A 40,388-nucleotide genomic window follows, 5' to 3' on the forward strand; every position below is an offset into this window, starting at 1 on the left:
GGCCGCCCCGACGGCGCCGTCTGGGGCCCGGACAGCGCCGTCGGGGCGGCCGCGGGGGCCTGGGCGCCGGGGTCGGCCTGCGCGGCGGCCCGGGCGGCGGCGGCCTTCCCGGCAGCGAAGCCGGGGCGGTTCGGGGCGTCACCGGGGGCGGCCGTGCCGCCCTGCGCGCCGAGCGCGGGCCCCGCCGGGCTGCCACCCGGACCGGCCTGGGCCCTGAAACCGGACCCCGCCGGGCCCGCTGCCGCTCCCTGCGGGCCGAAACCGGGCCCTGCCGGGTTACCGCCGGATCCGCCCGGGCCGCCCGGGCCTCCCGGCGCGCCGAATCCGGACCCCGCCGGGCCACTGCCCGAACCGCCCGAGCCCGCGGAACCCGCCGGGCCCTGACGCGGCGGCACCGCACGGAACGTCATCGTGCCCTCGTCGGGGACCTCGGCGGAGGGCGCTCCTCCCCCGGCCTTGCCCGTCGGGCGGCGGAAAACGAAGGTGCTGCCGGCGGCCGCGGCGTTCGCCTCCCGGTCGCCGGGTGACGGTGGTTCGCCCTGTGGGGCGGACTCGTCGGCCGGCTGCCGGTCGGCGTGCGCCACCCTCGGGTCGGCACCCTGCTGAGGCGCTCCTTGCCGAGGCGCTTCCTGCGCTCCCTGTGGTGCGCCCCACGAGACACGGCGGTCCTGGTCGCCGCCGAAGCCGGACTGGCGGGAGCGGTCGGCGCCCCAGGCGGACGCGGGTTCGGGACGGCTGCCGTGCTGGGCGTCGGCGGGGGACGGCTCGTCGGCCGGGTCCTCGTCGAAGAAGTGCGGACCGGTCTCCTCGACCGAGCCGGAGGCCGGGGCGGAAGCGGAGCCGGAGGCGCCGGACTGCTCCGCGCCGGGCGGCGGCGCGAGCGTCTCGCCGTCCTTGGGTGCGGGACGGCTGGTGCCCGGTACCCAGGAGGCACCGTTCCAGTACCGGACGTATCCAGGAATGGACGGGTCCGGGTAATAACCTTCGCGGGGCCTGTCGTCACCGGGGGCCGGGGTTGGGGCGCTCATCTCCGTCGTCCCGTATCTGCTCGAGGGCCAAATGGGGGCCTCCACATCTATCAGACGCGCGCAACCCCCACCGCCGCTCCCACCGGACCCACCCCTTTCGAGCACCGATGTGCTACGCATCGCGCGGCCCGGCGCCTCCCCCTGCGCAAAACGTCAGAAGAGCTTGCCCGGGTTGAGGATGTTCAGCGGGTCGAAGGCCCGCTTGACGGCCCGCTGCATCTCCATCCCGACGGGGCCGATCTCGCGCGCCAGCCACTCCTTCTTCAGCACGCCGACGCCGTGCTCGCCGGTGATGGTGCCGCCGAGTTCCAGGCCGAGGGCCATGATCTCGTCGAACGATTCGCGGGCGCGCCGGGACTCGTCGGGGTCGGCCGGGTCGAAACACACCGTCGGGTGGGTGTTGCCGTCCCCCGCATGGGCGACGACCCCGATGGTGAGCTGGTACTTCTCGGCGATCCGGTCGACCCCTTCCAGCATCTCGGCGAGCCGGGAGCGGGGCACGCAGACGTCGTCGATCATCGTCACGCCCTTGACCGCCTCCAGCGCGGTGAGCGACAGCCGGCGCGCCTGGAGGAGCAGTTCGGACTCGGCCGCGTCGTCGGCCGGGACGACCTGGGTGGCGCCGGCGGCCTCGCACAGGGCACCGACGGCGGTGAGGTCGGCGGCCGGGTCGGTGGTGTCGAAGGCGGCGAGCAGCAGGGCCTCGGTGCTCTCCGGGAGGCCCATCTGAGCCAGGTCGTTGACGGCCTTGACCGTCGTACGGTCCATGAGTTCGAGGAGTGACGGGACGTGGCCGCCCTCCATGATGCGGCACACGGCGTCGCAGGCGGCGGCCCCGGAGGCGAACTCGGCGGCCAGCACGAGCTGCTCGGGCGGCTTGGGACGCAAGCCCAGCACGGCCCGTACGACGATGCCGAGCGAGCCCTCGGAGCCGACGAACAGCCGGGTCAGGTCGTACCCGGCGACGCCCTTGGCGGTGCGGCGGCCGGTGGACATGAGCCGCCCGTCGGCCAGCACCACGTCCAGTCCGAGGACGTACTCGGCGGTGACCCCGTACTTCACGCAGCACAGGCCGCCCGAGGCCGTGCCGATGTTGCCGCCGATGGTGCACATCTCCCAGCTGGAGGGGTCCGGCGGGTAGTACAGGCCGTGTTCGCCGACGGCCCGGGAGAGGGCGGCGTTGATCACGCCGGGCTCGACGACGGCGACGCGGTCGACCGGGTTGATCTCCAGGATCCGGTCCATCTTGGTCAGGGAGAGCACGATGCAGCCGTCGGAGGCGTTCGCGGCGCCGGACAGTCCGGTGCGGGCGCCCTGCGGGACGACCGGGACGCGCAGGGCGGTGGCGGTGCGCATCACGTGCTGGACCTGTTCGGCCGTGCGGGGCAGGACGACCACGGCCGGGGCGCCGGCCGGGCAGAAGCTGGCCATGTCGTGGGCGTAGGAGGCCGTTACGTCGGGGTCGGTGAGGACCGCCTCGGCGGGCAGGCCGCTGCGCAGCAGGTCCAGAAGGTTGCCGGTCGTTTCGTCGCTGGGCGCTTCGATACGGCTCATGATCACAGGTTCGCACCCGGGGCCATCGGTGTGAACCCGTCGGCGGCACCCTTCGGCTGCCCGGGTGTGGTCGTCGTACTGACGCACAGTGAGCGCCATGGAGAACCAGCAGAAGCCCCCTGAGGGCCGCTTCCGCACCCGGCGGGTGGTGCTCGCCTCCGTCGCGGGCTGTGCCGTGCTCGTCGGGGTGCTGGTGCTGCTGCCGTCGGGGCGGCCGGCCGAGCCCGCCCCGCCGTCGCCGGGGGCGGTGGCCATGGCGGCGGTCACCGCCGGGGTGCCGGCCGCGCTGCCCGACATGGCGGAGCTGATCGACGAGCGGGAGAAGCGGCTGCGGGCCCGTCCGCGGGACGCGCGGTCCTGGGCGGTGCTCGGGGCGGCCTACGTGGAGCAGGGGCGGCGGCTGGCGGACCCGGCGTACTACCCGCGCGCGGAGAAGGCGTTGCGTACGTCGCTGAAGGTGCGGCCGAAGGGGAACACGCGGGCCCTGGCCGGGCTGGCCGCGCTGGCCACCGCGCGGCGGGACTTCCCCGCCGCACGCCGCTGGGGCGAGGCGGCGCTGACGCTGGAGCCCCGGCGGTGGACGACGTATCCACTGCTCATCGACGCCTACACCGGGCTCGGCGAGCACGCGGCGGCCGAGCGGACGCTGGACCGGCTGACGGAGTTGCGCTCGGGGCCCGCCGTGCTGGCGCGGGCCGCGGCCGTCTACCGGGACCGCGGCCGGCGGGAGGACGCGGCGGCCTCGCTGGCGGACGCGGCGGCGGGCGCGCGGACACCGCCCGAGCGGGCGGCCTATCTGGAGCGGGCCGGGCAGTTGGCCTGGGAACGCGGGGACCTCCAGGACGCGCTGCGGCACTTCCAGGAGGCGGTGCGCCTCGACCCCGACCAGCGGGCGGCGCAGGCCGGGCAAGGCCGGACGCTTGCGGCCCTGGGCCGCACGGCTCAGGCGCTGAACGCGTACCGGGCGGCCCTCACCAAGCAGCCCTGTCCCCGGTACGCCCTGGAGCTGGGCGAGTTGTACGAGTCCCTGGGCATGCCGGAGGCCGCCCTGGTGCAGTACGACCTGCTGCGGGCACGGGTCCGGGCCGCCGCGGCGGGCGGGGCCGACGAGGAGCTGGTGCTGGGCCAGTTCGAGGCGGACCACGGCGACCCGCGGGAGGCGGTACGGCGATTGCGTGCGGAGTGGCACCGCCAGCCGGGGACCGAGGTCGCCGACGCGCTGGGCTGGGCACTGCACCGGGCCGGGGAGCCCCAGAAGGCGCTGCGCTTCGCGGCGCGGGCGACGGACGCCGAGCACGGGGGCGGGGTGCGCAGCGCGGTGTACATGTATCACCGCGGCATGATCGAACGGGAGCTGGACCAGTACGGCGCCGCACGACGCCACCTGGCGGAGGCACTGCGGATCAACCCGCACTTCTCGCCCCTGCATGCGCCCGCGGCGCGGACGGCGCTGGAGGCGCTGGGTGAGCCGCCGGACGACGCGCTGCCGGAGACGGCCGGGGAGTGAGGTCGTGCGGGTGCCCCGTGACACCCGCACGAGCTCAAAGGGGTGGCCGGGTCACAGGTTGCCGCGGCGGGCCTGCTCTCGTTCGATCGCCTCGAACAGGGCCTTGAAGTTGCCCTTGCCGAAGCCCATCGAGCCGTGGCGTTCGATGATCTCGAAGAAGACGGTCGGGCGGTCCTGGACCGGCTTGGTGAAGATCTGCAGCAGGTAGCCGTCCTCGTCGCGGTCGGCGAGGATCTTCAGTTCGCGCAGGGTGTCGATCGGGACCCGGGTCTCGCCGACCCACTCCCCCAGCGTGTCGTAGTACGAGTCGGGCGTGTTGAGGAACTCCACGCCGGCCGCGCGCATGGTGCGGACCGTCTGGACGATGTCGTTGGTGTTGAGCGCGATGTGCTGGACGCCCGCGCCGCCGTAGAACTCCAGATACTCGTCGATCTGGGACTTCTTCTTCGCGACGGCCGGTTCGTTGATCGGGAACTTGACCTTGAGCGTGCCGTCGGCGACGACCTTCGACATCAGCGCGCTGTACTCGGTGGCGATGTCGTCGCCCACGAACTCCTTCATGTTCGTGAAGCCCATCACCTTGTTGTAGAAGCCGACCCACTCGTTCATCCGGCCGAGCTCGACGTTGCCGACGCAGTGGTCGATCGCCTGGAAGGTGCGCTGGGCGGGCGGCTCGACCATCGGCTGGGCCGCCACGAACCCGGGCAGGTACGGGCCGTCGTAGCCGGAGCGCTCGACCAGGGTGTGGCGGGTCTCGCCGTAGGTGGCGATGGCGGCCAGGACGACCGTGCCGTGCTCGTCCTTCAGCTCGTAGGGCTCGGCCACCGAGCGGGCGCCGTGTTCCAGGGCGTACGCATAGGCGGCGCGCGCGTCCGGGACCTCGATGGCGAGGTCGACGACGCCGTCGCCGTGCTCGGCCACGTGCCGGGCGAGGAAGCGGCCCCAGTCGCCGGCCGGCTTGATGACCGAGGTGAGGACGAAGCGGGCGGAGCCGTTCTCCAGGACGTAGGCAGCGGTCTCGCGGCTGCCGTTCTCCGGTCCGGAGTAGGCGACCAGCTTCATGCCGAAGGCCGTGGAGTAGTAGTGCGCCGCCTGCTTGGCGTTGCCCACGGCGAAGACGACCGCGTCCATTCCCTTGACCGGGAAGGGGTCGGCCTGCCGGGCGGTGTCGGGAGTGTGGTGTGTGGTCTGCGTCATAGCCGCAGGGTCTCCCCGACCGGCAAGGTGCGCAATAGTTTGCGATTCCACTGGGCAACCTGTTCAGCAATACGGCCGTATCGGCGGCCTTTCTGTACAGGATGACCATGCCGGGAGGCTGCTGTGGCGATCGATCATCTGGACGGCCGGATCATCCTGCTGCTGGCCCGGGAGCCGCGGATCGGGGTGCTGGAGATGTCCCGCCGGCTCGGCGTGGCCCGGGGCACCGTGCAGGCGCGGCTCGACCGGCTTCAGTCGAACGGAGTCATCCGCGGCTTCGGTCCGCAGGTGGACCCGGCCGCGCTCGGCTACCCGGTGACGGCGTTCGCGACGCTCCAGATCCGGCAGGGCCAAGGCGCCGACGTACGGGCCCACTTGGCGAGCGTGCCCGAGGTGCTGGAGCTGCACACCACCACCGGCAGCGGGGACATGCTGTGCCGACTGGTGGCCCGCTCCAACGCCGATCTCCAGCGTGTGATCGACCGGGTCGTCGGTTTTGATGGCATCGTCCGGGCCTCCACGGCGATCGTCATGGAGAACCCCGTTCCGCTGCGGATCATCCCGCTGGTGGAGCAGGCCGCGGAGGAGACCTGAAGTCTAGGGGTGAGCGCGTGTGAACTTCTGGGAGTACGTGGCGGGCCGACACCAGCAACTGCTCACGGACGCCTACCAGCACGCCGGCGCCGTCTTCCAGTGCATGGTCGTCGCGACCGTGCTCGGCGTCCTGATCGCTGTCGCCACCTACCGCAGCGAGTGGGCCGGGAACCTCGCCACGACGACCACCGCCACCGTCCTGACCGTGCCGGCGCTCGCCCTGATCGGTCTGCTCATCCCGGTCGTGGGCCTGGGCGTACCGCCGACCGTGATCGCGCTGACGCTGTACGGGCTGCTGCCGGTCGTGCGCAACGCGATCGTCGGGCTGCGCGGGGTCGACCCGGCGCTGGTGGACGCGGCCACGGGCATCGGCATGTCCCGCCCGGCCCGGCTGCTGCGGATCGAGCTGCCGCTGGCCTGGCCGCCGATCCTGACCGGCATCCGGGTCGCGACCCAGATGCTGATGGGCATCGCGGCCATCGCGGCGTACGCCTCGGGCCCCGGCCTCGGCAACGTCATCTTCCGCGGCCTCGCCTCACTCGGCAGCGCCAACGCGCTCAACCAGGTCCTCGCGGGCACGCTCGGCACCATCGTCCTGGCGCTGCTGTTCGACGCCGGCTACGTCCTGATCGGGCGGCTGACCATCCCCGGGGGGATCCGTGCCTGAGACCGGCGGCCACGGGGCCTCCATCGAGCTGGAGAGCCTGACGAAGCGGTACCCGGGGGTTGCGCAGCCGGCCGTGGACAACGTGAGCATGGAGATCAAGGCGGGCGAGGTCGTCGTCCTCGTCGGCCCCTCGGGCTGCGGCAAGTCGACCCTGCTCAAGATGATCAACAGGTTGATCGAGCCGACCGGCGGCCGTATCCGCATGGGCGGTGAGGACGTCACCGACATCGATCCGGTCGGGCTGCGCCGCAAGATCGGTTACGCGATCCAGTCCGCCGGGCTCTTCCCGCACATGACGGTCGCGCAGAACATCGCGCTCGTACCGAGGATGATCGGCTGGCCGAAGTCCCGGATCGGGGCGCGGACCGAGGAACTGCTCGACCTCGTCGGCCTGGACCCCGGCGAGTTCCACGGCCGCTACCCGCGCCAGCTCTCCGGCGGCCAGCAGCAGCGCGTGGGCGTGGCCCGGGCCCTCGCCGCCGATCCCCCGGTGCTGCTGATGGACGAGCCGTTCGGGGCGGTGGACCCGATCACCCGCGACCATCTCCAGGACGAGCTGATCCGGCTCCAGCACGAGCTGCACAAGACGATCGTCTTCGTCACGCACGACTTCGACGAGGCGATCAAGATCGGCGACCGGATCGCCGTCCTGCGCGAACGCTCCCACATCGCGCAGTTCGACACCCCGGAGGCGATCCTCGCCAACCCGGCGGACGACTTCGTGTCCGGGTTCGTCGGCGCCGGAGCGGCGCTGAAGCGGCTGAACCTGACCCGGGTACGGGACGTGGAGATCACCGACTATCCGACGGTGATGATCGACGACCCGTTGCAGCAGATCGTCAACCGGCTGCGGGCCGGCGGCACCAACGAGGTCCTGCTGCTCGACCGGCACGGCCGCCCCTGCAAGTGGCTCAGGCGCGGCGATCTGATGCGGGCCCGCGGCTCGCTGGCCCGCGCCGGGACGCCGGTGCACGACACGGTCACCCGGGACGCGACCCTGCGGGACGCGCTGGAGGCGGTGCTCACCGACAACACCGGGCGGGTGGCGGTCACGGGACGGAACGGTGAGTACACCGGCGTCGTCGACATGGAGACGCTCCTCAACTCCGTGCACGGCATGCTGGAGGCCGACCGGCTGGACGCGCTGGAGAACCAGCACGAGCTGGAGGAACTGCGCGCGGCGCAGACGCACGTGGAGCAGGAGGGCGACCGGGGCGTCACGGGCGTGGGCGGCTTCGGAGGGACGCGGTGACCGCTCCCGGGCCGGTGCGAACCGCCCCCGGGCCGGCGGCGGACGAGGAGGAGGCCGAGGCGCCCCGGACGGCACCCGGCCCGCCGCCCCGGCGGATCGGCCGGCAGAAGCTGACCGTGCTGCCCGCCGTCCTGGTGGCCGTCCTGCTCGCCACCTGGCTCTGGTTCCGGCAGGCCGACCTGGACGCGCTGACCCGCAACGCCCTGTCCGGCGGCCAGGTCTCCAAGGCCCTGTGGCAGCACATCCAACTGACCGCGATCTCCACGTTCTTCGTGCTGATCATCGCGATCCCGCTGGGGATCCTGCTGACCCGCGGGGCGTTCCGCAGGGCCGCCCCGGTGGCGATGGCGTTCGCCAACACGGGCCAGGCGACGCCTGCGATCGGCCTGCTGGCGCTCCTCGTCATCTGGCTGGGCATCGGCCGCAGGGCCGCCCTGATCGGCATCATCGCCTACGCCGTGCTGCCCGTGCTGTCGAACACGATCGCCGGCCTGAAGGCGAACGACCCGACGCTGCTGGAGGCGGCCCGGGGCATCGGCATGTCATCGGCGGAAGTGCTGACCCGGGTCGAACTGCCGCTGGCGGTCCCGCTGATCCTGGCGGGTGTCCGCACGGCCCTCGTCCTGAACGTCGGCACGGCGACCCTGGCGGTCTTCGGCGGGGGCGGCGGACTGGGCGTGCTGATCACGACCGGGATCACCAACCAGCGGATGCCGGTGCTGGTGCTGGGCTCGGTCCTCATGGTGGTCCTGGCGCTGCTGGTGGACTGGCTGGCCTCGCTGGCGGAAGTGCTCCTGCGGCCGCGGGGGCTCCAGTCATGAGACGGCGGTTGTTCCTGGCGCCGGCTGCGGGATTGTTGGTCGCGGGGTGCGGTCTGACCAGCGGCTCCCCCATGGCGGACGACGTGCGGCCCGGGTCGGCCGGGCGGGGCGAGCCGCTGAAGGGCGCGAGCCTGACGGTGACGTCCAAGTCGTTCACCGAGGGCCTGATCCTCGGCGCGATCATGGGCATCGCCCTGGAGGCAGCCGGGGCGGAGGTACTCGACCGCACGGGCATCCAGGGTTCCCTCGGCAGCCGCGAGGCCGTCCGCAAGGGCGACGCCGACGCCGGGTACGAGTACACGGGCACGGCCTGGATCACGTACCTGGGGAACAGCGAGCCGGTCACCGATCCGCGCGCGCAGTGGGAGGCGGTGAAGAAGGCCGACGTGGCGAACGGGCTGGCCTGGCTGCGGCCGTCGGCCCTGAACAACACGTACGCGCTGGCGATGAACCAGGAGAACGCGAAGAGGTACGGCACGAAGACCCTGTCGGACGTGGCGAAGCTGGCGAAGTCCGACCCCGGGGCGGTGAAGCTGTGCGTGGAGGTCGAGTTCGCGAACCGGGCGGACGGGTTGCCGGGCATGCAGCGGGCGTACGGGATGGAGCTGCCGGCGCGGAGCGTCACGCAGATGGACACGGGGATCATCTACACCCAGACGTCGAAGGGGAGTTGCCCGTACGGGGAGGTGTTCACCACCGACGGGCGCATCGACTCCATGAACCTCGCGGTCATGGCGGACGACAGGAAGTTCTTCCCCAACTACAACGCCGCGCCGATGATCAACGCGAGGACCCTGAAGCGGTGGCCGGCGATCGCGGATGTCCTGGACCCGGTGACGGCGAGGCTGGACAACACGGTGGCGCGGCGGCTGAACGCGAAGGTGGATGTGGAGGGGCAGGATCCGCATCAGGTGGCGCTGGAGTGGATGGTGGAGGAGGGGTTGGTCAGGGAGGGGTGACTTACAAAGGAGCCGTTGCAAAGGACTCTTTGCAACGCTACCTTTGCATGCATGCCCGAAGAACCGGCTCCCCGGCTGCTCGACGCCCGATCCCTCCGCGGCCTGGCCCATCCCCTGCGAATGCAGCTACTGGTCGCGCTGCGGCGCGGCGGTCCCGCGACCGCCTCCCAACTGGCCGAGAAGCTGGGCGAGTCGAGCGGCGCGACCAGTTACCACCTACGGCAGCTCGCGGCGCACGGCTTCGTCGCGGACGACCCGGAGCGCGGCAAGGGACGGGAGCGCTGGTGGAAGGCGATGGACCAGGGCGTCCAAATCGACGAGACCCTGATCAAGGACCCGGATCCGGCCGTGCGCGGAGCCGTCGCCATGTTCCGCTACGAGATCGCGAACGTGCACACCCGAGAGGTCGCGACCTGGCTCGGCACCGCGAGCGACTGGGCCGAGGACTGGGACGGCGCCACCGATCTGAGCGACTTCACCGTGCACCTCACTCCCGAACTCGCCCGTGAGCTGATCGGCAAGATACACGACCTCGTCCAGAGCTACCGCCCTCTGCCCGAGGGCACCCCGGACGCGGAAACGGTGCGCGTCCACACGCACGTCTTCCCCATCCAGATGAAGCTGTGAGAGGCCATCACTCATGCACCCCGACATCCACCTCGCCCTGCACCACGCCCGCGCCGCCGAACTCCGTGCCGAAGTCGGTGTCCCGCGCCCCACTGCCCGGAACGGACACGGTCTCCGTACCCGCCTCGGCTGGACCGTCGTAGAGGTCGGATTAAGGCTCGCCACCCGGCCGGGGACGGTCGCGGCCGCCCACTAACAGCTGGGCACGGACCCCTTGCCGCTCTCCAGGGCCGCCAGGGAACTCACCGTGCTCTTCAGCGTGGTCACCGGAATCAGCCGAAGGCCCTTCGGCAGTTCGGCCCGCGCGTCCGCGCACTCCGCCTTCGGGACGAGGAACACCGTCGCCCCGTCCCGCTTGGCGGCCTGCGTCTTGAGGGCGACGCCCCCCACCGCCCCGACCGTGCCGTCGGCGGCGATCGTGCCGGTGCCGGCGATGACACGGCCCCCCGTGAGATCACCACCGGTGCCGTCGCCGTCGAGCTTGTCGACGATCCCCAGGGAGAACAGCAGCCCGGCACTGGGCCCGCCCACGTCCGCGAGCCGCAGGCCGACCTTGACGTCCTTGTCGTCGAGGCCGAGATAGTTCAGCGCGGCCTGCGTCGCCGCGTCCTGGGACTCCTTCATCTGCTTCTCGTTGTGCCGCTCGATCTCCTGGACGGTGTCGCCGCTCGGGTAGATCGCGTCGCGCGGCATGACCGCCCGGTCCGTGCGGAACCAGCTGTCGATGACGTCCGGGAGCGAGACCCGGGTGTCCGGTGAGGTCGCCACGATGGTGGTCATGCGCAGCTGGCCAGGCGTGTCCCGGGTCGGCGCACCCTTGATGGTGATCACCGGGGCGCCCTTGTTCTTCCCGAGCACGTTCGTCGTCTGCCCGGGCTGCGCCACCGAGAACGGCAGCGGCGCGAACACCGCCGTGGCGAGCAGAGCCACGACGGGCAGGGCGCAGACGGCGATGGCCTGGGGACGCGTGAGGCGAGAGAACACGGGATCAATCTAACTCGGGCGTGGAATCCGGCCGGGCCCAGGTCACCCGGGGCCGGGCAGGAGGGCTCCGCACACGTCAGCGCAGCGCGTCCGCGACCTCTCGTGCCGCCTCGACGACCCTGTCCCCCACCCGCTCCGGCACCACGTCCGCCAGCATCACCACACCCACGCTGCCCTCGACGCCCGTCACGCCCAGCAGCGGGGCCGCCGCCCCGCACGCGCCCGCCTCCAGCTCCCCGTGGGTCAGGGTGAAGCCCGGGTCCGTCATCGGGTGCTGCCGGGCCGCGAGGATCGCCTTGCCCGCGGCGCCACGGTCCAGAGGGTGGCGGAAACCGGCCCGGTAGGCGACGTGGTAGTCCGTCCAGGTCGGCTCGACCACGGCCACGGCGAGCGCGTCCGCCCCGTCCACCAGGGTCAGGTGCGCCGTCGCGCCGATGTCCTCGGCCAGCGACCGCAGCGCCGGCATCGCGGCCTCGCGTACCAGGGGATGGACCTGCCGGCCCAGACGCAGCACGCCGAGTCCGACCCGGGCACGTCCGCCCAGGTCACGGCGTATGAGCGCATGCTGTTCCAGCGTGGCGAGCAACCGGTACACCACGGTCCGGTTGACGCCCAGTTTGAGGGAGAGCTCGGTCACGGTCAGCCCGTGGTCCGTGTCGGCGAGCAGCTTGAGGACCCGTAGTCCCCTGTCGAGCGTCTGGGAGGTCTCCGCGGTCACGACGCCCACTCCTTAGTGGTGAGGTCGGCGGCCCCCTGGTCGGCGGTTGCGTCACCGAGTCCCGTCGGCGACGCGCTTCAGAGGCCGCCGATCGGCCGGCGGCCCGGCCTGTCCGGACCGCGTCGCTTCACGGCTGCGCTCCGCGGCGGCGCTGCCACGGGGCGTGTGCGTAGCCGGACAGTAGCGAAGGGAGTTCGCTGAGCGGAAGGCTCCGTCCAGAATCCGGGCACCGCATCGGACCGACTGGCGCCCTTTGCCCGCATACGTACGACACACGCGTCACTTCATGCGCGTAGCCCACTCCTGCACCTTGGCGATCCGCTGCCGTAGCTGCCCCGCCGTCGCCTCCGCCGCCGGAGGCCCCCCGCACACGCGCCGCAGCTCCGTGTGGATCACGCCGTGCGGCTTGCCGCTCTGGTGGACGTACGCGCCGACCATCGTGTTGAGCTGCCGCCGCAGCTCCATCATCTCCTTGTGCGAGACGACCGGCCGCCGCTCGGCGGGCACTTCGAGCAGGTCGGCCTCCTCGTCCGGCTTCTTGCGGCTGTGCGCGATCTGCCGGGCCTGCCGCTTCTGGAGCAGCAGCTGGACCTGGTCGGGCTCCAGCAGCCCCGGGATGCCGAGGTAGTCCTGCTCCTCCTCGCTGCCCGGGTGGGCCTGCATGCCGAACTCGGCGCCGTTGTACATGACCCGGTCGAAGACCGCGTCGGACTCCAGCGCCTCGAAGGGCAGCATGTCCTGTTCGCCGGTGTCCTCGTCCTGCTCCTTGTTCGCCTCCTCCATCTCCTTCTCGGATTCGGCGTACGGGTCCTCCTCGCCCTCCTTCTTGGGCTTGTCGAGGACGTGGTCGCGCTCGCGCTCCATCTCGTTGGCGAAGGAGAGCAGGTCCGGCACGGTCGGCAGGAACACGGAGGCCGTCTCGCCGCGCCGCCGGGACCGTACGAAACGTCCGACGGCCTGCGCGAAGAAGAGCGGAGTGGAAATGGTGGTGGCGTACACGCCGACCGCGAGCCGGGGCACGTCGACGCCCTCGGACACCATCCGCACGGCGACCATCCACCGGTCGTTGTTCGCGCTGAACTCGTCGATCCGCTCGGAGGCGCCGGCGTCGTCGGACAGCACGAGGGTCGCCTTGCTGCCCGTGATCTCGCGGATCAGCTTGGCGTACGCGCGCGCCGAGTCCTGGTCGGAGGCGATGACGAGCGCACCGGCGTCCGGGATGGCCTTGCGCACCTCGGTCAGCCGCTGGTCGGCGGCGCGCAGCACGGCGGGCATCCACTCACCGCGCGGATCGAGGGCGGTGCGCCAGGCCTGGCTGACGGCGTCCTTGGTCATGGGCTCGCCGAGCCGCGCGGCGACCTCGTCACCGGCCTTGGTGCGCCAGCGCATGTTGCCGCTGTAGGAGAGGAAGATGACGGGCCGGACGACGTTGTCGGCGAGCGCGTTGCCGTATCCGTAGGTGTAGTCGGCTGCGGACCGCCGGATCCCGTCGTTGCCCTCCTCGTACGTCACGAAGGGGATGGGGTTGGTGTCGGACCGGAAGGGCGTACCGGTCAGGGCCAGCCGGCGGGTGGCGGGCTCGAAGGCCTCCAGACAGGCCTCGCCCCAGGACTTGCTGTCACCGGCGTGGTGGATCTCGTCGAGGATGACCAGCGTCTTGCGCTGCTCGACCCGGTTGCGGTGGAGCATCGGCCGCACGCCGACACCCGCGTACGTCACGGCGACGCCGTGGTACTCCCGGCCGAGCGGCCCGGCGCTGTACTCCGGGTCGAGCTTGATGCCTATACGGGCCGCGGCCTCGGCCCACTGCTTCTTCAGATGCTCGGTCGGGGCGACCACGGTGACCTGCTGCACGACATGGTGGTGCAGCAGCCAGGACGCCAGCGTCAGCGCGAAGGTCGTCTTGCCGGCGCCGGGGGTGGCGACCGCCAGGAAGTCCCGCGGCTGCTCCTGGATGTACTTCTCCATCGCGCCCTGCTGCCAGGCGCGCAGCTTGCTGGCGGTACCCCAGGGGGCGCGGCCGGGGAACGCCGGGGACAGGTGGTGCGAGGCAGAGCTGGTGCCGGCGGTGGTAGTCACGGTCTCCGTTGGGGGTCGGGCGGCTCGTTCGAGGGAGCCTGACGGCTCGGCTACGTATGACAACCGGGCCACCCTACCGGCGCCCTGCCACTGCTCATGCGCGGACAAGCCCCGGTCATGCCAGGGTGGGATCCACGTCACAGCCCGGCAGGGCTCCTCACCGCTCCCGCAGCCGCGTGGTCACCCAGGCCCCCACCAGCGCGACCACCGCCATCGGCAGGAACACGGCGGTGAAGGCTGCCGGGTGGGAGGCGGTGGTGCCTGCGGTGGTGTGGGTGACCGTGCCGCCGCCGAGGGCGGCGAAGGCGGCGCCGCCGGCGGAGAGCAGGACGACGTTGGAGAGACCGTCGGAGATCTGCAGGGCGGCGGAGTTGGTGCCGGCCTCCTCGGGGGCGGAGAGCTTGAGCAGGAGCACGCTCGTGGAGGAGATGACGAGGCCCATGCCGAAGCAGCCGAACGCCCAGGCGACGGCCAGGGTCCAGACGGGCACGGAGTCCAGCAGCACACTCGGCGCGGTGGTGATGGCCGCCGCCACCAGCAGCATCCCGGCGGTCGTCAACCGCTCCCGATAGGGCTCGAACCGCGACCGCGACTGCACCCACGAGCCCAGCGCCCACGTCCCGCCGCCCGCGGCGAGCGAGAATCCGGCCAGCGTCGGACTGAGCCCGCGCTGCGTCACCAGCATCAGCGGTACGAAGGATTCCGCGGCGACGAAGGACCCCGCGGCCACGCCGCGCAGCAGCACGACGGAGGGCAGCCCGCGAGCGGCCCGGTAGGTGCCGCGCGGGAGCAGCCCGAGCACGGCGGGCACCAGCAGGGCCAGTCCGGCCGCGCCCGGCAGGAGCGAGAGCGGGCGCAGGTCCTGGGCGGCGTACTGGAGGAGGCCGGCGCCGAGGGAGATGGCCAGGGCCAGGCGGATGCGGCGGCGGTTGAGGGAGGGGGGCCGGCCGGAGGGATCCGAGTCCGGCGTCGGCACCGGGCCGGACGCGCGGCGGCGTATCTGCGGCAGTGCGAGCGCGAGCGGGAAGACGACGAGCACGGGTATCCCGATGAACACCCACCGCCACCCGAGGTGCTCGGTCACCGTGCCGGCGGCGAGCGGGCCGACGATCGACGGCAGGATCCAGCCCGCGGCGAACGCGGCCATGATGGCCGGCCGCAGCCGCTCCGGATACGCCCGCCCGACGACGACGTACAGCGCGACGATCACCAGCCCGCCGCCGAGCCCCTGCACGGCCCGCCCCAGGATGAACACCCACATCGCCCCGGCCGTCCCCGACAGCAACAGCCCGGCCCCGAAGGAGGCGATGCCCGTCGTCAACGGCCCGAGGGGTCCGCGCCGGTCCGACCACTGGCCGGACAGCACCATCCCGAACAGACTCGTCGTGAAGTACCCGGAGAACGCGAACGCGTACAGCGGCACCCCGTCCAACTCCCGTGCCGCGACGGGCATCGCCGTACCGACCGCCGTCGCCTCGAAGGCGATGAGCAGCACCACGGAGACGATCCCGAAGCTCAGCGCCCGGTACGTCCGCCCGAGCACGGTCTCGTCCGCTGCGGGGACGGAGGTCAGGCCATCGGCTTCCACGACATCTGCGTCACGCGGCTTCGGAACGGTCATGACCGCCAGAGTAAGGGCCACGCGGCACTTTGACCCCTGTCGCGAGACGGTCCCCTCGTGGGACCTTGGTCGTACGCCCCTCCTCGCGGCCACCCCCTTCATGAACGGCGTATGGCAGTCGCGTTGCAGCCCGCCCGATGCCCTTGAACCCTCCCTCCGCCCCGGCCTACGGTCACTGCACCGAGTTCAGACACGGTCGTGTGCCCGAGTGGTTCAGGGGCTCGCCTGCGCTGCATCCATCAGCGAGCTCCGCTCGCGGGGAGTCACGCGGGTTCGAATCCCGCCACGGCAGTCGAGTCCGTCTCGGTCCCGGCCGTGTGCCCGAGTGGTTCAGGGGCTCGCCTGCAAAGCGAGTTACGCGGGTTCGAATCCCGCCACGGCCTCCACAGGCGTCAGCCGGCATCGGGAAGTGCCGCCGGGTCGGTGTCCTCGTCGGCCTTTCGCCGCGCCCGGCGCGCGTTCTCCGCACGTACGGCGTCCAGCCACCGCCAGAGGCCGACCTCCTCGATCCTCAGCCCCGGGCAGGCGATGCGATGCGGTACGCGGCACACCGCACCGGGCGCGGGTTCGTCCGCGCGGCTGTTCCAGGCCGTCCCGTTCACGTCCACGTACCAGCGGTGCCAGGCGGGCACCATGTGTGCGGGCACCGGCATGTCCGGTTCCAGGAGGACGTGCCGGCCGTAGTAGGTGACACGCCGATCACCGACGAGCCCGCAGTTGGGGCAGACGGGCGGAGCGGGCGGCTCGGGCCCGGTGGCGCCTTCCATCGCGGCCTGCGCCCGGTCGGTCTTCTCCCACGGCCGCGGGGCGTCCGGTGGCCGCTGCCGGTGTCCGTCGGGGTCGGGTAACGGGATGATGCTCGGCTCGTCTGTGTCCCCCATGACCCGAGCATGTGCGCGGGGTTGGGGACCGGGAAAGGGGCGCGTTCAGGGCGCAACGGGGCAATCCGCCGGGCGTGGAGGGGCTCGGTGCACAGCTCAGGGCGGGGCTTCGTGAAGTCGTGCACAACCCACGGCGCCTCTCACGTGTCCAGGACATGACCGGTAGCTGACGTTCCGGTCGTCCCGCCCACTGTTTCGACGAGGAGAACCACCGTGCACCTCCGCCCCTCGGCAGCCGTCCTGGCCGCTGCCGTGATCGCCTTCGCCGGTCCCGTTGTCGCCGCGCCCCTGGCGCAGGCCGAGGAAGGCGCGCCCGAACTGGTCGTGTCGGCCCTGCCTACTGCGACTCCCAAGCCGGGTGAGGTGTACGACAAGTCCGTCACCCTCACCAACAAGGGCACGGCCGCCGTGGACGGAGTCACCTTCCGGGTCCGCCTCACGCGCGGGCTGGACTTCCCCGAGCAGGTGAAGGGCTGTACCTACTCGACCAAGGACCAGGTGCGGCAGGCGCTCTGCGAGCTCGACACGGTCATCGAGCCCGGCGCCTCCGTCACCACGCCCGTCCGGTTCAAGGCGCTGGACAACGCCCTGATGGAGGCCGTCGAGTACGGCACGAGCGCGACCGGTGAGGCCCCGGGCGAGGGATACGACGACAGCTACCGGCGGCTCACCCTGACCGCCGACAACACCGCCGACCTCGTCGCGGTCGGCGAGGACACCGAGGCGCTGCCCGGCGGGGAGCAGTCGGTCACGGCGACCCTGCGCAACGACGGCCCCGGCTGGGTGCGGAACCAGGAGAGCGACGACCTCCCGGGCCTGCTGGTGCAGATCCCGCCGGGCACCGTCGCCGTCGGCGTGCCGAAGGACTGTGCGCCGTTCGGGATCGACGGACCGAGCGGACCGCAGGGGACCACCGGCAAGCCCAAGTACGTCTGCTGGCCGCAGGACGGGACCCTCGACGCGGGCCAGTCCCTGGCGTACACGTTCATGCTGAAGATCGAGAAGTCGGCGCAGGACACCGAGGGCGAGGTCAAGGCGTCGTCCGTCTACGACATCGCCCCCGAGTACGACAAGAACCACGCCAACAACACCGCCCTGATCAGCATCGACCTGCCGAGCGACAACGAGCCCGGGCCGAGCCCCTCGGACGGCGCCGACGGTGGCTCCGGCAACGGCGGGAACGGCAGCGGCGGCAACGGCAACGACCCGGAGGGCCAGGCCGCCGGCGGCACGGGTGCCACGGCCTCCCCCTCGGCCTCGGCCTCGACCGGCACCACGACGGGTGGTTCCGGCGGCACCACGAGCGGCAGCACCACCGGCGGCAACCTCGCCTCCACCGGCTCCGACGGCACCCCGCTCCTCGCCGGTGCCGCGGCCGCCGCCGCGGTGATCGGTGGCGGCCTGGTCTTCGTCGTACGCCGCCGCGGCGCCGCCGGGTCCGCCTGACGGCGCGCCGTCAGAGCACCCCGCCCGCCTCGTCCTGGAACGCGTCCGTCCAGTAGTGGCGGCCCGCTCCGCCCGCGGTCACGCCCGTCGGGTCCACGGCCGACAGGACCTGGAGCATCGTCATGGCCAGCTGGTCATAGGTGTCGGTCGTCAGCTCGTGGTCCGACTGGGCGTCGATCGCCCGCTCGCGGTGCAGCAGCCAGAGGGTGAAGGCCAGGGTCGACACATCCGTGTTCAGCGGGGACAGCGTCGCCTCGGGCTCGCTCCAGTTCAGGACCGCGCCCGTCGCGCCGTCGACGACCAGGCTGTTGTCCTCGACGAGATGGCCGAGGCGTATCAGCCGGTGGGCCCCGGCGGGCAGTTCCGCCGGGGCGTCGGTGTCGGCGTGGTACTCGGCCAGCGTCGCCAGCGGGACGTCCGTGTCCAGGGAGAAGACGTGGGCCTCCTCCGGCAGGCCCACCTCGTGCAGGAAGCGGCGGGTCGGCTCGTGCGTGAGCGTCGCGGGGAAGTCGACGTCCTCGAAGCGGGCGACCTTGCCGGGGCCGAACTCCTGGTCCAGGAGTCGGTGCGGGAGGTCCAGGGACAGGCCGGACGTGCCACCCCGGCCCGCGACCAGGGACAGCGGGCGGATCAGCGCCGCCATCTTCCAGAACGGGGCCGGCTCGCCGTCCGCCCCGTCCCGGAACACCGCCAGCAGGTGCTGGGAGGCCTCCGCCACCGCCTTCGGGCCGAAGCGGCCCGCGTAGGAGGCGAACTGGCCGCGCAGACCCGCCAGTTCGTCCGTCGCCTCGGCGAAGCGGACCAGCGTGCGCAGCGAGGGCGCCAGGGGGCGGCGGTCCATCAGGTCGGGGCGGTCGTGCAGGACATACGTCGTCGAGATCTCGCCCGTCACGCCGTCCAGCAGGACCGACTCCGTCTCCAGGCCTCCGGGGCCGAGCAGTCCGCCTATCACGAGCTGCTCCCGCAGCTCCGGCGAGAGGCGGTCGTCCGGGTCGCCCGTCGAGTCCGCCACCGTGCGCAGGCCCTCCCGGCCCAGCTCGGCGAAGCTCAGCACGCCGCTGTCGCCCGGCAGTCCGGGCCCGGTCAGCCAGTGCCGCGTCGACGCGTGCGTCACCCACGGATCCAGCTCGGACTCGGTCAGGGTGATCACCGCGGAACCGGCGTCGGTCGTACTCATGGGCTCCCCCGCATGTGCTTGCTCACCGTCCCCTGGCGGAGCACGGCAGTCCGCCCGGCCAGGCCCGGCAGCCGTCCCCCACTGCCCAGAACAGTACGCCCCACCACTGACAACGCCCCGGAACAGCGACGCGCGCCCGGCGGCCACACGCGTCCACCCCACAGGACGCTCAGAACACCCTCGCGCGTTGCCTTTCCGCCAGAATCTCCTCCACCGTCTGGCGCACCGTCAGTTCCGTGGTGTCGAGCCGGAGTCCGATGCGAGGGGTCCGGGCGTGCAGTGCCTCGATCGTCCAGGCGCCGCCGTACCCGGTCTTCCCCCGTTCCGCCTCCCGGGCCGCCACGGCCTCGATGCGCGGTGCCCGGAGCCGGAGTTGGGCCCGGGCCTCGTCCCCGGCGCCGGGGGCGTACTCCTCGCGCCCGGACACGATCATGCGCCGGAACAGGTCACCCCTGACGTGCGCCGCTCGCGGCAGGGTCTCCGCCAGCGCCTGGGCGACCGTCGACTTGCCGGCCGCCATCACCCCGGTGACCAGGACGACGCCGTCGAGCACGGGCGTCAGGCCCGTTCCGTGACCACCGCCGCCTGGGGGCGGATCGGCAGCCGGTTCACGGGGCGGCCCGTGGCGGCCCGTACGGCGGACGCGATGGCCGCCGGGGACGTCACCACCGGCACCGCGCTGGCCGCCTTCGCCCCGAAGGGGGCGACGACGTCCCGCTCCTCGACCAGCCTGACGATGCGGATGTCGGGCGCGTCGAGGGCCGTCGGAAGGGCGTAACCGGTCAGGTCCGGGTGGCGGATCAGACCGCGCGGGGTGCGCAGGTTCTCGGTCAGCGCGATGCCCACGCCCTGGGTCACGCCCGCCTCGATCCGGGCGGCCAGCTGGGCCGGGTTCAGGACCCGCCCCACGTCCTGGGCGACGGCCAGTTCCACGACCCGTACGGAACCGATCTCGATGTCGACGTCCACCACCGCGCGGATCGCGCAGAAGGACATGCCGACGAAGGCGTCGCCCTGGCCGGCCTCGTTCAGCGGCTCGGTCGGGTGCGGGCGGCACTGGGCGGTGGCCCACAGTTCCTTGCCGTCCAGCGCCTCGGTGACGGTCGTCGACAGGACGCCGTCGTACGACGTGATCTTGCCGTCGGTGATCTGGAGCAGCTCCGTGGACATGCCGAACTTGTGGGCGAGCGGCTGGAGGAGCTGCGTACGGACCATCTTGGCCGCGCGCTCCACCGCGCCGCCCGACACCCAGGTGTGCCGGCCGTGGCATGCCGCGCCCGCCGGGGGCTGGTCGGTGTCGACCGGCGCCACGTGCACCTCGTCTATGCCGAGCGTCTCCTGCACGATCTGCCGGGCCAGGGTCGTGAAGCCCTGGCCGGTCTCGACGGCCGCGCACAGCACCGTCGCCACACCGTCGTGGACCTTCACGGTCGCGGTGGAGACCTCGTCCGCGCCCTCGGCGCCGAGCATGTGCACCATGCCCACGCCGTAGCCCACGCCCCGGCGCACCGCGCCCGGTTCGCCCGCGCCCTCGGGACCGCCGGGCAGCAGCCACTCCTCCTCGGGCGTGTCCTTGGGCAGCGGCGGGAGCGGGAAGTCCCGCACGGCCTGGAGCAGTTCGGCGACGGGGGCCGGGCAGGTCACGGTCTGGCCGGTCGGCAGCACGTCGCCCGTCGCCATGGCGTTGCGCAGCCGCACCTCGGCCGGGTCGATGCCGAGCTTCTTGGCGATCTTGTCCATCTGCGCCTCGTAGGCGGCGCAGACCTGCATGGCGCCCTCGCCGCGCACATGGCCGGACGGGGGGTTGTTGGTGCGTACGGCCCAGCCCTCGATGAAGGCGTTCGGGACGACGTACGGGCCGCAGGCGAACGCGACGGCGGCGGCCAGGGCGTCGGCGGAGGTGTCGGCGTAGGCGCCCGCGTCGAGCAGGATCTGCGCCTCCACCTTCACGAGTCTGCCCTCGGCGTCGGCGTGGTGGCGGTAGCGCAGCAGGGTGGGGTGCCGGTGGGTGTGCCCGAGGAAGGACTCCTCGCGCGTGGCGGTGAGTTTCACCGGGCAGCCGGTGCGCAGCGCCAGCAGGCCGAGCGGGAGCTGGAAGCTCTGATCCTCGCGGTCGGCCGTGGCGCCGGGGACGCCGGTGACGACGACCTTGACGCGCTCGGGTTCCAGGCCGAAGGCGGCGGCGGCCGTGTCGCGGTCGGCGTGCGGGTCGGTGGAGGCGAGGTACAGCTCCACACCGCCGTCCGGGCGCGGTACGGCCAGGCCCGCCTCGGCGCCGATGGGCGCGGGGTCCTGGCGGCCGATACGGTACAGGCCCTCGACGACGATCTCGCCAGCCGCCTCCGGGTCGCCGTGGCGCAGCGGGATGTGCCGGATCAGGTTGCCGTCGGGGTGCAACGGCTCCGCCTCGAAGGCCTGTTCCGGGTCGGTGACCGGGTCGAGCACCTCGTACTCGACGATGACGGCGGCGGCGGCCATCCGCGCGGTGTCCGGGTGGTCGGCGGCGACGGCGGCGATGGGCTCGCCGTGGTGGCGCACGACCTCGGAGGCGAAGACCGGGCGGTCGGCCGTGCCACGGCCGTGCAACGGGCTGCCGGGGACGTCCTCGTGGGTGACGACGGCGCGTACGCCGGGCATCTCGCGCGCGTGGGAGGTGTCGATGGACACGATGCGCGCGTGCGGGTGCGGTGAGCGCAGCACGGCCGCCCACAGCAGGCCCTCGGCCCACAGGTCGGCGGCGTACGGGAAGGTGCCCTCCGTCTTGGCGCGGGCGTCGGCGGCCGGGAGGGAGGCGCCCAGGCCGTGCGGCAGCGGTTCGGGGGCGGGGGCGGCCTCCGCGGCCTGTGCGGCCTGCGCGGTGGCTGCTTCGTTGCTCACGCGGGGCCTCCGTCCTGGCCGTAGGGCTGGTCATGAGGGTCTGGGGTGTGCGGGTCAGGAGCGTGCGGCTCCGGAGCGTGCGGATTCGGGGTGTGCGCTTCCGGGGGTGAGCCGAAGGCCGACGCGTTGACGCCGCCGGCGCCCGGGCCCGCCTGATGCGGGATACGGGCCTGGTCCGGGTCGCCGTCGGCGGGCGCGCTGTGCGCCTGGCGCTCGGCGACGACCTCCTTCACGGCGTCCACCACGCCCCGGTAGCCGGAGCAGCGGCACAGGTTGCCGCACAGCGCCTGGCGGGTCTCCAGCTCGCTGGGCGCCGGGTTGCCCTCCAGGAGGTCGTGCACGGTCATCGCCATGCCGGGTACGCAGAAGCCGCACTGCACGGCGCCGCAGCGCGCGAGCGCCCGCTGCACGTCCGACGGCCGGCCGTCCTCGGCCAGGCCCTCGACGGTACGGACCTCGCTGCCGGCGGCGGTCACGGCCGGGACCAGGCAGGACGCGACGAGCCGCCCGTCGACCTGGACGTTGCACGCGCCGCACTCGCCCTGCGAGCAGCCGTCCTTGGCCCCCGCGAGTCCGAGCCGCTCACGCAGCACGTACAGCAGGGACTCGCCGATCCACGCGTCGGTGACGGGGCGGTCGGTGCCGTTGACGCGCAGGACGAAGGAGGCGAGGGGGTGTTCCTCCTGCGGGACGGTGGAGGGCGCGTCCTGGGACGCCTCGCCCTCGGTGTCGCCCGCGTCCTGCGGGTCCTGCGGTGCCGGGTCGTTCGGGGTCTCGCCGTCGGCGGCCTCCCGGTCGGCCTCGGCCGGGAGGGGCCCGGCGGAGGCGTCAGCGCCTTCTGTGGCCTCTGCGGCGTCCTCGGCGGCCTCACCGGCGCCGGGAGCGTCCTGTGAGGCGTCCTGCGCGGTCTGCGAGTGCGCGGCGGCATCCCCGTGCGCCTCGTCGTGCGCGGGCTCTCCGGAGGTCTCCTCCGGGGCCTCGGGGTACGGCTGGGGGGAGGCGGACCGTTCGGGGTTGTTCGCGGCTGCCCCGGGGTGGTGCTCGGTCGGCTCACCGACAGCGCCCGAGGGCTCGGGGCCGTGGTGGTCGGTGAAGGCGTGCGGCTGCGGGCGGTGTTCGGCGACGTCGGACGACTCGGAGCCGTGGTCCGTGAAGGCGGACCGGTCCGCGCCGTGGTCCGTGAAGGCGGACTGATCCGGTCCCTGACCGGTTGCGCCCTGCGACTCCGGATCGCGTCCGGGTTGGCCGGAGGCGTCCGGCCCGTGGCCCGGCACGCCGTGCGACTCCGGACCGTGGCCCGGCACGCCGTGCGGCTCCGCCCCGTGGTCGGCGTAAGCCGGCTGCTCCGGGCGGCGGTCGGCGAACGCGGACGGCTGCGAACCGTGGTCCGCGTAGGCGGACTGGTCCGAGCCGTGCCGGGGCACGCCGTGCGGATCCGGGCCGTGGCCGGACACGCCAGGCGACTCCGGGTCCTGACCGGGCACGCCGTGCGGCTCCCGGCCGTGCTCCGTGAAGCCGTGGGGATCCGAACCGTGGTCGACGAAAGCCGGCTGCTCCGGGCGGTGGCCGGCGAAGGCGGACGGATCCGACCCGTGGTCGGCGAACTCCGGCTGCTCCGCCGCGTGATCGGCGCCGTCGGGCGGCTGGGGTGCGTGACCGGCGCCGGGCATCTCCGCCCCGTGGCCGACCGCCCCGGACGCATCCGGTCCATGACCGTCGAACCCGGCCGCTGCCTGCGCGTGACCGCCGAACCCGGACGCCTCCGGCGCGTGACCGCCGAACCCGGACGCCTCCCGCCCATGACCGTCGAAGCCGGACGACTCCCGTCCGTGACCGGCGAAGCCGGACGTCTCCGGCGTCTGCCCGGCAGCCTCCGGCCGCTGCGGCGCGTGACCGGCGGCGTCGGTCGCTCCCGGGGCGTGGCCGGCCGTCGGGTCCGCCTCCTGCGGCATGGGCCCGGCGGGCTGCTGCTCCGGGGCGTGGGCGCCGCGCGCGCCCGGATCCGGTGCGTACTCGGAGGCCGGTCCGGCAGCACCCGGCTGCCCGTGCCCCTGCCCCTGCCCGTGTCCCTGCTCGTTTCCGGAACCGTGCCCGCCGCCCTGCTCGTGCGCGTGCGGATAGCCCGGCCCGGTCTGCTCCTGTCCCGCCGTGTCCTGCGGGACCTGCCGGCCCCACGGCCGGCCCGCCGCCTGGGTCGCCCACGGTGCGGGCGCGCCACCCGGCAGCGTCGGCGGTGGGGTGCCGCCCCACTGCTCGACCAGCGCGGACGTGGTGAACTCGCCCGACTCGTCCGGGAGGTCGCCCCCGGCGACGGGGATGGACCACTGCCCGGTCACGTCATGGCCGGGCGCGGTCTCCGCCGCCGCGGCCTCCTCGAAGTTCCACTGCCCGGTGGTGCCCGGGTTGTACGTGAAGCGGTCGTTCGCGCCGTGCCGCTCCCCTTGCGCGTCGGAGCCGTAAGGCGTGCCGGATCCGTACGGCGCCTGCGAGCCGTACGACTGCTCCCCCGTGTCGTGTCCGGGCTGCTGGTGGGCGGCGTGCGGGTCGTGCCACTGGGCGCCGTCGACGGGCGCGCCGGGCGCCGGCCACGTGCCGGGGGCCGCCGGGTCGGTTCCGGCGGTCGTGGCGGGATCGACCGTTATCTGCGGCGGTACGTAGCCGTGGCCGGGCGCGGCCAGGGGACTGTGGGCGGCCAGCAGGGCGTCGATGCCCCCCTCGGGGAGTTCGACGAAGGCGGTGGCGCCGTCGTCGTACTCGCCCTGGGGCAGCGGATCCCAGCGGCTCCCGCCCCGGGGCGTGCCCTCTCCGTGCTGGTCGTCGGTCACGACAGCGCCCTCCCCAGTGCTCGTCGGGCCAGCGCGGCGACGGTGCGCCGCAGGTGCAGTACGGCGGGCGGGAGCTGCGGTACGGAGCCGTCCTCGGCCGGGGCCGCGTCGGGGATGCAGGCCGCGGCGACGTACTCCCCGAAGGCGCTCAGCGCCTCCGGCACGAGCGCGCGGTTGTTGTCCCAGTCGATGAGCCGGCCGACCCACTGCTCGGCCTCAAGAGGCCGCAGCGGCATCGGCGCTATGGCGCCCACCGCGCAGCGCACACCCCGGCGCGCGGGGTCCAGGACCAGGGCCACGGACGCCACCGCGCGCCCCGGGCCGGTACGGCCGGTCGCCTTCAGGAAGACCTGCGGGGCGTGCAGCAGCGGCACGCGCACGTAGCCGATGAGTTCACCGGCGCGCAGCATGTCCATCCCGGCCAGCAGGTGCGACACCGGGATCTCCCGGCGGGCCCCGCCCGGGCCCGCGATGATCAGGGTCGCCTCCAGGGCGGCCAGCACCGGCAGCGCGTCCCCGGTGGGGGCGGCCGAGGCGATGTTGCCGCCCAGGGTGCCCGCGTTGCGGATGTGCGGCGGGCCCGCGGCGCGCGCGGCGGCGGCGAGCGCCGGGATCAGGGCCGCGAAGTCGGGGCGGCCCATGCGCGCGTGCGTGAGGCCCGCGCCGAGCAGCGCGTGTCCGTCGAGGTACTGCCAGCCGCGGATCTCGCTGATCTTGCCGAGTCCCACCAGGGCGGCGGGCCTGAGCTGCCCGGAGTTGACGGCGGCCATCAGGTCGGTGCCGCCCGCGACGGGCACGGCGGCGGGCACGGCGGTGAGTGCCGCGACGGCCTCGTCCAGCGTCGTGGGCAGCGTGACGGCCTGCGCCGCCTGCGGTGCGTGCGTGGTCAAACCGGCTGCCCCTTCCCGCTGCCCCACCTGGTCCCACCTGTGCTGCCGTACGGTACGTGCTGACAGGGCGGACGTGGCAACTCTGGCACATCTTGGCGAGAGCCGAAGACACGGGTCCGCTAGGAGGCATTCGCCCACCTCACGGGCAAGATATTCCGTTTTCTCACGGGTTCACCAGTGCATTCCGATTGGCACTTTCGGTGACTCTTGTGCGCTTTTTCCGTGGCGTGTTCGAGCTGTTCGGTAGCGGCGGGCCGGTGCTACCGGCTGGGCGGCGGGCCGTCCTTGGGGCGGCCCGGCACCCCTGGACGCCGTTGCCAGGGCAGCGGGCCGGCGGGTGGCCGGTAGGCGATGCCGAGGGCGTCGAGCCGCCGGTAGTGGGCGGTCATGCGGCGCTCGAAATCGGCGAAGTCCCGTTCCGCCGGGGCGGGCAGGGCGCTCCAGGCGACCTCGGCGAAGGCCGCGAGCCGGGGGAACGTCTGGTAGTCCACGCGTGCGTGGTCCTCCATCACCTCGGTCCACACGTTGGCCTGGGTGCCGAGCACGTGCCGGGCCTCCTCGGGCGTCAACTCCGGCGGCACGGGCTCGAACCGGTAGACGTCCTCCAGGGTGCGCACCCACCCGATCGGTACCGGCTCGTCGGGGCCCGGGTCCTGACGGTGGTCCAGATACACCTGCTGCTCGGGGCACATGACGACGTCGTGGCCGGCCCGGGCGGCGGCGATGCCCCCGGCGTAGCCCCGCCAGGAGGACACGGCCGCGCCGTCGGCCAGGCCGCCCTGGAGGATCTCGTCCCAGCCGATCAGCCGGCGCCCGCGCGCGGAGAGCCAGCTGTCGAAGTGCCCGATGAACCAGGACTGGAGCTCGTCCTCGTCGGCGAGCCCGAGTTCCCTGATGCGCGCCTGGGCAGTAGCGGACCGCCGCCACTGGTCCTTGGGGCACTCGTCGCCGCCGACATGGACGAACTCCGACGGGAACAGCTCCAGTACTTCCTCGAAGACGCCCTCGTAGAAGCGCAGGGTGTTGTCAGTGGGGGCGAGTACGTTCGGGTTGATTCCCCAGGTGTCCCACACGGAGAGGGCGTTGGTGTCGATGACGTCGGTGTTGCCGAGTTCGGGGTACGCGGCGATGGCCGCCTGCGAGTGGCCGGGCACGTCGATTTCGGGGACGACGGTGATATGCCGCTCGGCGGCGTAGGCGACGATCTCGCGGATGTCGTCCTGGGTGTAGTAGCCGCCGTGCGGCTTCTCGTCCCACAGGGGTGAGGCCCCGTGGCCGGTTTTCGTCCGCGCCCGCCAGGAGCCGGTCTCGGTCAGCCGTGGATGCCGCTCGATCTGGATGCGCCAGCCCTGGTCGTCCGTCAGATGGAAGTGGAAGACGTTGAGTTTGTGCGCCGCCATCAGGTCGAGAGAGCGCAGGACGCCTTCCTTGGGCATGAAGTGCCGGGCGACGTCGAGCATCAGGCCACGCCAGCGGAATCGGGGGGCGTCCTCGATCGTGAGGTACGGCACGGCCCAAGCGCGGTCGCGCCTGATCGGGGCCCTTCGGTACGCGTCGGGGCCGAGAAGCTGCCGCAGCGTCTGGGCGCCCCAGAAGACACCGGCCGCGCTGCCTCCCTCGATGAGGACACCGTTCCAGTCGCTGACGAGGCGGTACTCCTCGGGGCCGAGCCCGGGGTCGAGCTGCAGCACGATGCCATCGCCGGCGTCGTCGAGTTCCCGCCCCTCGCGCAACGGCAGGCCGGTGGCCTGCCGCAGAGCGGTGCTCAGCCAGTGGCCGACGCCCTGCGTCCCGGTACGGGCGTGGAGCCGGGAGTGTGCCGCCAGCCGGACCTCGCCGGTGGTGGCGACGACGCCGCGGGGCTTCGGAATCAGTTCGGTCATGTCAGTCCTTCTGGGGTCTGCATGAACAGCACAAAAGCCCCCAGGGCACGCGAAACGCACCCTGGAGGCTTTACGCCACGCGGGCCGGGCCTACTTGTCGCCCTTGCCCTTGTCGTCGTCGCCGGAGCCCATGGACTCGTAGATCTCCTTGCACATGGGACACACCGGGTACTTCTTCGGGTCGCGGCCCGGCACCCAGACCTTGCCGCACAGCGCCACGACGGGGGTGCCGTCGAGGGCGCTCGCCATGATCTTGTCCTTCTGGACGTAGTGGGCGAAGCGCTCGTGGTCACCGTCACCGTGGGAGGTCTGCGGTGTCGGCTCTACGAGGGTCCCCGTACCAGTCCCGCGCTCGGGCTCGAGAGTGCTCATAGGCCCAAGGGTACTGAAGGTCACAGCCATCAGTTGAGCGAAGGGTCGTCCGGGTACGTCGCCACCATCGCCAGCTCGTTGCGCTGGCGGCGCAGCACCTCGCGCCAGAGCCTCTCCGGGGACGGCGAGGAGACGTCGCCGGGCTCGGACTCGACGACGTACCACGCGCCGTCCACCAGCTCGTCCTCCAGCTGACCGGGGCCCCAGCCGGCGTATCCGGCGAAGATCCGCAGGGAGCCGAGGGCGGAGGCCAGCAGTTCCGGCGGGGCCTCCAGATCCACCAGCCCGATCGCGCCGTGCACCCGGCGCCAGCCCAGCGGCGCCTCCTCCCCGGACGCCCCGCCGGGGACGACGGCGACCCCGAGGGCCGAGTCCAGCGACACCGGGCCGCCCTGGAACACGACGCCGGGCTCGCCGGCGAGATCCCCCCAGCCCTCCAGGATGTCGTCCACGTCCACCGGAGTGGGGCGGTTGAGGACGACACCGAGAGAGCCCTCCTCGTCGTGGTCGAGGAGCAGCACCACCGCGCGGTCGAAGTTCGGGTCCGCCAGGGCGGGCGTGGCCACGAGCAACCGCCCTGTGAGCGAGGACACCTCGGTCATGCCAGACATGATCCCGCATCTTCCCTTCCCGTGGGGAGGCAATGCGGGGACGCGGGTGAACGCAGCTCAGGGGCACACCGATGCGTCCTCGGCGCACGGACGTGACCGTGACCCCACGTGCCCGGCACGGAACCGTTCGTGTTGTGACAGAGCTATGACGTGGCTGGGTCCGACTCAGGCTTACGGAAGGGGGGTGGAGGGCGATTACCCTTTCCCTCCTGGCCCCTGCCCGACTCCACGGAACGCGAGATTCATGACCGTCAACGACGATGTCCTGCTTGTCCACGGCGGAACCCCGCTGGAGGGCGAGATCCGTGTCCGCGGTGCGAAGAACCTCGTACCGAAGGCAATGGTGGCAGCGCTGCTGGGCAGCGCTCCGAGCCGCCTCCGCAATGTTCCGGACATCCGTGACGTACGGGTTGTACGGGGTCTGTTGCAGCTGCACGGCGTGACGGTCCGCCCGGGGGACGAACCCGGCGAACTGGTGATGGATCCGACGCGCGTGGAGAGCGCGAACGTCGCTGACATCGATGCCCACGCGGGTTCGAGCCGTATCCCGATCCTCTTCTGCGGGCCGCTCCTGCACCGCCTCGGCCACGCGTTCATCCCGGGTCTCGGCGGCTGCGACATCGGCGGCCGGCCCATCGACTTCCACTTCGACGTGCTGCGGCAGTTCGGCGCGCGGATCGAGAAACGGGCGGACGGGCAGTACCTGGAGGCCCCGCAGCGGCTTCGGGGCACGAAGATCCGGCTGCCGTACCCGTCCGTCGGCGCGACCGAGCAGGTGCTGCTGACGGCGGTGCTCGCCGAGGGCGTCACCGAGCTCTCGAACGCGGCTGTCGAGCCGGAGATCGAGGACCTGATCTGCGTCCTTCAGAAGATGGGCGCCATCATCGCGATGGACACCGACCGGACGATCCGCATCACCGGTGTGGACCAGCTCGGCGGCTACAACCACCGCGCCCTGTCCGACCGCCTGGAGGCCGCGTCCTGGGCGTCCGCCGCGCTGGCGACCGAGGGCGACATCTACGTCCGCGGCGCCCAGCAGCGCTCGATGATGACGTTCCTGAACACCTACCGGAAGGTGGGCGGGGCCTTCGAGATCGACGACGAAGGCATCCGCTTCTGGCACCCCGGCGGCCAGCTGAAGTCCATCGCGCTGGAGACGGACGTCCACCCCGGCTTCCAGACCGACTGGCAGCAGCCGCTGGTGGTGGCCCTGACCCAGGCCACGGGCCTGTCCATCATCCACGAGACGGTCTACGAGTCCCGCCTCGGCTTCACCTCCGCCCTGAACCAGATGGGCGCGCACATCCAGCTCTACCGCGAGTGCCTGGGCGGCTCGAACTGCCGCTTCGGCCAGCGCAACTTCCTGCACTCGGCCGTCGTCTCCGGCCCCACCAAGCTCCAGGGCGCCGATCTGGTCATCCCCGACCTCCGCGGCGGCTTCTCGTACCTCATCGCGGCGCTGGCGGCCCAGGGCACGTCCCGCGTCCACGGCATCGGCCTGATCAACCGCGGCTACGAGAACTTCATGGAGAAGCTCGTGGAGCTGGGTGCGAAGGTGGAGCTTCCGGGCAAGGCGCTCGGGTAGCGGCGCAGGCAGTGACGCCAAAGGGGCGGCCACCCGGTTCGGGTGGCCGCCCCTTTGATGTCACTCACTGTGGTTCGTACACCGAGGGCGTACGAACGGCAGGGTTACTTGCCCTTCGCGGCTTCCTTGAGCTTCGAGCCCGCGGAGACCTTCACGCTGTAACCGGCGGGAATCTGGATGGGCTCGCCGGTCTGCGGGTTGCGGGCGGTGCGAGCGGCACGGTGGGTGCGCTCGAAGGTCAGGAAGCCGGGGATGGTGACCTTCTCGTCCCCCTTGGAGACGATGTCGCCGACCACGTCGGCGAACGCGGCCAGAACGGCGTCGGCGTCCTTGCGGGTCACCTCGGCGCGGTCGGCCAGCGCGGCCACCAGCTCACTGCGGTTCATGTTGTTACTCCCGTGTTCATCTTGCCGTTGAGGCGTCAGATCGAAGCCGATGCTGCCAGGGTCCTCCGTGAGTCCCCGGACCCGGGTCCGTCGTCAGACCCTCGCGCCCAGGGACGCATCCTGCCTCTACCTGCGGCGGGAAAGCCAATCCGGCACCCGCAGGAGTCGTGAGAACACCCATGGGAGTCACACGAAAAGAGGGCCTGAGCCTGGCCGACACGATAGAGGGCGTCCCAAGGGGTCGGGTTCCCCGACGCGCCGTTGCCAAGCCAGTCGTGGCAATCCTCACAGCGGCCGCAGGGCCGTCGCCCTACGGCTGCGAGGTCGTCGCCGCCGCGCCGACCGCCTTCGCGGCCTCCCGGACCGCTCCGGCGACCGCGCCCGCGACCTTGTCGTTGAAGACGCTCGGGATGATGTAGTTCGGGTTCAGCTCGTCCTCGGTCACCACGTCCGCCAGGGCGGTCGCGGCGGCCAGCATCATCTCGGTGTTGACCGTGCGGGACTGGGCGTCCAGCAGGCCGCGGAAGACACCCGGGAAGACCAGCACGTTGTTGATCTGGTTCGGGAAGTCGGAACGGCCGGTGGCCACAACAGCCGCGGTCTGACGTGCGATGGCCGGGTCGACCTCGGGGTCCGGGTTCGCGAGCGCGAACACGATGGCGCCGTCGGCCATGGCGGCCACGTCGTCGCCGTCCAGGACGTTCGGGGCCGAGACGCCGATGAAGACGTCGGCGCCGCGCACGGCCTCCTTGAGCGTGCCGGTGAGGCCCTCGGGGTTGGTGTTGTCGGCGATCCAGCGCAGCGCCGAGTCCGGGGCGGCGTCCACCAGGTCCTCGCGGTCGGCGTGCACGACGCCGTGGATGTCGGCGACGACGGCGTTCTTGACGCCCGCGGCCAGCAGCAGCTTCAGGATGGCCGTACCGGCCGCGCCGGCGCCGGACATGACGACCCGGATGTTCTCGATCGCCTTGCCCGTGACGCGCAGGGCGTTCGTGAGGGCGGCGAGGACGACGATCGCTGTGCCGTGCTGGTCGTCGTGGAAGACGGGGATGTCGAGGGCCTCGCGCAGCCGGGCCTCGATCTCGAAGCAGCGGGGGGCGGAGATGTCCTCCAGGTTGATGCCCGCGAAGCCCGGGGCGATCGCCTTGACGATCTCGACGATCGCGTCGGTGTCCTGGGTGTCGAGGCAGATCGGCCAGGCGTCGATGCCGGCGAACCGCTTGAAGAGGGCCGCCTTGCCCTCCATGACCGGCAGGGCCGCCTTCGGGCCGATGTTGCCCAGGCCCAGCACGGCCGAGCCGTCCGTCACGACCGCAACGGAGTTGCGCTTGATGGTGAGGCGGCGGGCGTCCTCGGGGTTCTCGGCGATCGCCATGCAGACGCGGGCCACGCCCGGCGTGTAGACCATGGACAGGTCGTCACGGTTGCGGATGGGGTGCTTCGACGCCATCTCGATCTTGCCGCCGAGGTGCATGAGGAAGGTCCGGTCCGAGACCTTGCCCAGCGTGACGCCCTCGATGCCGCGGAGTTCCTCGACGATCTCGTCCGCGTGCGCGGTCGACGAGGCCGCGATGGTGACGTCGATACGGAGCTTCTCGTGACCGGATGCGGTGACGTCGAGGCCGGTCACCGAGCCTCCGGAGGACTCCACGGCGGTGGTGAGCTGCGAGACGGCGGTTCCGCTCGCGGGCACCTCCAGCCGGACCGTCATCGAGTAGGAGACGCTGGGCGCCGTTGCCATGGCCGACTTCCTCTGCTTTCACCTGACGCTGAGTTGTGCCGTCCGATCGTCGCACCTACCGCCGGGTAGCAGGTAGCCACCCTCAATTGCGAACGTTTTGTTCGCGGAACAGGCCAGCAAAAAGAGACCCACGTCACGCTGACGTGGGTCTCTTCGCAAGTAGGCGGCACCGACCCGCCATGCTCGCCTCGCGGCAAGTGGTCGCTCGTAGCGACGATGGTTGGGCCCGGGGGCTTGGATCGGGCCGGTGCCACATCCAGGCTAACAAACAGATCCCGTAAGGCCATTCCCGTACCGGGAGTTCATTTCGCCGACACGTGGGTATCGGGGGCGCGGCCCCGCCGGACGGACGGATCAGTCCCTGAGCAGGTCCGGTACTCCCGCCGCGTCCGGCTCGTCCCGGTCCGCCGAGACGACCGTGAGCTGCTGTGTGGCCCGGGTCAGTGCGACGTAGAGCACACGCAGGCCGGCCGGGGACTCGTCGGCGATCTCCGCCGGGGAGACCACGACCGTCGCGTCGTACTCCAGGCCCTTGGCCTCCAGGCTGCCGAGCGCCACCACCCGGTCGCCGAGTCCGGCGAGCCAGCGCCGGGCCTCCTCGCGGCGCTGCATGGCGACGACGACGCCGACCGTGCCGTCGACGCGCTCCAGCAGCCGGGCCGCCTCGGCGCGGACGGTTTCGGCCAAGGTGTCGCCCACGACCGTGAAGCGCGGCTCGACGCCGGTGGAGCGGACGGCCTTCGGGGACGGGGAGCCGGGCATGGCCAGGGCCAGCACCTTCGAGGCGAGCTCGGCGATCTCGGCCGGGTTGCGGTAGTTCACGGTGAGTTCGAAGCGGCGGCGCGGGCGGGTACCGAGGGCCTCGTCGCGGGCCTCGGCGGCCTCGTCCGGGTCGGACCAGGAGGACTGGGCCGGGTCGCCGACGACCGTCCAGGTGGCGTGCCGGCCGCGGCGGCCGACCATGCGCCACTGCATCGGGGTGAGGTCCTGGGCCTCGTCGACGATGACGTGCGCGTACTCGGTGCGCTCCTGCGCGAGGCGCTCGGCACGCTCGCGCTGCGACTCCTCGCGCACCGGCATCAGCTCCTCCAGGCCGGTGAGCTGGTCGAGCGGGTCGAGTTCGCGCCTCTTGCGGGGCCGGGCCGGGGCGCCGAGGACGGCCTGGAGTTCGTCGAGCATCGCGATGTCGTGCACCGAGTGGCCGTCGCGCCTGAGGGAGCGGGCGACCTTGCGGATCTCGCCGGGGTTGAGGATCCGCCGGGCCCAGCGGCCGAGGCGCCGCTCGTCGGCCATCGCGTCCAGGACGGCCGCCGGGGTCAGCTCCGGCCACCAGGCGTCGAGGAAGGCGATGAAGGCGTCCTCGGAGGTGATGTCCTCGTCGAAGGAGGAGCGCAGCTCGGCGGCGAGCTCCGGGTCGGTGTGCCGGCCGGCCGCGCCGGACTGCTCCCACAGGGCGTCCAGGAGGAGCTTGCGGGCGCGGGGGCGCAGCAGGTTCACGGGGGCGGTGCCGCCGAGGGCGGCGCGGCGGATGCCCGCCAGCTGCTCGGCCTCCAGCTCCAGGCGGCGGCCGAAGGCGACCACGCGCAGCCGGGTCGGTGAATCGTTCAGCTCCAGGGCTCCGCGCGCGGCCTTGCGCAGCACCTTGAGCATGCGGGACGAGCCCTTGGCGCGGGCCACGGACGGGGAGTCGTAGAGCGTGGCCGCGGCGCCGTCGACGAGTGAGCCGATGGCGCGGATGGTGACCTGGCCCTCCTCGCCGAGGGAGGGCAGCACGCCCTCGGTGTAGGCGACGAGCAGCGGGGTCGGGGAGACGATCAGGATGCCGCCCGCGTACCGGCGGCGGTCCTGGTAGAGGAGGTAGGCCGCGCGGTGCAGGGCGACGGCGGTCTTGCCGGTGCCGGGGCCGCCCTCGACGTACGTCACGGAGGCGGCGGGGGCGCGGATGACCAGGTCCTGCTCGGCCTGGATGGAGGCGACGATGTCGCGCATGGTGTGGCTGCGGGCCTGGCCGAGCGCGGCCATCAGGGCGCCGTCGCCGATGACGGGCAGTTCATGGCCGTCGAGGAAGGCCGTCAGCTCGGGGCGCATCAGGTCGTCCTCGACGCCGAGCACCTTGCGGCCCTTGGAGCGGATGACCCGGCGGCGGACGACCCGGCCGGGGTCCACGGGCGTCGACCGGTAGAAGGGGGCGGCGGCCGGGGCCCGCCAGTCGATGACCAGCGGGGCGTAGTCCTGGTCGAGGACACCGATACGGCCGATGTGCAGCGTCTCGACGATGTCGGCGGTGTTGTCCTCACGGACCGCGCCCTCGGCGGGCTCCACGGCGGTGTACGCGCCGTCGGGGCCCTTCTTGCCGTCCTTGCCGCGCAGCAGGTCGATACGGCCGAAGAGGAAGTCCTCGAACTCGTTGTTCAGCCGGCTGAGGTGTATGCCGGCCCGGAAGACCTGGGCGTCCCGCTCGGCGAGCGCGCCGGGGGTGCCGACCTGGCCGCGCTGGGCCGCGTCGTTCATGAGGAACTCGGCCTCGTGGATCTTCTCCTCGAGGCGCCGGTACACCCGGTCCAGGTGTTCCTGTTCGACGCTGATCTCTCTGTCTCTCAGGGAGTCGAGCGCGGTTTCCTGTTGAGCCTGAGCGGCCACCGGGCCCCCTTCTGACGTGCTGGGCAGCCGTCCACCGTACGCGAAGGGGACCCGGTAAGGCTACGCGTCGACCTCGACCAGCCGCTTGCCGTCGAAGGTCACGATCTCGAAGTGGTCGATCTCGTTCGGCTTGAAGGCGGCGCCGCCCTGGACGTACAGGGGCTCCTTGGCCTTCTCGGACTTGGCTTCCGGCAGGCCGTAGCCCCATTCCGGGACGGACCAGGAGGACAGGGTCTCCCGCTCGCCGTTCTTGCCGACCGCGACGAGCGCGCACTTGAGCGGGCCCTTGACGTTCTTCAGCTCCGTGACCACGCCCGTCCCCCAGTCCTTCTTCTGGAGGGCGACCGTCGCGGTGACCTTGGTGCTCGGGTCGGTGGCCGAGATCTTGTCGGAGATGCCGTCGAAGGCCTCCTTGGCGGGGCTGGCCGCGAGCGGGCGGTTCTCCGCGCCGCCGCCGTCACCGCCGCTGTTCGTCGCGACCGCGACGAAGGGGCCGCCGATGATCAGCGCGCCGGCCGCGGCCACCATGTAGAAACTCCGGCGGCGCTTCTGGGCGCGGCGGTCGGCGACCTCGTCGACCAGCTTCTCCACCAGGCGCGGCCGGGGTTTCGCGGACAGCGACTCGCCGATCGCGGGTGTGCTGCCGGAACCGGGCAGGTCGGCGAGGGCGGCGAGCATCGGCTCCATGCCGGCCAGCTCGTCGAGCTGCTGGGCGCACCATTCACAGGTCGCGAGGTGGGCTTCGAAAGCGGTTGCTTCGGCGTCGTCGAGGATGCCGAGAGCGTAGGCGCCGACGGTCTCGTGCTCGTTCGGCACCGGAGATCCCTGCATGGGTCCAGACATACCCATGCCTCCCGTACCGAACCCCTGGTTACCCCCGTAAACACTCATCACGCCGTCACCCCCCGCTCCTCCAGTGCCAGCTTCATCGAACGCAGGGCGTAGAAGACCCTGGAGCGGACGGTTCCGCTGGGTATGCCCAGGGTTTCGGCCGCCTCATTGACGGTACGCCCCTTGAAGTACGTCTCGACGAGCACCTCCCGGTGGGCGGGGGTCAGGTCGTCGAGTGCGTCCGACAGAGTCATCAGCCACAGCGCCTTGTCGATCTCGTCCTCCGCGGGGATGACCTCCAGCGGCGACGGGTCGACCTCCTGCGGCCGGGCCTGCCGGCTGCGGTGGCCGTCGATGACGATGCGCCGGGCGACCGTCACCAGCCAGGGGCGTACCGATCCGGTCGCCCGATTGAGCTGACCGGCGTTCTTCCAGGCACGGATGAGCGTCTCCTGCACGACGTCCTCTGCGCGCTGCCGGTCTCCGGCGACCAGGCGCAGGACATACGCAAGCAGGGGTCCGGCGTGTTCGCGGTAGAGCGCACGCATCAGCTCCTCGTCGGGTTCCGAGGGCTGGGACATGCGATGTCGGGCCCTCGGTGCACGTTCATTGGCCACGACGGAATCCTTGCGCACGCCCACCTCCGGTGTCCGGGGGTTCCCCCAGTCGGTCGCTCCCCATGCCGTACGGACGCGAGGCGTTGGGCGTTCAAAGTGGAGTGACAGATTTCTTTGAAGTGACGTGACGAGGGGGACATGGGAGCACATTCCCACCCCGCATTCTTTACATTTCTGCCACATCGACGAGATCAAGCCAGGCTTTCCCTACGGGTGCGTAGGTAAACGGCATGTAATCGAAATCACTTCGACAGCGCATCCACAGAAGTCGCATTTAGGACAGGGGAATTGGGGGCGGCGACCACCCAACGCCCTTGACCCGAGGGGCAAAAGGGACTTAAGCGCGAGTGAGTGCGGCGCGGCGGCGATGCCGGGCGACCCGTTCGCGGTTCCCGCAGACCTCGCTGGAGCACCAGCGCCTCCTGCGCCCCCGGGAGGTGTCGAGGTACACGATCGGGCAGTTGTCGCCCTCGCACTGGCGCAGGGCCGCGCGGGCGGCGGGGTCGGTCAGCAGGTCCACGGCGTCCCGGGCGACGGCCGCGAGCAGGGCGGGGCAGCCGGGCGGGCCGTCCAACCGCCGCAGAAGTTCGCCGTCTCCCCCGCGGACCGCGCGCGGGGCGGGAGGTGCGGTACGGGCGAGGTCGTTGACGCGCGCGAGCGCGAAGTCGTAGGCCCGGGTTCCGGATCCGGGCCAGCCGCGCACCAACCGGTCGACCTGGCCGCGCAGTTCGCGGAAGGCGACCAGCCAGGCGGCGTCGGCGTGGGCCAGGGCGGTGTCCGCCGGGACCAGCCCGGAGCCGGTGATCCAGGCGCGCAGCACGTCCACGGAGCCGAGCCGTTCCTCCGGATGCGTGGTGGAGAGCAGGTCGAGGCAGATCCGTCCGGCGTCGAAGCGCAGCTCGTACGGGGCCGTGGCCGTACCCAGTGCCATGTGCCTGTCACCGCCTAGGGGTGCACCCCGGTCGCGAGGGTTCGCTGAGGTGCCAGTGAGAGGGCTGGGAAACCGTTCCCTCTTACAGTGCCTGCCCGCTCCCGCGCCGGAAACCCCTCGCACGGGCCGCTCGTGCGAGGGGCGGCTTCGGGTGGCGGTATCCCGCTCAACCCGCGGACGCGCTCACGCGTCCGCGTACTTCGTGTCCGCCGCCGGGTCCAGGGCGAGGCGGTACCCCCGTTTGACCACCGTCTGGATCAGTTTCGGGGTGCCGAGGGCCGTGCGGAGACGGGCCATGGCCGTCTCGACCGCGTGCTCGTCGCGGCCGGAGCCGGGCAGGGCGCGCAGGAGTTCCGCGCGCGCGACCACCCAGCCGGGGCGGCGGGAGAGGGTACGGAGCAGGGACATGCCGGCGGGCGGCACGGGCTTGAGGTCCCCGTCGACCAGGACGGCGTGGCCGCGGATCTCCACCCGGTGCCCGGCGATCGGCAGCGCGCGTGCCCGGCCGGGCAGTTCCTTGGCAAGGAGCTGGACCAGGGGTCCGAGCCGGAAGCGCTCGGGCTGGATCGTGTCGATGCCGCGGGACTGCAGCGGCAGGGCGGTGACCGGGCCGACGCAGGCCGGCAGCACGTCGTGGCTCAGGGCCTCCAGCACCTCGGGGAGCATCCCGCGCTCCTCCGCCCTGGAGAGCAGGGAGGCCGCGGCCGGGGCGCTGGTGAAGGTCAGCGCGTCCACGCCCCGGGAGACCGCCGCGTCCAGCAGGCGGTCCACCGGGGCGATGTCCTCGGGCGGCATCCACCGGTAGACGGGCACGCCCACGACCTCGGCCCCGCCCTCGCGCAGCGCCTCCACGAACCCGGGCAGCGGCTCACCGTGCAGCTGGATCGCGATGCGCTGCCCGTCGACGCCCTCCTCCAGCAACCGGTCGAGCACCTCGGCCATGGACTCCGACGACGGCGACCACTCCTCCGTCAGCCCGGCGGCCCGGACCGCGCCCTTCACCTTGGGGCCGCGCGCGAGGATCCGTACGCCGCCGAGCCGTGACAGCAGATCGTCGCCGAGCCCCCAGCCGTCGGCGGCCTCGACCCAGCCCCGGAAACCGATCGCGGTCGTGGCGACCACGATGTCCGGCACCTGGCGGATGAGCTCCTTCGTCGCGCCCAGCAGTTCACTGTCGTCGGCGAGCTGCACGATCCGCAGGGCAGGGGCGTGCATGACGGCGGCACCGCGCCGCTGGAGCAGCGTCCCCAGCTCATCGGCCCGGCGCGCGGCCGTCACACCCACGGTGAAACCCGCCAGGGGCCCGTGGTCCGGTCGCTGTTCTTCCTCGTACATGGCTCTCGTCCCGCACTCGAGTCGTCGTACTTAGTGGGTACGGCGTTCCTACATGCCGAGCGAGCCTGTCAACGGCTCGTGACAGGCTCGGATCGGCATGATGTCGACGGTGTTACGTCACACCTTGGCGTAGGTGAGCTGCGGCTCTGCCTCCGAGGTCGCCGCCGTGGCGGGTACTCGGGGGGTCGTACGGCGAAGGTATACGGACCAGGTGACCGCGAAGCAGACCGCGTAGAAGGCGAGGAAGGCGACGAACGCCCCGGTGCCGGAGCCGTAGGAGAGGAAGGACTGGCGGAAGGCGAGGTTGATGCCGACGCCGCCGAGCGCGCCCACCGCGCCGATGAGTCCCATGGAGGCGCCGGAGAGCCGGCGTCCGTAGGCCGCGGCCGCCTCGCCCTGAAGTCCCTTGGCGAGGGCCTTGTTCTGGAAGATGCCCGGGATCATCTTGAACGTCGAGCCGTTGCCGAGCCCGCTGAGCACGAAGAGCACCACGAACGCCGTGGTGAACAGCGCCAGCGACTTCTGCATCGAGGCACCGATCAGGACCGCCGTGGCGACGCCCATGCCGACGTAGTTCCACAGGCTGATCTTCGCGCCGCCGTACTTGTCGGCCATCCAGCCGCCCAGGGGCCGGATCAGCGAGCCGAGGAGCGGACCGATGAAGGTGACGTACGCCGCCTCCAGCGGGGTGCGTCCGAACTGGTTCTGCAGGACCTGCCCGAAGGCGAAGCTGTAGCCGATGAACGAGCCGAACGTGCCGATGTAGAGGAAGGACATGATCCACGTGTGGGCGTCCCGCGCGGCGTCCTTGGCGGCACCGGTGTCGTTCTTCACGTTCTCGAGGTTGTCCATGAAGAGCGCGGCCATGACGGCGGCGACGAGGATCAGCGGGATGTAGATCCCGAGCAGCACGCGCGGCCCGCCGCCGGCGCCGATGATCGCCAGGGCGGCCAGCTGGATCACCGGTACGCCGATGTTGCCGCCGCCCGCGTTCAGGCCGAGGGCCCAGCCCTTCTTCCGCAGCGGGAAGAAGGCGTTGATGTTGGTCATGGAGGAGGCGAAGTTGCCGCCGCCGATGCCCGCGAGCAGGCCGACGAGGAGGAAGGTGGAGAAGGACGTGCCCGGCTCCATCACCATGAAGGCGGCGACGCTCGGGACGAGGAGGAGGCCGGCGGAGATGATCGTCCAGTTCCGGCCGCCGAAGATCGCGACGGCGAAGGTGTACGGGACGCGGACGACGGCGCCGACGAGCGTGACCATCGAGGTCAGCATGAACTTGTCGGCGGGGGTCAGCCCGTACTCCGGGCCCATGAAGAGGACCAGAACGGACCACAGGGTCCAGATCGAGAACCCGATGTGCTCGGAGAGCACGGAGAAGAAGAGGTTCCGGCGGGCGATCTTCTCGCCCGTCTCCTTCCAGAAGGTCTCGTTTTCCGGATCCCAGTGCTGGATCCAGCGTCCGCCCCTGCTCGGGGGTGCGGGTGCCGTGCCAGGGCCTGTCATGACGCCTCCACTTGCTCCGGGACTCGGTCGTTCCATGAGTGCTGAGTCCCGAAGGTAGGGAGGACGCGTTTCGTGACTGTGCCAGCGGGTGACCGCGAGGGAACTTTGCTCTCACCCCGGCCGGGGGCGGGATGAGAGGTTCGGTGGCGTCTGTCAGCGTTGCGGAGGCTGCGCCGGCGGATTCTGCCGGCCCTGCGGCTGCTGTTGCTGGGGGTAGGGCTGGGCGTACGGGCCGGGGGGCTGCTGAGG

Annotated in this window: 34 protein-coding genes and 2 tRNA genes; 12 read left to right on the forward strand and 24 right to left on the reverse strand. The window is 72.1% G+C overall.

Annotated features, from left to right (window positions below; genetic code table 11):
- On the reverse strand, positions 1 to 1,028 hold a 1,028-nt coding region (locus tag CCL05_RS18455; protein WP_143589908.1), incomplete at its 3' end, for a DUF2510 domain-containing protein.
- 153 nt (positions 1,029 to 1,181) lie between these two features.
- The gene (locus tag CCL05_RS18460; protein WP_086561601.1) at positions 1,182 to 2,588 is read right to left on the reverse strand and encodes an FAD-binding oxidoreductase; all 1,407 of its coding nucleotides are present in this window, start codon (positions 2,586 to 2,588) and stop codon (positions 1,182 to 1,184) included.
- A gap of 91 nt (positions 2,589 to 2,679) precedes the next feature.
- On the opposite strand from CCL05_RS18460, the gene CCL05_RS18465 reads away from it, so the two are divergent.
- The gene (locus CCL05_RS18465; RefSeq protein WP_086561602.1) at positions 2,680 to 4,089 is read left to right on the forward strand and encodes a tetratricopeptide repeat protein; all 1,410 of its coding nucleotides are present in this window, start codon (positions 2,680 to 2,682) and stop codon (positions 4,087 to 4,089) included.
- Positions 4,090 to 4,140: 51 nt separating this feature from the next.
- Here the strand turns inward: CCL05_RS18465 and hppD are convergent, their stop codons facing one another.
- Positions 4,141 to 5,286: a 4-hydroxyphenylpyruvate dioxygenase gene (gene hppD, locus CCL05_RS18470; protein WP_086561603.1), complete on the reverse strand. Its 1,146-nt coding sequence runs from the start codon at positions 5,284 to 5,286 to the stop codon at positions 4,141 to 4,143.
- Positions 5,287 to 5,409: 123 nt separating this feature from the next.
- Here hppD and CCL05_RS18475 point away from each other — a divergent pair, with 123 nt between their 5' ends.
- Genes CCL05_RS18475 through CCL05_RS46255 form a run of 7 tightly spaced genes read left to right on the forward strand, consistent with a single transcriptional unit; the run spans position 5,410 to position 10,402 of the window.
- Entirely contained in the window at positions 5,410 to 5,880 is a 471-nt protein-coding gene (locus tag CCL05_RS18475) for an Lrp/AsnC family transcriptional regulator (RefSeq protein WP_086561604.1), read from the forward strand.
- Positions 5,881 to 5,899: 19 nt separating this feature from the next.
- Positions 5,900 to 6,547 (forward strand): ABC transporter permease, encoded by a 648-nt coding sequence (locus CCL05_RS18480; protein WP_086561605.1) that lies wholly within the window; start codon positions 5,900 to 5,902, stop codon positions 6,545 to 6,547.
- Positions 6,540 to 7,799, forward strand: a complete 1,260-nt coding sequence (locus CCL05_RS18485; RefSeq protein WP_086561606.1) for a betaine/proline/choline family ABC transporter ATP-binding protein — start codon at positions 6,540 to 6,542, stop codon at positions 7,797 to 7,799. The genes CCL05_RS18480 and CCL05_RS18485 overlap by 8 nt, the downstream gene beginning before the upstream one ends.
- Entirely contained in the window at positions 7,796 to 8,620 is an 825-nt protein-coding gene (locus CCL05_RS18490; protein ID WP_086561607.1) for an ABC transporter permease, read from the forward strand. Before CCL05_RS18485 ends, CCL05_RS18490 begins: the two co-directional genes overlap by 4 nt.
- Positions 8,617 to 9,579 (forward strand): glycine betaine ABC transporter substrate-binding protein, encoded by a 963-nt coding sequence (locus CCL05_RS18495; protein ID WP_086561608.1) that lies wholly within the window; start codon positions 8,617 to 8,619, stop codon positions 9,577 to 9,579. Before CCL05_RS18490 ends, CCL05_RS18495 begins: the two co-directional genes overlap by 4 nt.
- Before the next feature lie 51 nt (positions 9,580 to 9,630).
- Complete coding sequence (locus CCL05_RS18500) at positions 9,631 to 10,206, forward strand: ArsR/SmtB family transcription factor (protein ID WP_086561609.1); 576 nt, start codon at positions 9,631 to 9,633, stop codon at positions 10,204 to 10,206.
- Positions 10,207 to 10,219: 13 nt separating this feature from the next.
- Positions 10,220 to 10,402 (forward strand): hypothetical protein, encoded by a 183-nt coding sequence (locus CCL05_RS46255; RefSeq protein ID WP_086561610.1) that lies wholly within the window; start codon positions 10,220 to 10,222, stop codon positions 10,400 to 10,402.
- Here CCL05_RS46255 and CCL05_RS18510 read toward each other — a convergent pair.
- The 4 genes from CCL05_RS18510 to CCL05_RS18525 all read right to left on the reverse strand — a co-directional run bounded on the left by CCL05_RS18510 (position 10,399) and on the right by CCL05_RS18525 (position 15,608).
- Positions 10,399 to 11,190, reverse strand: coding sequence for a S16 family serine protease (locus tag CCL05_RS18510; RefSeq protein WP_086561611.1), 792 nt, complete (start codon positions 11,188 to 11,190; stop codon positions 10,399 to 10,401). The genes CCL05_RS46255 and CCL05_RS18510 overlap by 4 nt on opposite strands.
- 76 nt (positions 11,191 to 11,266) lie before the next feature.
- Positions 11,267 to 11,908, reverse strand: a complete 642-nt coding sequence (locus CCL05_RS18515; RefSeq protein ID WP_086561612.1) for an IclR family transcriptional regulator — start codon at positions 11,906 to 11,908, stop codon at positions 11,267 to 11,269.
- Positions 11,909 to 12,187: 279 nt separating this feature from the next.
- Positions 12,188 to 13,987 (reverse strand): DEAD/DEAH box helicase, encoded by a 1,800-nt coding sequence (locus CCL05_RS18520; protein WP_086561613.1) that lies wholly within the window; start codon positions 13,985 to 13,987, stop codon positions 12,188 to 12,190.
- A 157-nt stretch (positions 13,988 to 14,144) separates the two neighbouring features.
- Positions 14,145 to 15,608, reverse strand: a complete 1,464-nt coding sequence (locus CCL05_RS18525) for an MFS transporter (protein WP_086561614.1) — start codon at positions 15,606 to 15,608, stop codon at positions 14,145 to 14,147.
- Positions 15,609 to 15,801: 193 nt separating this feature from the next.
- Between CCL05_RS18525 and CCL05_RS44820 the strand changes: the two genes are divergently transcribed.
- Together CCL05_RS44820 and CCL05_RS18530 are read left to right on the forward strand one after the other, a co-directional pair.
- Positions 15,802 to 15,900, forward strand: a tRNA-OTHER gene (locus CCL05_RS44820).
- Positions 15,901 to 15,919: 19 nt separating this feature from the next.
- Positions 15,920 to 15,994, forward strand: a tRNA-Cys gene (locus CCL05_RS18530).
- A 6-nt stretch (positions 15,995 to 16,000) separates the two neighbouring features.
- On the opposite strand, the gene CCL05_RS18535 is transcribed toward CCL05_RS18530, so the two are convergent.
- Positions 16,001 to 16,489 carry a DUF6083 domain-containing protein gene (locus tag CCL05_RS18535; protein WP_086561615.1) on the reverse strand — a complete coding sequence of 163 codons (489 nt, stop codon included), beginning with the start codon at positions 16,487 to 16,489 and terminating at the stop codon, positions 16,001 to 16,003.
- A 213-nt stretch (positions 16,490 to 16,702) separates the two neighbouring features.
- Here CCL05_RS18535 and CCL05_RS18540 point away from each other — a divergent pair, with 213 nt between their 5' ends.
- Positions 16,703 to 17,935 (forward strand): LAETG motif-containing sortase-dependent surface protein, encoded by a 1,233-nt coding sequence (locus CCL05_RS18540; protein WP_086561616.1) that lies wholly within the window; start codon positions 16,703 to 16,705, stop codon positions 17,933 to 17,935.
- 10 nt (positions 17,936 to 17,945) lie between these two features.
- Here CCL05_RS18540 and CCL05_RS18545 read toward each other — a convergent pair whose 3' ends face one another.
- The 8 genes from CCL05_RS18545 to CCL05_RS18580 form a co-directional block, all read right to left on the reverse strand.
- The gene (locus tag CCL05_RS18545) at positions 17,946 to 19,112 is read right to left on the reverse strand and encodes an SUKH-4 family immunity protein (protein WP_086561617.1); all 1,167 of its coding nucleotides are present in this window, start codon (positions 19,110 to 19,112) and stop codon (positions 17,946 to 17,948) included.
- 169 nt (positions 19,113 to 19,281) lie between these two features.
- The gene (locus CCL05_RS18550; RefSeq protein WP_086561630.1) at positions 19,282 to 19,632 is read right to left on the reverse strand and encodes a nucleoside/nucleotide kinase family protein; all 351 of its coding nucleotides are present in this window, start codon (positions 19,630 to 19,632) and stop codon (positions 19,282 to 19,284) included.
- A gap of 38 nt (positions 19,633 to 19,670) precedes the next feature.
- A complete protein-coding gene (locus tag CCL05_RS18555) occupies positions 19,671 to 21,989 on the reverse strand; it encodes a xanthine dehydrogenase family protein molybdopterin-binding subunit (RefSeq protein ID WP_086561618.1) in 2,319 nt (772 codons plus the stop codon).
- Positions 21,986 to 24,814 carry a 2Fe-2S iron-sulfur cluster-binding protein gene (locus CCL05_RS18560; RefSeq protein WP_086561619.1) on the reverse strand — a complete coding sequence of 943 codons (2,829 nt, stop codon included), beginning with the start codon at positions 24,812 to 24,814 and terminating at the stop codon, positions 21,986 to 21,988. The genes CCL05_RS18555 and CCL05_RS18560 overlap by 4 nt, the downstream gene beginning before the upstream one ends.
- Positions 24,811 to 25,704: an FAD binding domain-containing protein gene (locus CCL05_RS18565; protein ID WP_086561620.1), complete on the reverse strand. Its 894-nt coding sequence runs from the start codon at positions 25,702 to 25,704 to the stop codon at positions 24,811 to 24,813. Before CCL05_RS18565 ends, CCL05_RS18560 begins: the two co-directional genes overlap by 4 nt.
- A gap of 260 nt (positions 25,705 to 25,964) precedes the next feature.
- Positions 25,965 to 27,587, reverse strand: coding sequence for a beta-N-acetylhexosaminidase (locus tag CCL05_RS18570; protein WP_086561621.1), 1,623 nt, complete (start codon positions 27,585 to 27,587; stop codon positions 25,965 to 25,967).
- Positions 27,588 to 27,677: 90 nt separating this feature from the next.
- The gene (locus CCL05_RS18575; RefSeq protein WP_010039914.1) at positions 27,678 to 27,959 is read right to left on the reverse strand and encodes a DUF3039 domain-containing protein; all 282 of its coding nucleotides are present in this window, start codon (positions 27,957 to 27,959) and stop codon (positions 27,678 to 27,680) included.
- Positions 27,960 to 27,988: 29 nt separating this feature from the next.
- Positions 27,989 to 28,561: a YqgE/AlgH family protein gene (locus CCL05_RS18580; protein ID WP_167409579.1), complete on the reverse strand. Its 573-nt coding sequence runs from the start codon at positions 28,559 to 28,561 to the stop codon at positions 27,989 to 27,991.
- Positions 28,562 to 28,814: 253 nt separating this feature from the next.
- On the opposite strand from CCL05_RS18580, the gene murA reads away from it, so the two are divergent.
- On the forward strand, positions 28,815 to 30,155 hold the full coding sequence (murA, locus tag CCL05_RS18585) for a UDP-N-acetylglucosamine 1-carboxyvinyltransferase (protein ID WP_086561623.1): 1,341 nt from the start codon (positions 28,815 to 28,817) through the stop codon (positions 30,153 to 30,155).
- A gap of 104 nt (positions 30,156 to 30,259) precedes the next feature.
- Here murA and CCL05_RS18590 read toward each other — a convergent pair whose 3' ends face one another.
- The 8 genes from CCL05_RS18590 to CCL05_RS18625 form a co-directional block, all read right to left on the reverse strand.
- The gene (locus CCL05_RS18590; RefSeq protein WP_003990598.1) at positions 30,260 to 30,541 is read right to left on the reverse strand and encodes an HU family DNA-binding protein; all 282 of its coding nucleotides are present in this window, start codon (positions 30,539 to 30,541) and stop codon (positions 30,260 to 30,262) included.
- Between the two features lie 310 nt (positions 30,542 to 30,851).
- A complete protein-coding gene (locus CCL05_RS18595; protein ID WP_086561624.1) occupies positions 30,852 to 32,282 on the reverse strand; it encodes an NAD-dependent malic enzyme in 1,431 nt (476 codons plus the stop codon).
- A gap of 354 nt (positions 32,283 to 32,636) precedes the next feature.
- Positions 32,637 to 34,922: a HelD family protein gene (locus CCL05_RS18600; protein WP_086561625.1), complete on the reverse strand. Its 2,286-nt coding sequence runs from the start codon at positions 34,920 to 34,922 to the stop codon at positions 32,637 to 32,639.
- A gap of 60 nt (positions 34,923 to 34,982) precedes the next feature.
- A complete protein-coding gene (locus CCL05_RS18605; protein ID WP_086561626.1) occupies positions 34,983 to 35,813 on the reverse strand; it encodes an anti-sigma factor family protein in 831 nt (276 codons plus the stop codon).
- Complete coding sequence (locus CCL05_RS18610; RefSeq protein WP_010039908.1) at positions 35,813 to 36,334, reverse strand: sigma-70 family RNA polymerase sigma factor; 522 nt, start codon at positions 36,332 to 36,334, stop codon at positions 35,813 to 35,815. The genes CCL05_RS18605 and CCL05_RS18610 overlap by 1 nt, the downstream gene beginning before the upstream one ends.
- Positions 36,335 to 36,707: 373 nt before the next feature.
- Entirely contained in the window at positions 36,708 to 37,301 is a 594-nt protein-coding gene (locus CCL05_RS18615; protein ID WP_086561627.1) for a CGNR zinc finger domain-containing protein, read from the reverse strand.
- A 183-nt stretch (positions 37,302 to 37,484) separates the two neighbouring features.
- Positions 37,485 to 38,636 carry a uroporphyrinogen-III synthase gene (locus CCL05_RS18620; RefSeq protein WP_086561628.1) on the reverse strand — a complete coding sequence of 384 codons (1,152 nt, stop codon included), beginning with the start codon at positions 38,634 to 38,636 and terminating at the stop codon, positions 37,485 to 37,487.
- Between the two features lie 117 nt (positions 38,637 to 38,753).
- Positions 38,754 to 40,139 (reverse strand): nitrate/nitrite transporter, encoded by a 1,386-nt coding sequence (locus CCL05_RS18625; protein ID WP_086561629.1) that lies wholly within the window; start codon positions 40,137 to 40,139, stop codon positions 38,754 to 38,756.
- Positions 40,140 to 40,388: the final 249 nt, after the last annotated feature.

The sequence above is a fragment of the Streptomyces africanus genome, assembly GCF_002150735.1.
Classification (GTDB): Bacteria; Actinomycetota; Actinomycetes; order Streptomycetales; family Streptomycetaceae; genus Streptomyces; species Streptomyces africanus.

Excerpts from the sequence above, each read along its gene's own strand:
- CCL05_RS18465 (WP_086561602.1), top strand. The coding sequence starts at position 2,680 with ATGGAGAACCAGCAGAAGCCCCCTGAGGGCCGCTTCCGCACCCGGCGG.
- hppD (WP_086561603.1), bottom strand. The coding sequence starts at position 5,286 with ATGACGCAGACCACACACCACACTCCCGACACCGCCCGGCAGGCCGAC.
- CCL05_RS18495 (WP_086561608.1), top strand. The coding sequence starts at position 8,617 with ATGAGACGGCGGTTGTTCCTGGCGCCGGCTGCGGGATTGTTGGTCGCG.
- CCL05_RS18500 (WP_086561609.1), top strand. The coding sequence starts at position 9,631 with ATGCCCGAAGAACCGGCTCCCCGGCTGCTCGACGCCCGATCCCTCCGC.
- CCL05_RS46255 (WP_086561610.1), top strand. The coding sequence starts at position 10,220 with ATGCACCCCGACATCCACCTCGCCCTGCACCACGCCCGCGCCGCCGAA.
- CCL05_RS18525 (WP_086561614.1), bottom strand. The coding sequence starts at position 15,608 with ATGACCGTTCCGAAGCCGCGTGACGCAGATGTCGTGGAAGCCGATGGC.
- CCL05_RS18535 (WP_086561615.1), bottom strand. The coding sequence starts at position 16,489 with ATGGGGGACACAGACGAGCCGAGCATCATCCCGTTACCCGACCCCGAC.
- CCL05_RS18545 (WP_086561617.1), bottom strand. The coding sequence starts at position 19,112 with ATGAGTACGACCGACGCCGGTTCCGCGGTGATCACCCTGACCGAGTCC.
- CCL05_RS18550 (WP_086561630.1), bottom strand. The coding sequence starts at position 19,632 with ATGGCGGCCGGCAAGTCGACGGTCGCCCAGGCGCTGGCGGAGACCCTG.
- CCL05_RS18570 (WP_086561621.1), bottom strand. The coding sequence starts at position 27,587 with ATGACCGAACTGATTCCGAAGCCCCGCGGCGTCGTCGCCACCACCGGC.
- CCL05_RS18575 (WP_010039914.1), bottom strand. The coding sequence starts at position 27,959 with ATGAGCACTCTCGAGCCCGAGCGCGGGACTGGTACGGGGACCCTCGTA.
- CCL05_RS18580 (WP_167409579.1), bottom strand. The coding sequence starts at position 28,561 with ATGACCGAGGTGTCCTCGCTCACAGGGCGGTTGCTCGTGGCCACGCCC.
- murA (WP_086561623.1), top strand. The coding sequence starts at position 28,815 with ATGACCGTCAACGACGATGTCCTGCTTGTCCACGGCGGAACCCCGCTG.
- CCL05_RS18590 (WP_003990598.1), bottom strand. The coding sequence starts at position 30,541 with ATGAACCGCAGTGAGCTGGTGGCCGCGCTGGCCGACCGCGCCGAGGTG.
- CCL05_RS18595 (WP_086561624.1), bottom strand. The coding sequence starts at position 32,282 with ATGGCAACGGCGCCCAGCGTCTCCTACTCGATGACGGTCCGGCTGGAG.
- CCL05_RS18605 (WP_086561626.1), bottom strand. The coding sequence starts at position 35,813 with ATGAGTGTTTACGGGGGTAACCAGGGGTTCGGTACGGGAGGCATGGGT.
- CCL05_RS18610 (WP_010039908.1), bottom strand. The coding sequence starts at position 36,334 with ATGTCCCAGCCCTCGGAACCCGACGAGGAGCTGATGCGTGCGCTCTAC.
- CCL05_RS18615 (WP_086561627.1), bottom strand. The coding sequence starts at position 37,301 with ATGGCACTGGGTACGGCCACGGCCCCGTACGAGCTGCGCTTCGACGCC.
- CCL05_RS18620 (WP_086561628.1), bottom strand. The coding sequence starts at position 38,636 with ATGTACGAGGAAGAACAGCGACCGGACCACGGGCCCCTGGCGGGTTTC.
- CCL05_RS18625 (WP_086561629.1), bottom strand. The coding sequence starts at position 40,139 with ATGACAGGCCCTGGCACGGCACCCGCACCCCCGAGCAGGGGCGGACGC.